We start from the raw sequence: 57,671 nt of genomic DNA, 5'->3' as shown, positions 1-57,671 counted from the left end.
GGTCAATCCGTCGCCCTGGTCATCGCTGTCGATGCATCCGGTGGAGCAATTGCTCTATTTTTCCTCCGCGCTGATCCACCTTATCATTCCGTCGAATCCTGTTCTTGCGATCTATCAGTTGCACTATTCCGGCTTCGGGGCGGTCGTCGGCCATCTTGGTTTCGACAAGATCGAACTGGGTGCGGAGGCAGCGATCGACAGCCATGCCTATACCCATTACCTGCATCACAAGTTTTTCGAAGTGAACTACGGCGACGGCCTTGTACCTTTCGACAAGTGGTTCGGTACCTGGCACGACGGGACCAACGAAAGCGATGCGCGGATGCAGGCACGATATAAAAAGCGTAAGGCCCGCGCCAATGCGGCAACCGCGACAAAGTAACGAGGACATCATGACCAACTGGATTTCCGCCTGCCGCCTCGACGATATCGAACAGGAAGGAGCGCGCCGCTTCGACCACTCCGGCCGAACCTATGCGCTCTATCGCTCCCCGGACGACGAGGTCTTCTGCACCGATGGGCTGTGCACTCATGAGGCTATTCACCTCGCCGATGGACTCGTCATGGACTACGAGATCGAATGCCCCAAGCATTCCGGCATTTTCGACTACCGCACAGGCGAGGCCAAGCGCCTGCCGGTATGCAAGAACCTCAACGTGTACGCGGCGCGCATCGAGGATGGAACGGTGCTGGTCGAACTGCCGGGCTGAGGCATCTGCTCGGAATACGTTTTACTTTCTCTCTCACGCGAGGCTTGGCCATGCCCTCTTTTGTCATCGTAGGCGCCGGAGAGTGCGGCGCGCGCGCAGCCTTTGCGCTGCGTGAACGGGGTTTCGACGGCGCTGTCACACTTGTCGGTACCGAACCGCTCTTGCCCTATGAGCGGCCACCACTCTCTAAAGATGCCATCGTCGCGGGTGCCCAGCCGACTTTCGTTGCCGATGCCGCTCGCTTCGAGGCGGAGCGCATCCGCATAGTCACCGGCGTATCGGTGACCGCAATCGACCGGAACGGAAGAAATGTAGCGCTTTCGAACGGCTCCCGACTTCCGTACGACAAGCTTCTTCTGGCAACTGGCGCCAGTGCGCGAGAACTTTCAGGGGTGCCGTGTTCGAACGGCCGCATCCGCGTCCTGCGCAGCTATGGCGATGCCTCCGCCATCCGCCCGCACATGGCCGAAGGCAACCATATCGCGATCATCGGCGGCGGTTTCATCGGCCTGGAGCTTGCCACTAGCGCCCGAAAACTGGGCGCAAGCGTCACGCTTCTCGAAAGCCTACCGCGCGTTCTTACCCGCGGCGTCCCAGCCGAAATCGCCGACGTGGTCTCCAACCGCCATCGCGACGCGGGCGTGGACCTTCTCTTGGGTATCAAAATAGCCGCGATCGATGAACGACCGAGTGACGTGCGCATCTCGTTGGAAGACGGCCGGGTGATTGTGGCGAACCTTTTGGTCCTCGGTATCGGCTCGATTCCGAATGTGGCGCTCGCCGATGCAGCCGGCCTTGTCATCGACAACGGTATCGCGGTCGATCAGCATCTGCAAACAAGCGATCCCGATATCTTCGCGGCCGGGGACTGTTGCTCCTTTCCGATCGGCCACTACGGTGGTCGGCGTATCCGGCTAGAGTCCTGGCGTAATGCGCATGAGCAGGGCGCGCTTGCCGCCGCCAACATGATGGGCGCACAAGAAATCAGCGTCGCTGTGCCGTGGTTCTGGTCGGACCAGTACGACCTGACGCTGCAGATCGCGGGGCTTGTCGAGGGGGCTGCAACGACGGTTCGACGTGATCTGTCGACCGAGGCATTCATCCTCTTCCATCTTGGCGCCGATGGCCGCTTGCTTGCCGCGAGCGGCATCGGACCAGGCAACGCGATCGCTCGCGATATCCGGCTCGCCGAGATGCTGATCGCCGCTGGACGCCATCCCGATCCGGCAGCGCTTGCCGCACCGGAGATCAAGCTGAAACAACTGCTCGCCGCCTGATCTCCCTCATCTTGTCAATATCAACTCGAATAGACCGCTCGATGGCGGTTCGACAGAGGATTGTCATGACCACCCATGTGCTCACAGTATCCTGCCAATCGACGCGTGGGATCGTTGCGGCGATCTCGAACTATCTGGCCGAGCAGGGCTGCAACATCGTCGATTCCAGCCAGTTCGACGATCTCGATACCGGCAAGTTCTTCATGCGCGTCTCCTTCATCTCGGAAGAAGGCGTGGGCCAGGCAGCGCTCGTCGAAGGCTTCAAGCCGATCGCCGAAAAGTTCGCCATGGATGCGGAGATCCATGACGAGAAGAAGCGCATGAAGGTGCTGTTGATGGTGTCGCGCTTCGGCCATTGCCTGAACGACCTGCTCTATCGCTGGAAGATCGGCGCATTGCCGATCGACATCGTCGGCGTCGTCTCCAACCATTTCGATTACCAGAAGGTGGTCGTCAATCACGACATCCCCTTCCACCACATCAAGGTGACGAAGGACAACAAGCCGCAGGCCGAAGCCCAGCTGATGGAGATCGTCGAGCAGACCGGCACCGAGCTCGTCGTGCTCGCCCGCTACATGCAGGTGCTGTCGGATGCGCTGTGCCGGAAGATGTCTGGCCGCATCATCAACATCCACCATTCCTTCCTGCCGTCCTTCAAGGGGGCCAACCCCTACAAGCAGGCCTATGAGCGCGGCGTGAAGCTGATCGGGGCGACGGCGCATTATGTGACGGCCGATCTCGACGAGGGTCCGATCATCGAGCAGGACACGGCGCGCATCACGCATGCGCAGTCGGCCGAGGATTATGTCTCGATCGGCCGCGATGTGGAGAGCCAGGTGCTGGCGCGCGCCATCCATGCCCATATCCACTATCGCACCTTCTTGAACGGCAACCGCACCGTCGTCTTCCCGGCAAGCCCGGGATCCTACGCCTCCGAGCGCATGGGGTAAGTGATGGCGCTCGCGACAGTGATCGACGGGAAACAAGCGGCAGCTTCGGTGATCGAGGCCGTGAAGGCGGCATCAGCGGGACTTGAGGCGGAGGCCGGCGTGAAGACCGGGCTTGCGGTCGTCATCGTCGGCGACGATCCGGCCAGCCACGCCTATGTGAACTCCAAGAGCAAGATGGCCAAGGAGTGCGGCTTCAAGTCCATCCAGCACACGCTGTCGGCAGAAACGACGCAGGAAGAGCTGGCTGTCCTGGTGGCCTCGCTGAACGACGATCCGTCCATCCACGGCATTCTCGTGCAGCTGCCGCTGCCGAAGCATCTGAATGCCGATGCGATCATTCAGTCGATCCGGCCGGAGAAGGATGTCGATGGGTTGCATGTCGTCAATGCCGGCAAGCTGGCCACCGGCGATCTCGAAACCGGGCTGATCTCGTGCACGCCGGCCGGCGCCATGCTTTTGGTGCGACAGGTGCATGGCGAGGACCTGTCGGGTCTGAATGCCGTCGTCATCGGCCGCTCCAACCTGTTCGGCAAGCCGATGGCGCAATTGCTGCTCAATGCCAATGCGACGGTCACGACGGCGCATTCGCGCACGAAGGATCTCGCCTCGGTCGCCAAAGGCGCCGATATTCTGGTGGCGGCCGTCGGCCGTCCCGAGATGGTCAAGGCCGACTGGATCAAGCCCGGCGCCACTGTCATCGATGTCGGCATCAACCGGGTCGCGGCACCGGAGCGTGGCGAAGGCAAGAGCCGGCTGGTGGGCGATGTCGCCTATGCGGAAGCCTCGAATGTTGCCGCCGCGATCACGCCGGTTCCCGGCGGTGTCGGACCGATGACCATCGCAATGCTGATGGCCAATACCGTCATTGCTGCTTATCGAAAGGCCGGTAAGACAGTGCCCAAGTTCTGAGATCGACTGGACTTTAAGCGCTTTATTGCGGTCGAATGGAATTGAACCACGACGCGTCAGAGCCTATTTGGCACGTCGGACGTTTTGACCGCGGATCCACGAATAACATAGCCCGGTTCGTCGCTTGATGAGAAAACCCTCGTAATGACGTGTGATTTGAGCGCCTCGGCACTCTTGACGTAGTAGATACCGTTCGGGGTCGCTAGTCCCATCATGGCGAAGACGTCATTACTGTTGACGCCCATTTCATCAAGGTAGATGGCAAGCTTTTTATTCAGCTTCGGATCGATTTTTGTCGATATAACGTCGAGCCTTCTTCTTCCCGTCGCTCGGTGACCTGGGCCGTTTGTAAGCTGATGAACGCCAACATACGCATTAGTAGCCGCAGCACGTGTCTGGCCTCCCGCCAAGGCGAACGGGCAAGCTGAAAAACAGTACGCCCCTCCGGCGTGAACTTCACCTTCAGACCATCCATCGCTGATGACCTTTTCCGTGCAGCGCGGGTCGAGCATCGGGCAGCCATTCAGCTGTGTTCTGCCCACCGCAGTATCTAGCCCGGCGGTCCGGATCATACGTCCAACTGAGAGCGCGGCGTCTACGTCTCCACCGCGAGACTGAAGCACTACGGGAAGTGTTTTGCCTCCGAGGATCTTGAGAAGTCTTTTGAATCGCGTCGGCGTGTCAGCTGTTACCTTGCCTTCACCAGATATCCATTGGACACAGCTTTCCTGGCAATTGCCGTTCTTGACCAACGCGAAGTTCATCGGTCGCTCTTCCGGCGTCTCTTTGCTTTCGGTCGCAGATGCGACGGAAATAACGGACAGAAAAAAGGTTGCAGTGATCAGCCGAAAGATTGCAGGAAAACTCAAGCGTGTCGCCATCAAAAGCTCCAGAAACAGCAGACAAACTGCTATCGCTTCATTCGCCTTCACACAACCTTTTGAGAAACACAGCAGCTGAAGATTGCTCACCTATTCCGCAGTTGATCGGTCGACTTCGCCTTCTTCGCCTGGCGCGATTGGCTGCGACGCCACTTTTAAAGACGACGACCCCACAATCAACAAATCGGATCCGTTGATGTGAGGGGAATCGAACCGCTCCTTTCGTGTCGCATCCCATATTATCAATGGCTTGAGCATCCAATCCGGCATAGTCTAATTTATGGAACTTTGGGCCGCCAACAAATCTCCAGAACCTTCCTTTTCCCGCCGTGGGACTTGAGACGAGCATCACATGCTTTCGCAAACCGGCCCCTCGCCGTCCGGCGGCGGAACCCAGCTGTTTGACGGGTTTGGATCGCGACAGTCACCTGTGTCTGACATTCTTCGTCGACTGGCTCGTCTATCTGCATCTCGCGAAGGCGATCTGGATGTCGAAGAATAAGACCAACGGGTCAGTATCCCATATGATACCCGATCGGGTAGAGCGGATTAAGGGTGTCGTGCGGCACATCCGATTTCTGCGCGCGCACCTCGTTCATCGATGACGGAAGCTCGAAGGGTAGGCTACCTTCTGCCTTCTGCTTGCCCTCAATTGCGTCGAACATGGCTGCGTCGCCTGCGCCGAAATTAGCAAGGATGGCAGCAGCGCGCTCGCGTATTCCTGTGAGGATCGCCGGACGCGCCAGATAAATGGAGACAATCGTCGGAACTTGCTTCGCTGTTTCCTTGAACGCCTCGAAGTCAGCATTGCCATCCTTGAAATCCAGATCGCCTTCCTGCTGGCGAGAGCCGAAGAAATAGTTCATATGCGGCTGCTGATAGGGTGCATTCAGCCGCACGAGCGCGAAATCGGCTTCACGGGCCGCAGCAACGACCGTAAAGCCCCGTGCAGCGGCTACTTTCGGATCGACGCCATAAAGGAATATTTTCTTGCCGCCCTGGACCGGCAACAGCCTGGCTTTATTGTCGAGCAGCACCATCGCTCTGGCCTGTGCGGCGTTCGCGTCTGCAGCAAATGCCGCGTTGCCAACGATTGCCTGCGCCTTTTGCGGGTCGACATAGGGATTTTCAAAGAGGCCCTGCTCGAATTTCTGGACAAGGATACGAGTTGCAGATTGATCGATGCGCTGTTCTTTGATCTTTCCTTCCTTTACAGCCTGAACCAGAAGATCGGAAGACGTGACACCGCCGAACTGATCGACGCCGGCATTGACGGCCTTGGCAAAGCGGTCGACACGGCTCAAATCCTCCACGCCCCAAGGCATGCCGAAGGTTTCCTCGTTCAAAGTCGGCTTTACGCCCGGCTTCTCGCCATCCAGGCAAGTTCCCTTGCAGTCGTTGGTGATCAGCCAATCGCTGAGAACGACACCCTGGAAGCCGTACTGGCCGCGCAGCAGATCGGTCAAAAGCTGCTTGCTGTATCCCGCGCCCACTGGCTCTAGTGACTTGCCGTCGACGGTCACGCCGTCAAGGATCGAATATGTCGGCATGACGCCGCCGACCTTCGCCTTGAAAGCTCCCTCAAACGGAATGAGATGTTCTGCGAAATTATTGCCTGGAAAGGTCGCGTGGCGTCCATAGGCGTTGTGGCTGTCATAACCGTCTTTTGCCGCACCGTAGCCGACCCAGTGTTTGGCCACGGCGACGACACTGTCCTTGTTGATGCCGTTCTCGCCGTTTTGAAACCCTGCCACATAGGCTTCCGCCATGGATTTGGAAAGTTGCGCATCCTCGCCGAACGTACCGTTGGTGCGTGCCCAGCGCGGCTCGCTGGCAAGATCCACTTGCGGAGACAATGCTTCCTGTATGCCGACGGCGCGGTATTCCTGGCGGACAATGTCGCCGAAACGGCGAACGAGCGATGGATCGCCTATGGCCGCCAGCCCGAGAGTCTCGGGCCATTTCGAGAATCCGCCGGCCGAAACACTCGCGCCGAGTACGAATTGGAAATGATTGCGCGGATCGGTGCTGATCGTCGCTGGAATCCCAAGCCGGCCAGCTTCCGCGATCTCCTGAAGCTTGTTGTTCTGCTCGGCCAATAGGGCGGCATCGCCCGCCAATCGTGTTATGAAGGTCACGACCTTGCGCCCGTCGACCATCTCCTTGGCGCGTGCAAGATCATATTCGGTCCCGACCCCCATCCCGGAACCGGGACCGACGGATGGAGCCGTACCATGCATCATGAGGCCGGCCTTCTCCTCTAGCGTCATCTGACTGATGAGATTGGCCGCCCGCTCGGCAGCCGGGAGGCGCCAGTCCTCATAAGGATCGAGTTTGCCATTGCGATTGAGATCCTTGAAGGAAAGCCCGTCAATGGTCAGCGTCTTGGCGACGCGGGCCGAAAGCGCCGGCTGCTCCTGCGACAAAGCTGTTGAAGCGAGCAACGACACGGCTGCACATAAGGCAATGAACTGTTTCACGGCATCCCTCCGAAAGAATTTCAATCGACCCCGGCAAATTAAGGGGCGCAAACCGCGCCGCCTCATGTACTTTGGCGGCACCTGTCGGCCCGTCGATGCCCATCAGTTCGCAACCGCGAACTGTAAGCATATACTAACCTAGTTCATCAACGATCGGGTTGCTCAGAATGCCCAGCCTGTCGATCTCCACCTCCACGATGTCCCCAGGCTTCATCCACAGCGGCGGCTGACGCTTGGCGCCAACCCCGCCCGGTGTGCCGCTGACGATGACGTCGCCCGGTTCCAGGCGTGTGAAGCTGGAGCAATATTCGATCTGCCGGGCGATATTGAAAATCATTTGGCCGAAGGTCGCATCCTGCACGACGGTCCCATTGAGGCGCGTCTGAATGCGAAGATCGGGCAGCGGACCAAGTTCGTCCGGCGTCATCATCCAAGGCCCGAAAGCGCCGGTGTCGGGAAAGTTCTTGCCCGGTGTGAACTGATGCGTATGACGCTGGAAATCACGCACGCTGCCGTCATTGTAGCAGGCATAGCCTGCAACGTATCCCATGGCCTCATCGCGGGTGATGTAACGGCCCGATTTGCCGATGATGACCGCCAGCTCGCCTTCGAAATCAAGTTCCGTCGAGACCCTCGGGCGCACGATCGGGGCGAGATGGCCCGTCTGGCTATTGGCATAGCGGGCAAAGATCGTCGGGTTTTCCACCTCCGCACGCCCCGTCTCCTTGCGATGCATTTCATAGTTCAGCCCAACGCAGAGGATCTTGTCGGGATTGGGGATGACCGGCAGCCATTCGACTTCACCTAGCGGCGTGGCGGCGGCGGAACCGGCGGCCTCGGCAACGCCGTCAAGGTCACCGGCCACAGCCGATTTGAGATCGGCATAACGTGACGCGAGAACCGCGCCGGCATCGAGGAAGCGATCGTCCTCGACGACGCCCCAGGTCGTGCGGCCGGCGATCTTGACGGTGGACAGTCTCATGGTTCTTGCTCCTTTAGGGGGTCGGACTGGGCGACGGGCGCTTTCACACCCGCTGCATTTGATCGGTGAAGCGCGTCAACTTGCCGAAGCGCTCGATGGTGCGATCCGGGAAGATCAGCGCGAAGGCGGAAATCGCGCCAATGATGAGGATCGCGGCCGTGAACAGCATGGCATTTGCATAGCCGGCCGCGACATGATCGGGTCCGGCTGCCTGCACGATCATGCCGGTGACGGCGTTGGATGCGAGTGCGGACACCGCATTCGCCGAATAGATCACGACGATCAGCCGGCCGCGCTGGACAGCCGGCGCGACGCTACCGAGCGTGATCGGGCCGTATATCGTGGTCAGACTTGGAGCAGCGAAAGCGATCGCGATCAGCGCCAGTTGTAATGGACCACTGACATGAACCGAGGCGATCAGTGCCAATCCACTGACGAGAAGCGCATAGCCCGAGGCGCTACCGAGGGTCGCGCGTTTGCTGGCGCCCTTCTGAAGCATGCGCTGCGCGATCCATGAACCAACCAGCAACAGCGGCGACTGGAAGATATAGACGGCCGAAATGATCGAGCCGGTTTCGGTCTGCGAATAGCCAAGGCCCTGCTGCAGGAAGGGCGGCAGCCACGTGGCCGACATGCCGACGATCCAGTAAGACATGGTCGACATGATGATGACACCGATCACGGTCGGGTCGAGCCAGAGCTTGCGGGCTGGGATCGGGGTCTCCCCCACTACGGCGCGCGCCTTTTCATTTTCCGCGACGGCATGCGGCCCTTCCCCGCCGATGAGCAGCCAGGCGATGATCCAGGCAACACCGATCAGCCCGCAGAACAGGAAGCCCGAACGCCAGCCGTAATTGACGATGACATAGGTCAGGATCGGCCCACCGGCGAGCAAGCCGACACTGATGCCCTGCAACACGACGGCGCTCGGGACGCTCCGCTTTTGCGGGCTGAACCAGTTATGGCAGGCATGCAATGCCGTGGGCAGCCCAGGTCCCTCACCGAGGCCGAGCAAAATTCGGCAGGCGACCAGAACCGTCACCGAGCTGGTAAAATAGATCGGGATCTGCGCGATCGACCAAATCGCAGCGAGGATGACAAGGATCCATTTGACGGGGACACGACCGATCACGAAGAGGCCGACAAGAACGCCCGAAATCGAGAACAGCAGAAAGAAGCTGCTGCCGATCAGGCCGAACTGCTGTGGCGAAATACCGAGGTCCTTCATGATCGACACGGCGGAAAGGCCGAAGACGAGCTTGTCGAAGAAGTTCAGCGTCTGAAACAGGAAAAGCAGGATAAGGACGGCAAAAGGTCGCCATTTGCTGACGGTATCGATGGTTGGTTCAGACATATGTTCCTCCCAGAACTTCAAAGAAAACTGCGATTGCCGATGCGGGACTCAGGCAAGGCGAGCGCGCAGATCCGCGATCTGCTGGCGAAGCGCCTCGACGTCGCCGGCGGCGCCAAAGACATAGTGGTCAGGACGTACGAGCGCAGCGATCGCTTCATGCCGTTCGAACCAGGCCGAAAGCACGCCATCCCTTTCTCGGAGCGAGGCCGGATCGGCTGCATTATCGCCTTGAGGCACAACAGCCTTCACCACGAGGCCGTCGATCGCGTCGGCGAGCACCTGTCCTTCCGGCATCCCGATCCGGCGGCCGTCGAGCACAAGCCGCCATTGCGCTCCGGTAAAGGCGTCCATCAAGCGCGGAGCGGGGCCTTCGACGATTGCCGGCTGCGGGAACAACAATCCTCGCGCCGGCGTGCCTTCTTCGGCGATCAGCCCATCCTCGATGGGCGGGACGATGTCCTGCCGGGTAATGGTAAGAGGCCGACCACCGCCCTCGGCAAGTATGCGGGCATCACGCGCCGCGGCGGCTTCCGGATCGCGTTCGCAGATCGTCTGGCCAATTGCCTTGATCTTGCCGGTCAGCGTCTGCACATGCCGCTTGCGTTCCACCGTGTAGGTATCCAGCAGCGCTTCGGAAGACTGCCCCTTCAGGATGCGGTCGAGCCGCCAGACGAGATTGGAAACGTCGCGCAGGCCCTGGCACATGCCCTGGCCGATAAAGGGCGGCTGCTGATGCGCGGCATCACCGGCGATCATGACTTTCCCCCGCCGCCATTCGTCGGCCACCAGCGCATGAAAGCGATAGGCGGCGGCCCGCCAAAGCTCGCCGTCTTCCGGCGCCAGCCAGGGCGACAGCAGCCGCCAGACATTGTCGGGCTTTTCCATCTCGCGTGGATCCTCGCCCGGCAGAAGCATGATTTCCCAGCGGCGGTGATTCTTGGGCCCCATGATGTAGCTGGTCGGACGCGCCGGATTGCAGAACTGGGCCGAAGTCTGTGGTAGCTTGCCCAGCGCGGTTTCATGTACCTGCACATCGACTACGAGCCACGGCTCGTCGAAGACGAGATCCTCGAGCTTCATTCCCGACAGTTCACGCACACGGCTCCACGCCCCGTCGCAGCCGATCACATATTTCGCTGCGATCCTCTGGCTCTCGCCGGACGAATTCCGAAGCGTCGCGACCACTTCAATCCCCTGAGGATCGAGATCGACCATTTCCGTGCCAAGTTCTATCGTCACGCAGTGGAAACTTTCGGCATGCCGTCTCAGCACGGCCTCGACCGGAGGCTGGGTAAACACCATGCTCGGGGTGTAGCCGAGCGGATATGGTTCCGGCACCATGTCGATACGACGGATGAGCTGGCCCTCTGCGCCGAAGTGCTGGGAGGCCGTGAACGGCGCGATATGGGGAAGCACCTCGTCGGCAATGCCCATATTGTCGAAATGGCGCAGGATTTCATGGTCGAGCGCGATAGCGCGCGGCTTGTCATAGATACCGGTCAACCGATCGACAACGAGCGTGGAATGGCCTCGCGCGCCGAGCATGCCGGCGGCCACGGCTCCAGCCGGGCCGAAGCCGACCACCAGCACGTCATAAGAGTTCGAGATATCGTTATCGTTCGTCACGGGCATGCCTCTGCAAATGTCTATTGGGCGCATCAGGCGCCGGAAAAGCCGATGGAAATCTGTGCCTTCTTGCAGGCGTCGCTTTTGGGAGGCGCAATGCCCCAGTGATCGGTTCGGCCGGGCGGCCAGACCCATTCCTCGGGTCCTCGGGCGCGATAGGAGTCGTCCACCCGCAGGACTTCGGCGGTGTACTCGATCACTACGCCTTGCGGGTCGACGAAATAGGCAAAGACGTTGTCGCCCGGTCCATGCCGGCCCACGCCCCAGCCGATCGGATAGCCGTGATCGACGACGCGACCAGAAGCTCGCATGACGGATTCGAGGTCGGGCATCAGGAAGGCGACATGGTTCAGCCCATTGACCGGTGCCTCGGCCAGCACGACCGCATGATGGTCGTCGTTGCAGCGCAGGAAAGCCATAAGTCTCGACCGGTCCGTCAGGCGGAAGCCGAGGACATTACGATAGAAGTCCGAAAGCGCCTCGATATCAGCGCTGTTAATGTTGACATGCGCCAGACGTTCCGGCCGGTTGGGAACCACGCGGCCATGCTTGCGGCGGTCGCCGTGCACGAATTCCAGAACGGCGCCTTGCGGCTCGCGGATGACGAAACGCTCGCCACCGGCGGGACCATCAGCGGGTCCGATGTCGCGCAGGACAGCACAGCCTGCGGTAACCGTCCTTGCGAACAGCGACGCCAGCGCTTCAGCCGAACCGACGCGAAAACTGATCTTGCGCAGTTCCGAACGATTGCTTTGCTTTAGCTCCAACACATGAAAATCAGCACCCGTTGCCGCCAGGAAAACCTTGCCCTCCACTTCGGCGACGACATCCAGGCCCCAGACGCGGGTATAAAAGTCGACAGACGACGCGAGATCGGGCGTACCCAGTTCCACGCTGCGCAAAGCGATGACAGGAAATTCAGTCATGGGATCAAACCTCATCCAAACCCAGGAAAGCGCGCGCATTCGCAAATGTCAGGCGCTCGCGCAAACTCGCATCCGCAAACGCCTCCTCGACGCCAGCGATGGGCTCTTTCTCGCGGAAATTGAAGGGATAGTCGGTGCCGATCATGATGCGATCCTCGCCGAAGACGGCGACAAGGCGGCGTAGCATGTCCGGATCGAAAACCAATGAATCCACATAGAGACGCCGCGCCTGCGCGGCAGGGCTCTCATGCATGATTTCGCTGAGCGCCGGAAAGGCCGAATAGCCCTGCTGCAGCCGCGGCAGCAGCGAGGCAAACGTGCCGCCGCCGTGGCTGAAGGCGATCCGCAGTTTCGGGAATTTCTGAAGCAACCCGCCGGTGATCACGGATGCTGCCGCCAATCCGACATCGGTCGGATAGGCGAGCACCTGCTGAAGCGGCGCTGGCCCAACGAGACGATCCATGCCAGTCGGCCGCACCGCATGCACGAAGACAGCTGCATTCAGCTTCTCCGCCTCCGCAAAAAAGGAATGGAAACGAGGATCACCGATAGGCACGCCATTGATATTGCTGCCGATCTCGACGCCACGAAAACCGAGTTCGCCGACGAGGCGATGCAACTCGGAAATCGCAAGATCAATATCCTGAAGAGGAAGGCCACCGAGCCCAACGAATCGATCCTGGCCCTGCCCGATCATGACGGCGATCGCATCGTTGACGTATCGGACAAGGTCGTGGGCCGCGGTCTTTTCGATCCAATAGCCGAAGAGCTCAGGCATGGGAGACAGAGCCTGGATGCGGATACCGGTCCTGTCCATCTCCTCCAGCCGCCGTTCGGCCACCCAGCAGGCATCGCTGACCGTGCGATAAGGCTTGTCATCGATAACGACCGTTGCGTGACAAGCATCCGCGGCAACCATCGAGGGCCAGCCACGGATGGGAGCATTCCCTGCCGCAAGCGGAAAGCGTGCGGGCACCACGTGACAGTGGATATCAATGCCGCAACAAGCGCAGCCGTTCGCAAAGGCGCCCGACGCTTGCTTTTTCGTTCCGCTCATTGAGCCCTCCCTCGTTAAGAGCTGTCATAATGTACAAACTTTGCCACGTAAAGATAAAATTTATAAATTTCGCGCCGCTGCTTCCTCGTGTATATAAAAAGTGATTTGCAAGCCAGAGAGCACCATGAACGTCAACCTGCTGAAGAAAGGGGCTGAAAGCCCCGCGACATTGGCAACCAGCATCTATGAGCGGCTAAAGGCCGACATTCTCTCGACGCGCCTGGAGCCTGGCAGAAAGCTTCAGCTGCGCTTCCTGATCGAGCACTATGATGCCGGCCAGACTCCGTTGCGTGAGGCTCTCAACCGATTGACGACAGAAGATCTTGTTATCGGAAAGGAACAGCGCGGCTTCTTCGTCAAACCGATTAGTTTGGACGAATTGCACGAGCTGACGAAAACGCGTTGCTGGGTGGAGACACTCGCGCTGCGGGAATCCATGGCGAACGCAACGCCCGACTGGGAAGAGGCGCTTTTAGTCGCCCATCACCGGTTGGAGCGCACGCCACGCTCACTCAATGCGGAGCAGTTCGAGGACAATCCGGAATGGGAAAGGCTTCATCGGGCTTTCCATGCCTTGCTGATTGGAGGCTGTGGATCAAAATCGTTGATAGGCTTTTGCGAGCAGCTTGCCGATCGGCTCTACCGCTATCGAGCGCTTTCGATCCGTAAAGCCTTTCGCGTGCGCAAGGTCAGTGACGAACATGCAGCCATCCTGAAAGCCGTGCTTGATCGAGATACCGTGGAAGCTGAACGCCTGCTGCAGCTTCATTATGAGAAAACAGCCGACATCATCCGAACTGATCTCGGCGCCACAAATAACGGCGCTACCGCCGGGCAACCAGATGCCTGATGCGGAACGGAAGTGTTGCATATTTTTGGCCTCGCCTTAGGAGCACCGCCGCTCACCAACAGCTCTTGAACGGATCAGAACCAACGACCCTGTATTACAAATTTCGACAGTGACAGACTCGCAGGTGAGCCAAGAACTTGGCCAACCTGGAATGCCTGATTTGGGCCGGGCGCAGACAGAGAACTTTCAGTTTGGATATGATGGAAGCGGAACATCCGCTACGCTGACTTCAGGCGTCTTGTAAATCTTTCCAGCGAGCTGAAGGTGAACTAGAGTCAGTTGTGCTTTGTCTCAAAATCCAGGCTGACACTCATGTATTTTCCCGCTCTCCTTAAGGCCATTCAAGCACTCGAAGAAAAAGCTTTCTACAATGTGGCGATCATGTGCCTCGAACAGCTTGGTTATCGAGATTTGAGCATTGTCGATGGCCCAGGCGATGGCGGTAAAGACGTGGTCTGCTCGCGGCCTGATGTCCGAATCCAGCTCAGCGTACGGAAGACGTGGGAACAAAAAATCAACGAAGAAGCCGCGAATACAGAAGCAGCGGGCCTGAGGCATTTTGTCTATGTAACAAATCGAGCGATTACCCCTGACGATCAGGACGAATTTTTAGACACTCAGTACCGATACAAAGGGATAGTAGATCTCACCATAATTGATTTGCGCAGAGTCGCCACTTCTCTCACGCGCCCAAGCGTAATTCGGGAAGCATACGAACTACTCGGACTACGCATCCCAGCTGAGTTAGTCGCCGATCCAAAGGATGTTACGATCAGCACGCTTCTCATGTTTTCGAAAGACGCGAAAGATTTGAAAGAAGAGTTCATTGAGGCAAGCATTCGAGCACGCTTGCTTCACGTAGAAGGCATCCCGGAAGAGCAGTTGATAGAAAATGTCGCTGCGGCTCTGCCGGGCATCAACATTGACCGCTCCGCTCGCGCGGCGCTCTCTCGCTTGCGAATCGCTGGGCGTGTTAAGGGCGCTGCGACCGCCGTTAAGCTTAGCGACAGTGAAGTAAAGAAAATGCAAGCTGCGGAGACTGAGTATCTGGCAGCTCGGGAGATCGATCTCGCAGCCGTAGCGAAGGTCACGCGATTAAATGTCGAGGACAGCGGAAAGCTTTTAGGCCTAGCTTTGGAACTTCTGGTCAGAGACGAAAATCTTGATGGGCTAGGGCCCATAGAGCAAGCCATCCGATCGTTTCTGGCAGAAAAGCGCCTGGAGCATAAGCGAGATGAAATATATGAGGTTCTTTCGAAGACGAACCTTTCGAAGCTGAAGCAGTATGGAAAAGCCGTAAGCCAGATTTTCGCTACGAATACATTCGATATTTATAGGGCGCTTGGCAGGCGGACTGACATCAAGGTCGTTCTTGATTCCAGCGTAGCAATGCCAGTTTTATTTGGCCTTTCATTCGGCGGCGCCCGCTCGCGATATGGAGTGGCGGCGCTCGCTTTGAAGACTGCCCTTGTACAACACAAGATCGCAGCAGTCGTGCCTAGGCCCTACCTTAATGAGATGGCCGCACATGGGCGAGCTGCAATCGCACTCGTGGATGCTTACGGCGCGCTACCACGTGACGCGAAGAGATCACTTCGTTCGTCTGAGAATGCCTACTTGAGCCATTTTGCTCACATCGAGGAAACGATGGAAGAGAAAGGCGAGAGCATCTCCCTTGGGGAGTTTCTCGCATACTTCGGCATTCAAGCCGGACGATCTCTGGACAAAGTAGAGAATAAAATCGAAAGCCTCCTTGATAGTCATGGCATAAAGGTCATTACATGCCCAAAAACTGACCAGACCGTCTTTAGAAGCATGTCTGCTGCAAAGAAATATCACGATAAATACATAATTGATCATGATGCTGCCGTTGCGACTCTTCTAAAAAACGACGATGAACACGGATACATACTTTCCACGTGGGATAAGACAATGATGGATTTCGTAGAAGATCTTATACGTGTTTATGCCGACACACCTGCCAGAGTCATTGACTTTCTCTCCATGGCTGGTCCTTCGAATTTTGCAAGCGAGCAAAATTACGAACTGATTTCCACGCTGCTTCATATTGACGAAAAACGTGCAGTTCCTCTTGCGGAAAAGATCGCTTCAATTCGCACCGCCGAGCAGGCTTTTAAACTCGACCAGATCATCCAAGGAGCTCGTAAACTGCATGGAGCAGCTTGGGAACTGAAGGCCGAGCACGTTGCGCCGTTATTGGACGAGGCCAATGATCAGGCGGTTAGGCCTGATAGGGCCGATCACCATTGATAGCGCAAGGAACGCTGCACCCTTGATTTCTCCGGCCAATGGCCGTACATATACCAGGAAACTGGAGGCCCAGAAATGGCTCAAACAGCAAAGAGACCGGCTACCGGTCGTATCCGCGGGGAGCGTCTCGAGACGCGCGTAACCGCCGACCAGAAGCGCTTGATTGAACATGCCGCTGCCCTGCAAGGGCGCACCGTGACGGATTTCGTTTTGACAAGCGTACAGGATGCGGCGCGCCGCGCCATCGAGGAATACCAACACCTGGAGCTTTCGGTACGGGACAGTCAGGCGTTTGTACAGGCGTTGGTCGAATCAAGGCCGGTCAATGAGCGGCTGCATGACACCGTTCGCCGCTATCGTGAGAGAACAGGCGTCTGACGGGTGGGGGCAGCGGACGACATCCTGCGGGTCGAGGTTCTCGGCCCGCAACATGGCCGATCGGGGTTCGAAAGCGGCGCAGAGCCGCTCGACCGATATTTCCAGACGCAGGCCGGACAAGACGCCAGAAAGAAGATGGCGGCGCCTTTTGTCCTCGTGCTGCAGGATGGCAGCATCGCCGGATATTACACACTCTCGTCGACGGCTGTGAGGCTTCCGGAATTGCCGGCGGCGACTGTCCGCAAGCTGCCGCGCTACCCGTTGATCCCAGCGACCTTGCTGGGCCGCCTCGCAGTCGATCAACGCTATCAGGGAAGAGGTTACGGTCGGTTTCTCCTCGCGGATGCGCTCTACCGAGCCGCCCGCAGCGAGATTGCATCCTTTGCAGTGATCGTGGACGCCAAGGACGAAAGCGCGAAGCACTTCTATGAACGTGAAAGTTTTCTGCCGTTTCCGGATCAACCGATGAAATTGTTTCGACCGATGGCAGACATCGTTAAGTTGTTCGAATAAGGTAGAGAAACAAAGAATAACTATCCGCATTGGGGGGCGAGGAAGAAATGACGGATAAGAAGTATTCGTCGCAGTTTCACGCCAGCGTAGTTGCTCATCAAGGCTGTTGAGGTTGCCATGGCGCTTGCACCTTCGGCTGCAACAATCACGATAAGTCAGACGCTGGCTTTGTTGGACGGGCCTTTCCGCTCATTCGCGGTAGGTGTGGCGGAGGACCGGTATGCATTCTGGCTGGGATCAGGTATCTCTTTCGGACGCGTCGATGGTCTGAAGCAGGTCATACCTCGCGTCATCGAATTCCTTCGCATGCGAATCGATCTCGGCAATCCGGCATGTCGATTTAATGCTGCGCTCGCCCAAGCGCTCGGACTCGCTCAACTCTCACCCGAGGAGCAAGCCCGTGTTGATCTGGCTCGTCCCTTCGCAGAATGGCCTGACGCGGACGCAATTACAGGACGATTGATTGGAAACTATGCGCGTCTACTGGAGACGACAGTCGAAGGCGAAGCAGACGATTTTGTTCTGTGGAATGCCGTCGATATTGCGTCAACCTTTGCAGATCCCGGCCTTGAGCCGGACGTCGAACATCTTTGTATTGCTATCTTGCTGCTGGAGGGTGTGTCATCCGATATCGCCTCGGCCAATTGGGATGGTCTCGTAGAAAAGGCTGTCGAGACATTGACCGGTGGCGCTCCCGCCTTAGTTGTCAATGTGCGGCCGGAAGATCTGCGGGAGCCGCAACAACGCGCGCGCCTGTTCAAGTTTCACGGATGTGCAGTGAAGGCGACAGCGGATGAGGCGACATACCGATCGTGTCTGGTGGGTCGTCAATCACAGATCCACGGATGGGTCGCCAGGCAGGACAACGCCCCAATCGTTCAACGACTGATCGATCTCATTACGACGAAGCCGACACTTATGATGGGTCTCTCCGCACAAGACGCGAACATCCAGGCGATCTTTGCGGCGGCCGAGGCCCGCATGGCTTGGCCGTGGCCAGGCGACCGTCCAAGCTATGTGTTTTCCGAGAATGCGATCGGTGTCGATCAGCAGGGCCTGCTTCGCAACGTTTATCGTGCGGCATATACTCCCGGCACACGCCAGCAGATTCTCGATGGTGCGCTCATCCGAGCGTATGCGAAGTCGTTGCTTGTGTCGCTGGTTCTGCACGTGCTTTGCGCGAAGCTCAGACGGCTTATCGAACTTGCGCCTGGGCTATTGGGGCCAGCTGATCGCGAGCGCCTACAGGCAGGCGTCTTCGCGGTTCGCGACCGGCTCGCCGCCTCGGCTGAGCCCGACCGGATGGCTTTCATCCGTTCGTTGATTGACCAAAGCAGCCGCGCGATCATGATGTTTCGTGATGGCCATGCACCAACCGCGGCGCGTCCATACAACCCCATTTCGCCTGTTCCAATACAGCAGTTCCCTGGAGACATGACCCTACCCGCTTCCGGACTGCGCGAAGCGGCCGTAGCAGCCGGGATTCTTGGATTAGGTATCGACGAGGGGGCCTGGGCACTCGATGGCGTGGATGCCGCCGATGAAACGAGCGGAATTGTCCGCGTCACGTCGGCCGCCGGTTCAGCAAAAGTTTTCCTCGTCGCAAACAGTTACGCAGCCCTACGTCTCCAGCACCACGGACATCTGGTCGACGATGAGGATGCCATCGTGATTTACAGCCTCGAGACTACGCCAGCCTTACCAAGATCACCGCGCGGCGCGCCAGGCCGAACGGGGAGGCTCGGTCTGAGAGAAGTTAGCATTGCTAACCTCGTGAGCACAACCGCTTCCAGCGCCGAATTGGTGCAGCGCTTTCGAGAGGAGGTGGCTCTATGACCGCTCCAACACCTGTCGATCGGGTTGGCGAGGTTCTTACTGGGGCTGGATACCGCAGCATTTCGACGCCGCTCGAGATCGCAGGATTGCGATTTGACCTCCCCGCGGCATTCGTTGGCTCGAGCCCGTCACCTGATCTCATTGTCGTTGCCGACACGGCATTCGATCCGGAGCAGCGTATACTAAAGAAGATCGAAGGCATCGCGCGCGCCATGGACGTGGTGCGGTCGAAGCGTCCGCTAACTGCAGTGCTCACCGGTCCCAGGCCGAGTTCGGCCGTACTGGATTCAATGTCCAGGGTGTGTCGCGTGCTGCCGATCGGCACAATCCTAGACGCGGACGCGGACACCGCCTTGCGAAACTGGCTTGCTGTTCTGATGCCGCTAAGCCTGCCAGAGCCCACTGCGAGCATTGCCGACCCATTGACAGAGATCGCTGGTCAGCTAGGCGGGCTCGATCCCGAGATTGCGTCTCTCGTGAGTTTGGCCCCGGAGGGCGCCGACGTCGTTCAATCGCACCTGCACACCCTCATTTCCGATTCGCTGAATCAAGAAGATGGCGGGGGAGAGCCATGACCCCATTACTGAAATCGATAACGGTCACGAATTTTCGTAGCATTAAAGGATCTATAACTGTGCCGCTCGACGCGCCTGTGGTCCTCATCCACGGGCAGAACGGCGCCGGAAAAACCAGCATCCTCTCAGCGATCGAGCTGGGGTTGACGAGCCAAGTCCCGTCGCTTGCTCGCCTCGACGGGGAGTACGCCTCCCATCTGGTCCACAAGGAAGCTACGGAGGGTCGGATCGTCGCCGCAGTGGACAATCTCGATGGTGATACTAAGTCGGCGGAAATCCTGGTAACGCGTACGGGCGTTTCAGGATCGCCACTGCTTTCTCGCGACCGAGCGCACTTTTACAGCGAGCGCTGCTATCTTGCCCAAGCAACACTTGGCCGGCTCTTGGAGATTTATGAGGACAAGGACACTCGTCGGAGCGACTCCCCTTTGACGAAGTTCGTCAAAGATCTGCTCGGTCTCGATCATCTCGATGCGCTGATCGAGGGACTGCATGATGCCGGTGATGTTCGCCGCCTGCGCGGAACGCTGCCGGAATATTGGGAGGTACGAGAGACGATACCCACACTGGAGAAGGAAATTGTTGCAGAGAAGGCCGAAGGCAAGCGCCTTAACCAGGATCTTCAGGCGACAAATAATCGGCTTTTTGCCAAGCTGGCGGAACTCAGGGTCCAAGCGACTCCGATGACGTCCGACAGCGAACTCCGCCTCGCTATTGAGAACCGACAGGAAGAGCCCGAACTTCAGAACCTGGCGCGCACAAGGCGAGACATTGTGGCGACGCTTGATCAATGGCGGACGGTGCAGTCGCCGGTGAGCGCTGGTGAAATGGCCGATGCCGAACGAGCTGTGGCCACGGCCAACGATGCCCTCGAAGGTTGGCGATCGACAACCGGTGCGGCGCTCGAAGATCAGTTTGCACGCCTAAGGGAGTTCTTCGCGGATTTGCCCTCACCTCAGTCGATTGGCCCCGAACGTGCCCGTACGGAGGCTTTGCAGACACTGAGTGCAGAGCTTGATCGTTGTGAGGCTCTTCTCGCCCGAGATGGCGAGGACAGTACGGCTCTGGAAACATTGGATCAGGATTTTGCCAGGGCACGCTCAAGGGCCGCCGTGCTGGACGAACAGATTGCGGGACAAGCCACGCACGCAGGTACGCTTGCACAGGCTCTCGCGGAGGTTCTGCCGCATATCCATTCTGACGATTGTCCGGTCTGTGGACGCGACTATAGCGAAACCTCAACCGAGCCGTTGCATGCGCATGTTTCGAACCGCATCGCCGCTCTCACGGAAAGCGCAGGGCGTTTGGAAGCTTTGTCTCGCGAGCGGACGGACGCTTCCCGCATCATGGCGGATGCAGAACGTCGGCGATCGGCAATTGCGGCGCGCCTCCTGACCCCAGAGGCACGTGACAAGTTGAAGAGTCGACATGCGCGGCTGGAGGAACTCCAACGGTCGTTGACCGACATCGAACAGGCTGCCAAACGCGGGGAGCAACTTATTGCGGTGGCAACCGCGGCGTCACAGGTTCTCACCCAGCGTCGCTCCCGTGACCAGCGAGCCGTTTCAATTCGAGACTCCGTCGCCCGGCTCGCCGAGGACCTCGGCCTTGATGCTGTGGGCGAGACCGAAGGCGTTGAGACTGCATTAACGCGCTTCGTCACATATGCGGCTGAGCGTGAGGCAACCTTGACCGCACTACTTTCTGCGCGCCGCGACGCCCTCTCGGATCTACGAGAACGCCAAAATCTGACGACAAAGCTTGCAGCGATCACTGAAGCGGTTGCCGAAAAGGAGAGAATAGCCAGGCGGTTGCAAACTGCAAAGGACAAGGCCGACGCACGGATCACTCAGGCGCGTGAGCTAGGGCGGCGCGCCCGTGAGGCTCGTACGAACATAGTTCGGCGGGTCTTTAACGACTCGCTCAATGCCGTGTGGCGCGATCTGTTCGTGCGGCTCGCTCCAGACGAACCTTTCGTCCCGGCCTTTGCTCTCCCTGAAAACCAAGGAGGGCCGGTCGAGGCTGTCCTCGAAACGCTCTACCGGTCTGGGGGGAAAGGCGGCAACCCACGCGCGATGCTGAGCGCGGGCAATCTTAACACGGCAGCGCTGACCCTCTTCTTAGCTCTGCATCTTTCCGTCGGTCCGACGCTGCCATGGCTAGTTATTGATGATCCTGTGCAGAGTATGGACGAGGTTCATATAGCGCAGTTCGCTGCTCTGCTCCGAACCTTGTCGAAGCAGCAGGGTCGACAGGTAATCATCGCCGTACACGAGAAGCCTCTCTTCGATTATCTCTCTCTCGAGCTAAGTCCGGCTTTCCCAGACGACCGTCTGATTACCATTGAGATGGGCCGGACTGCGAACGGCGGAACTATAGTGAACTACGAACCTATGATATGGAAGCCGGACACGGCGATTGCAGCGTAGAAACCTAAGGTATAGTCGAGTGGTGGTGCGAGAAAGCACATCGGGGGGACCTTGGCCACAATCAGCCGCGACTAATGGGAGCATTTCGCCCCGATACCGATGCATCGTCGATTGCGCGAGATTGAAGCGTCAGGAGCACGGAGTCATTCAGGTCAAGCCGGGTCAAGTTTATGGTAGGCTGCCAGTCCGCCGCGTTCCTTCTACCGGGCGCAGCAACATTCTATTGGCGCTTTATCTCGCGCAGGAACGAAGCCCATTGGCGGAGCTTCGTGCGACTTCGCTTAAGAAAAGTATCCCCCCGGTGAGGGCCGCCTTGCTGAGGTAGGCTGAATGTGATTAGGCATGGAATAAGGACCCCGCATTTGGGGTGATCGGCGTCCAAACGGGACCCCCATCTGCGATGGGGTTACAACAGCCTCCGGTTTCATCGGAGGCTTTTTATTTGGATGCTTGTTGTGGAGACAATTCTAAAGATACGTCGACTTTCCCGTGTGCAGGGCAAGTCGATCAAGGCGATCTGCCGGGAGCTTGGCATATCGCGGAAAGTGGTGCGGAAGGTTCTGCGCAGCGATGAGACGGAGTTCAAATATGAGCGGACCCGTCAACCTCAGCCGAAGCTCGGGCCCTGGCGCGATCAGCTCGATGGAATGCTGCTCGCCAATGAGGCCAAATCCTCTCGCGAACGGCTGACACTGATCCGGATATTCGAGGACTTGCGCGACCTCGGCTACGAGGGCGGTTACGACACAGTCCGGCGCTACGCCCGAACCTGGGCGAAGGAACGCGGCTCCGTAACGGCGGAAGCCTACGTGCCGCTCTATTATGCGCCGGGCGAGGCTTACCAGTTTGACTGGAGCCACGAGATCGTCGTGCTGAACGGCGTGACGACGACGGTGAAGGTGGCGCATGTCCGGCTCTGCCACAGCCGGATGATGTATGTGAGAGCCTATCCGCGCGAGACGCAGGAGATGGTCTTCGATGCCCATGACCGGGCGTTCGCGTTCTTCGGCGGGGCCTGCACGCGCGGCATCTACGATAACATGAAGACCGCGGTGGAGACGGTCTTCGTCGGCAAGGAACGGCAGTACAATCGCCGCTTCCTGCAGATGTGCAGCCATTACCTGATCGAGCCGGTGGCCTGCACGCCTGCGTCGGGGTGGGAGAAGGGCCAGGTCGAGAACCAGGTCAATCTGGTGCGGGAACGCTTCTTCACGCCGCGGCTACGCTTCAAATCCTACGATGAGCTGAATGGCTGGTTACTGGACAAGTGCATCAGCTATGCCCGCGCCCACAAGCATGTCGATCAAACGGAGCGCACGATCTGGGAGGTGTTCGATGGGGAACGGCCGCACCTGGTCGGCTATCCCGGCAAGTTCGACGGCTTCCACGCAGTGCAGGCCTCGATCGGCAAGACCTGCCTCGTGCGTTTCGACAACAACAAATACTCGGTGCTGTCCACGGCAGTCGGCCGCCCGGCCGAGATACATGCCTATGCCGATCGCATCGTCATCCGGCAGGATGGCGTGGAGATCGGCCAACACGATCGCTGCTTCGGCCGTGGCGAGACGATCTATAATCCGTGGCATTACGTGCCGGTCCTGACCCGCAAACCGGGAGCGCTGCGCAACGGTGCGCCATTCCACGACTGGGTTTTGCCCGCCGCCATGGAGAAGGTGCGCCGCCGGCTGAAGGCCATGCATGACGGCGACCGGCAGATGGTGTCGATCCTCGAATGTGTGGGCCTGGACGGACTCCCCGCCGTCGAAGCGGCCTGCCAGGAGGCGCTCGATCAGGGCGTATTCTCGGCTGCCGTCATCATCAACATCCTGGCCCGCAAGCGTGATCCGCAGCCGGCCGCCATCCTTTCCATTCCCGACGTGCTTCGCCTGACCCACGAGCCTCTGGCCGATTGCGCCCGTTACGACAGCCTTAGGAGGGCAAGCTGATATGGAACGATCCCAAATCCTTGACATGATGGGCACGCTGAAGCTGTTCGGCATGCGCAGCGCCTATGACGAGATCATGGCCTCCGGCATCAAGCGGCAGCACGAACCGCCACGCATCGTCGGCGACCTACTTCAGTCGGAGATCGCCGAGAAGCAGGCGCGCTCCATCAAATACCAGATCACCGTCGCCAAGCTGCCGCTGGCCAAGGACATCGACGACTTCGACTTCACCGACACGCCGGTCAACGAAGGGCTCGTGCGCCAGCTTGCGACAGGAGCCTTCCTCGCCGAGCAGCACAATATCGTTCTGGTCGGCGGAACCGGCACGGGGAAGTCCCATTTGTCCATCGCGCTCGCACGCGCCCTAATCCGCAACGGCGCACGCGGCCGCTTCTTCAACGTCGTCGACCTCGTCAATCGGCTCGAGACGGAGGCACGTAGCGGAAAGCAGGGGCGGCTGGCCGACTTCATCACCAGGCTCGACTTCGTCATCATGGACGAACTCGGCTACCTCCCATTCGCTCAGGCCGGCGGCCAGCTCCTCTTCCATCTGATCAGCAGGCTCTACGAGCGGACCTCGATCATCGTCACGACGAACCTGGCGTTCGGCGAGTGGCCGGCCGTCTTCGGCGACGCCAAGATGACCGCCGCCCTCCTCGACAGGCTAACCCACCATTGCGAAATCGTTGAGACCGGGAATGAATCCTGGCGCTTCAAAAACCGCTCTCAAAGCTAAAGCCGAAAAGACAAACAACCCGCGCCCGCAGGCCCCTGCGCTAAATGGAGAGCTCCGGGCCTACGCGCGCTGACCCGATGCAACCAGAGGCAGGGGTCCCTTTTGGGAGCCGATAAGGGGTCCCGTTACGATGCCGATTGACACTATGGCATTGCTAATGGCGACCTTGCTGGCCGTCCCGTTCCCATCCGTCCCATCCGCAATCGCGCCGGTGGAGCCGGTCTCATAGGTAAAAACGCCGTAGCCCTTGAAATCGATAAAAGCCCCGCCCTGGGCCACCGCGCCGGCGCTGGCCGCTCCATAGGTGGTTACGCTGCCACCCTGGTCAATCGTGATCTGGCTGCCGGTCCCGTGGGCGAGGAGAGCCACGGAATTGCTGATGAGCGTTCCATGATAATTGCCGGTCACAACCGCGCCGCCGTGGATGGTGGCCGCTCCCCCGTCGGCAACCGACATCCCGGCACTGTTATTGCCATAGGTGTTGATGTAGCTGGCGTTGGTGACGATCGTGCTGCCGGCAGCCGAAACGAAGGCACCTGCCGTATCCTCGCCGAAAACGAAACTGCTCACACCGGTGAGGGTGATCTGGCCGCCTGACTCAGCGACGAAGGCAGAGCTGCCCACGCCATAAGTCAAGATGCCGGACTGCTGGGCATTGATGCCGGTAATTTCAACCGTGCCGCCATTGGCTGCATAGGCGGCATATGCATTGTTGCCGGTTGTGACCGCGATCTGTTGCCCGGTATTCGGCGGCAGCGTCACTCCGTTAGAGTCAACATTCACATCGCTGCCAGTTCCGGTTGCGAAGATGCCGTAGCTGCCGTCGGCCCCTGTGGTGACGAGCACACCATGTCCGTTAATCTTGCCGCCGCCATCGGCATAGAGCCCGTGACTGCCCGCGCCAGTCGTATTGACATTTGCGGTGTTGTACCCTCCGCTGCCATCCGGCGCGCCGTTCAAATTGATCGTTCCGCCGCCGCTCGCGTGAGCGCCGGAGCCAGTACCGCTCGCGTCCAATTCAACGACGTTTCCCGTGTAGACCCCGGTGCCGGAGGCGCCGACCACATCCGTGGCATCATTGCTCGATCGAGTTGGAGTGCCTGGCGTGCCTGAATCCATGCAACTACCCGAGGCGATGCTCACAGGCGCATCCGGTGCCGGTGCGCACTGCGCGAATGCCTGCGTGGAGGGCAGTAACATGGTCACAGCAGCCGCCAGAATGTAGCGATGGTTGTAGACCGAGCTTAGCAGCGCCTTTTGGAGGGAGTTAACGGCGGAGGTGTCAAGGCTGCGAATACAACTTGGCTTTTCCGTATGGTCAGATTTCATTTGCCCCCCATAAGCGCTTGATAACGGTTTCCGCGAATCAATAATCGTCATCCGACAACTAATTGGATGCTACAAACGTTATAGTTGAACGTCCAGCTACAACTTGAAATTACTCTGACCCCAAGCGACGATAGTGCTGGAGCACGGTAGAAAAGCTAGAATACGTCGCAATCCTCGGGCGGCGCGGAGAATTTGCCCTGGAAGCCGCAAGGGCCAGAATCCTCCCGGCATCTGCTGCTCGGCGCCCCAGGAATAGATGCCGGTGAGATTGATATGCTCCCAACTGAGCGGCGAGACATGCATGAGCAGTTCGTCTGGAATACAGGATTCTACCCACGGCATGCCTGATGACGTCGAAATGGGATTGCGCGCCAAGGGTCTGCTGCGCGCCGATGGTCCGCATGCGCCGGACACGGTGCGCCGGCGGCTGACCTCCTGGTCGATCCTGACGCGCTGGCGCGGGCTGACGGGATCATTTGCCGCGCCTTCCCTGAAAACCGCATTGCGCCTGGCCGTGCGTGCCACGCCGCGACAACGCCGCCGCAAGAGCAGACGAGCGATCACCGACGATGTGTTGGCAAAGCTGCTGGCCGCCTGTGCTGGCGACCGCCGCATCGATCTTCGCGATCGCGCCCTGCTGCTGGCCGCCTTTGCCTCCGGCGGCCGCCGGCGCTCCGAGGTCGCGGACCTGCGGGTAGAGGATCTGGTCGACGAGGAGCCGGTGCATGCCGATCCGAGGAATGCCGCCTCCCCTCTCCTGCCGTGTCTCACCATCACTCTCGGCCGCACCAAGACGACAGCTGCCGACGACCGCACGCACGTCGTTTTGATTGGTCGGCCGGTCGAAGCGCTCAAGCAATGGCTGATGGAGGCCAGGATCGACGCGGGACCGGTGTTCCGCCGCATCGACCAATGGGGCAATATCGATCGGCGGGCGCTGACGCCACAGTCGGTCAATCTGATCCTGAAGACACGATGCAGCCAGGCCGGTTTGGATCCGGAGCTGTTTTCGGCGCATGGACTGCGATCCGGATATCTGACGGAAGCCGCCAATCGCGGCGTTCCTTTTGCAGGAAGCCAGGTCATACCGGCTGATGCCAGTGCTGAATCAGAGTTTGGCAGCTGCCGGTCACATCACATCGGGTGGGAGCGCGCGACGAACGGCCAGGCCGTTCGTCGCGACGGTGATTTAAGCGGCCGACGTGTCGAAGCGGAAATTCTCCGCCGCCCATGCGGCAAACGTCGTCGGTGTCTTGCCCGCCACGCGATTTGCGAGCGCGATTTCATCCTCAAACGAGCGCGGGCCGAGGTAGGTATAGTTCTCGTAAAAGGTCAGATTCTCCGCAACCGCAGCAGCTCCCGGGAAGAAGCCCGCAAATACTTCTGTCGGTACCTGCGTGAACGAAAACTGATAACCCTGCTGGTTCAGGGTGTTCACGATGTCGCCAAAGCTCAGAAAATCACCGACGAGCGGGAGATACACGCCTTTGCCGGTTTCCTCGGGGTGAGCGAACGCACCGGCAACAATGCGGCCGAGTTCGCCAATGTCACCCATGTGGAAGCAGCGTACGCTCGGGTCGATTGGCAAAACCCAGCCGTATCGGCCGTCCTGCTGCTTTTGGGGGCCAACTGGTCCCGAAAAGTTCTGATAATAGGCGGGGGGCACGACAAAGGTGTGGTGCGCAAATCCGGCCGCTTCCACGATCGGATCGATTTTCGCCTTTCCCGTGAATTGTGGAAGGCTGATCTTACCTCCGCTGATCGCCTCAACATTCGGGAGGGTGGACCAAATCATGTGGTCGACACCCGCCGTCTTGGCGGCATCGATTGCAGCTTTTGCCTGCTTCATCTCGTCGGAGCCATCCTGCCAGTAATTTGTCACCAGGAAAACACCGTGCGCGCCTGCCAGCGCCGCCGCCAAGGTTTCTGGCCTGTCCAAATCTGCGGCGATCACTTCGTCAGCAGGGCCTTGGTACGTGTCGGGCTGACGGGTAAGGGCCCGCACCTTGAACTGGTCATTTGCCATGAGGGCTCGTACCACGCCGGCACCTTGATGGCCGGTTGCACCAAACACGGCGATCGTCTTCTTGTCGCTGGAATTCATCTTACTCTCTTTCAGGTTTTGCCGGGCCACGCACGCGTGAACCCAGTCATTCTCAAGCGCATCTTGCGCTTGAACGAAATCCGGTACAATTCATCAGATTGTGGCATCATCTGCTAGGATTTGATCCAAATGTCCGAACCCGTAGAAACATCCGAAATGGTGGCGTTCACCAAGACCGTCGAGGCGAAATCCCTGTCACGCGCCGCTGCCGAACTGCGCGTTCCCAGGGCAACGGTGAGCCGTCGCCTTGCCCGCCTCGAGGAACGGCTGGGAATGCGTCTGCTTCGTCGCACAACGCGCAGCCTGGCGCTGACCGATGCGGGTGAGTTGTTTTACCGCCATGCATGCATTGCGCTGGAGGCGGTTCGGCAGGCGGAGCAAAGTGTGCGAATGACGAACAACGTGGTGCGCGGCGATCTGCGTGTGTCCGTACCGCCGATGATGAGCGCCAGTTTTAACGCTGCCATGTGTGATTTTGCTGCCTGCTATCCAGAGCTGCGCGTCCACATCCACACATCCAACGAGAGGGCAGATCTTCTCAACGGCAACTACGACGTCGCACTACGTGCCAGTAGCCAAATCGAGCCGGGCCTTGTTGCGCGCACTCTCTTGCGCGATCCGATGATTTCTGTTGCCTCACCGGACTATCTCAGAGCCCGTGGGACTCCCCAATCACATCTCGATCTGAAAAACCATCGATGTCTTCTTGGATTTGCTAGAGGAGAATTGGCAGAAACGTACTGGCCTCTCACGTCTGGAGGCAAGTTTAAGGTCGAGGGCGCATTCTACGCGAATGACATCGAACTTTTGTGTGACGCAGCCCTGCGCGGCCTCGGTATCGCGCTCCTGCCGCACGGGTTGGTCTCAGGGCACCTTAAGAGCAGCGCGTTGGTGCAGGTGCTCGACGGCGCAATCGGTTCAGAGATGCAGATCGCGCTCGTTTATCCCGAGCGTACGTACATGAAGCCGCAAGTGAGAGCCTTCATCGATGCGATCGCCGCTTGGGTCAGGGGCGAAGTCGATGGAGATGCGGAGTGACAGGGAATGGGTGTCGCCACCCTTAGCTGATGCAATCCATTGGAAGTCGGCTCCATGTTTGCGGTTTGCCAAATGCTGCCTGTCCGGAAACCACACCATGCCGATCATTCCCCTTTATGGGTTCACGACCTAGATGCTTTGCGACAAAAGCTGAGCAATCCAAGGGTGCTCGGCACAATCGGCGACATCTTGATACAGGACCCGCTCCCAGCCGAACGCATTGGCGGCTTCTACGACTGCTTCAGAGTCGTCGAAGAACAGTGGCGGCTCAGACTGGGCGCCAAGAAGGTCAGAAGCGCGCTCGAAAAATCCGCGAGCCGGCTTAAGTTCGCCGAACCTTGCGGCATGCAGCATATCGTCGAACAGGTTTTCAAAGCCGTGGCGATTCCAAAGATGGAAGGCGCGCATGTGTTCCTGATTGGTGGCGACGTATAGGCGAACCATCCCGGTCCGCCGAATTTGGCGGACAAGCTCCAACAATTGCATGTTGATGTGGCTATCTCGATTAAGCCAGTAGCTGGCAACGATAAAGGGGGAGCCTTGAAAGCCCAATTGCGGAAGGGTCTCCTCTAGTGCGCAAATCAGGGCTTTCCGGCCCGTTAGAACTTCTTTTTCAAATACGCGCCTAATGAAGAGTTCGATGAATGCGGATGGATCAATCCCGAGGTCCGCCAACAAATGCTCGTCCCAGCGCCTACGGCGCTGCAATTGGCCAGTATAGCCATGGACCAAGACACCATCGACGTCAAAAAGAACTGATCTCAATCCCATTACCTTTCAGTTTCTATCCACTCAGATCGAACCGCAACGGCCTGACGTTCATCGCCGAATCGCAAAAAAACCTCAGCCAGTCGGCGCTGGTACAAGGCTTAGAGGCAGCTAGCCCTGAGACTTGAAATTCACGAGCAGGGATTTCAGCTCGACCTCGCGCACGCGCCGTGCTGCCTCGTCAGTGCTCACCCAATCGAGAACACGCTGTCCCCGTTCCTTGAACTGGTTCCCGAGCTCCTTAACCTCGATCTGAAACATCGATCCATCGCCCGGAGTCGCGCGAAGTGATCACCAGGATTTCGATCTCGCGGTCACCTTCCTTACGGCGAAAGCAAATGGCGCCGTACTGGCTGCGGAACGGTTTTGCGAACAGCTCCTCGGGCGTCCGAGCGAGCTGTCGGAGCAAAGGCTTCGACGACGTCGTTGCGAGCTTGCGGCCTTCCTTCTTTGGCTTCATGAGACGTAGATTGTCAGATTTCCGTCGCCGTCTCAATTATCGGCCGTGGATGGGCGCTATTTTCAAAGACTTATTCTCGCCGCACCCCATCGGCCTCAGATGATGATGGTTGCCGATCCTTCCCTGTCTGTTGGCTTCAAATTCCTGACATTGTCTTGATTTCCCGAATTTTTGATCGATAGTCGCTTACAACCTCTTGGCGATCTTTTCGGCACAAGATGCTATTTTCATGACGGACAGCAAGGGCCGCCTAATGTCAAAATACAAGAGGTTGTCGGATGACGATCTATCGCTGGCGATCGATCGGACTCAAGTCGAGATCGAGGGACAGAAGCAGGTTGTCGCCAGGCTCGTGGCAGCCGCTGTTGAGTTCCCGGATGAGACCAGCCATCGGAAGCTTGTCGATACTCACGTCGTCATGCGCGCCATGTTGGAATCGGAGCTCGAAGAAATGGAAGCCGAACGTCAGCGCCGGAGATGAAACGCTTCGCTTGACATGGTGGGATTGCGCAGCAACGGAACAGAAAATCTACATAATCGATAGGGACGAGAGGTGATCCGTGACCCGCGCCATTGAGTCGCAAACGTACGCAGCGCCCGCCTCCGTGAGACGAGACGCGCCCTTGGAACCCGCTCCTTCGGAACGGCAGGGATCATTCACCAAAGCATCGCCCTTGGCGATTGTAGGATTCACAGTAGTGCCTTCGCTACTCGAGTTCCGGAAACTGGCCTTGAAAGACACGCTTTCTCAGCCAGGAGACGATCGCAAATGAAGAGACCTTCCTCGAAAATCCGCGACGAAATCGCCAGACTCCAGGAACAGCTCAAGGCCGCGGAAACCCGGGAAGCCGAGCGGATCGGCCGAATTGCCCTCAAGGCTGGTCTTGGAGAAACCGAGATCGATGAAGCCGAGCTACAGGCGGCCTTCGAGAATATCGCGCAACGTTTTCGCGCAGGCCAAGATGGCGGGAATGGGGCCACGACCGGCGGCGAAAAAGGCGATGGAAAAGGCACCACGGGTACGCCGACCGCGATGGTCCCGCCTGGCGCGGCTCAGGGCGGCGGTCGCGAGGCTTGATCGGATGGCGAGAACGACGACATCCGATGCCCGCAAGAAGGACACACGCGAGAAAATCGAACTCGGCGGCCTGATCGTCAAGGCTGGCTTGCGATATGAGAAACGCGCGCTTCTGCTTGGAGCGTTGCTCGAACTGAACGCCCGGCTGAGGTCGGACGAAGGCGAGCGGGCGCGGCTGATCGCGATCGGTGTGAAAGCGTTCAGCGATGACGGCGAATAAGCTTGCTCTCCTCGCCGCGCCAATCGTGCTGATGATGCTTGCCGTCCTCGGCACGGCCGGTATCGAGGATTGGCTATCGGCCTTTGGAAGGACGGAGGCCGCGAGGTTGGCATTGGGTCGCGTGGGCATCGCGACGCCCTACGTCACCGCTTCGGCCATCGGCCTGACCTTCCTGTTCGCGAGCACGGGCGCGACCGGCATCAAGTTCGCGGGTTGGGGCGTCGCCGCCGGGAGCATGGTGACGATCCTGATCGCGGCGATACGCGAGACGACACGCCTCATGTCATTCGTCGGTCAGGTTCCGGCGGGTGGGTCCATCGCCGCTTATCTCGACCCCGCAACGATGATCGGCGCGGTGGCCGCATTGATGGTGGGAAGTTTCGCGCTGCGAGTGATGCTCATCGGCAACGCCGCCTTCGCCCGCGCCGAGCCGAGGCGTATCCGAGGGCGCAGGGCGCTGCATGGCGAGGCCGACTGGATGAACATGCGGGACGCGGCGAGGCTTTTTCCCGACACCGGCGGCATCGTCATCGGCGAACGCTACCGCGTCGACAAGGATAGCACCGCGGCGCGTCCCTTCCGCGCGGGCGACGCCGAGAGCTGGGGCGGTGGCGGCAAGGCATCGCTGTTGTGTTTCGACGGTTCTTTCGGATCGTCGCACGGTATCGTTTTCGCCGGTTCGGGCGGTTTCAAGCAACGTCCGTGACAATCCCGACGGCCCTTAAATGGGCCGGCGGCCTTGTCGTGCTGGACCCCTCGAACGAGGTCGCGCCAATGGTGCGCGGGCATCGCGAAGCCGCCGCGCGCTTCATCCGCCTTCTCGATCCAAAGGAACCCGAAACCGGGTTCAACGCGCTCGATTGGATCGGTCGGCATGGCGGAACCAAGGAAGAGGATATCGCCTCGGTCGCATCGTGGATCATGAGCGACAGCGGCGGCCCGCGCGGCGTCCGCGACGACTTCTTCCGCGCATCGGCGCTTCAGCTGTTGACCGCGCTGATCGCGGACGTCTGCCTATCCGGGCATACCGACACGGCGAACCAGACCTTGCGCCAGGTTCGTTCGAATCTGGCGGAACCGGAGCCGAAACTGCGCGAGCGACTGCAATCCATTTACGAGAATTCCAACTCGGATTTCGTCAGGGAGAATGTCGCCGCCTTCGTCAACATGACCGCGGAAACCTTTTCTGGCGTCTATGCCAACGCGGTCAAGGAAACGCACTGGCTGTCCTACGCCAACTATGCCGCGCTCGTGTCGGGTTCGACTTTCTCGACCGACGCGCTCGCGGATGGCAAGACCGATGTGTTCATCAACATTGATCTGAAGACGCTCGAGACGCATGCCGGCCTTGCGAGGGTGATCATCGGATCGTTCCTCAACGCGATCTACAATCGCGACGGCGCGCTGGAGGGCAGGGCGCTCTTTCTCCTCGATGAGGTTGCCCGCCTCGGCTACATGCGAATCCTGGAGACCGCTCGCGATGCCGGCCGCAAGTATGGCATCACGCTGACGATGATCTACCAGTCGATCGGGCAGATGCGCGAAACCTATGGCGGCCGCGACGCCGCGAGCAAGTGGTTCGAAAGCGCGAGCTGGATCTCCTTCGCGGCGATCAATGATCCCGAGACCGCCGACTATATCTCGAAACGCTGCGGCATGACCACGGTCGAGATCGATCAGGTCAGCCGCGGTTCCCAAGCGAAGGGTTCATCGCGAACGCGTTCGAAGCAGCTGGCCGCCCGGCCGCTGATCCAGGTGCATGAGGTTCTTCGCATGCGAGCGGATGAGCAGATTGTGTTCACGGCCGGGAACGCGCCACTTCGGTGTGGCCGTGCGATTTGGTTCCGGCGGGATGACATGAAGGCCCGCGTCGGCGCGAACAGGTTTCATCGCGACGTGAAGACGTCCGAAAGACCTGACTGATCGAACCGACGCGCGGTCCAAGAAGCAAGGCCGATCCCCAAAAAAATGAAGAGCATCGGAGAAATCAGCAGGGCGCCGGCCGCCGGCCGGGATTTCGGGAATTCTCGACGCGCGAGGAGCGGACAAAGGGCAGCCGTGGGAGCTTCAACATCGTGGCCCGAAGGGAAAGCGGGACCGACTGCCCCGCTCCTCGCGCTCCGCTTTTTCAGGGGCGGGCGGGGAGCATCGAGGGGTGGGGCGCGAGGGGCACCCCTCGACCTGTCCCGCGCGGCTTGGAGAGCGGCGCGGGACAGGCAAGCCGACGACAAACCAATCTAGCCTCATCAATGTCGCCAAGGGCGTTGGCGCGATCTTCGCCGCTGCTCGCCTTCGATACTAATCGGCGGAAAGTGGCGATTTAGCCCTGGTCGATTTCCTTCGATGTCGCGACCGCCAGGGCCTCGTCTGCCTCCTTGGAGAGTGTAACGAGCTCGAGGATCGGGCGAGGGGCCGAACAAAACGCGAGGCGATCGCGCACGATGCAGGAAAAGCCGCTATCGGTCGAAACGCGAAACCCTTCCGGGATCTCCTCCTCAAACCATCGGTCACCCGCTTCGATGCAGTCGCGAATATCGTTCAAGGTGACGAAGGACGCGCCACCCCACGACGAGGGAACGCGCCCGTGAATTGCGTTGGCAAATGCCATGGGACGAACATGCCCGTTGATCTCCCGCGAATTGGAGATGGGATGAACAGTGTTCATTGGTATTTTCTCCGATAGAATGGACATGAATGTGAAGCGCCGCCAGGGCGGCGGCTCTCCCGCGATCACCGCGCGCTTTTCAAGGCCGCCATCCTTTCCCCGAGCAGCCAAAGCGCCTTGTTGAGCTTGATGTCCTGATCGATACCGTTCACGGCGCGGGATTTCACGCGACGGCGCCCGCCAAGATCGTCGCGGACAACACCACGCAATCCGACCTTGATGGCGTTTTCCTGCACGACGTTCCAGACTGTCCAAAGATCGTCGGCGCGGTCGTCATGACGGCGGGGGATCAGCAACTGTTCGGCCTTGATCGGCGTCGTGGTCTCGCCATCCTTGTCTCCAAAGCGCAGGACATGGGCGGCGTCCGCGAGAATATCCCTCTCATCACGGTTCAATCGCAGGGTTGACCAATCCTGTGGGGCGACAAGCGTGCGTTCGGCCTCGCCAAGCACGCGATAGGTCCCCTCGATAACCTTGTGCTGGACATCGCCGGAATGGCGAACCTTGATGGCATCGATGGTGCCGGTCCGCGTCACCAGGGAATTGAGGCAACGAACCCGAAACAGTCCCGCCATCAATTCATAGGCGCTGGTGCCGTCATTGGCATTCTTGAGGAGGATTTCGCAAACGGTATCGCCGACATTGTAAACCTTGCCGTCGTCGATGCGGCGCAAGCGGATCAGATGCTTGGTGAAGTCGGCTTTTCCCTCAATGCGACTGTGCGACTGCTTCGCCCCGACCGGCATGAAGCCTTCCCGGACGAGACCCCGCAGAATCTCGATGGTGGGAATAGGCCGGAAGCGTTCCGACCGGCTTTCATGGGCGGTCACCGCGAAAATGGAAGGGGCAATGCGCCGCATTTCGGCTTCAGTCAGCGCGCGGCCAGTGTCGAAACGCGCGGTCTCGGTATAGATGCTCATTGTCAGTCTCCATTGGTTACGGTTGCCATCCGAAGGGCAAGCCCCTCGGGCGAAGCCTCCCCGGTCTTGCCTGGGGAATGGCCTCTGACATTCCCCGGGACAGAGAGGGGAGGGCGAAAGCCCGCCCCACGGCGGCGAACGGGACTGTCAAGCGGCGTGGCGCGGAAGCCGGGGTATCTTCACGGGTCCGCTTGCGGACTGGCGCGGAAGATGAACCGGCTTCACGGGCCGCTTGACCGGCCTGGGCGGCGATGTCAGGGGCGAGCAAATTGAAGCGGCCCGGCACGGGCCTCATGAACGGATGCGTCAGCGCTGCGTTCGATAAACGACCGTTATCGGCGGAAGAACCGTAAGCGCTAATTTCGGGGGTTATTAAGAGGCGATTTTGCGGTCTTCGGCCTGGGGATTGCCGATTACTTTATGATTTGAGGTTGGATCGTCGCGAATCAGACGGCGGCTTCAACACTCGAGCGCTTGGGGAAGTTGAAGGGGAGCAGGTCGTCAATATTGTCGTCGGGACGCCGCTGGGGCAGTTCCGCGAGGACGTGTCGCAGCCACGCAAGGGGTTCGATGCGGCATGCGCGGCAGGTCAACATCAGACTATAGATGACGGCACTGGCCTTTGCTCCGTCTACGGTATCGCTAAAGAGCCAGGATTTTCTTCCCGTTGCAAAGATTCTGATGTCTCGTTCCAAAAGGTTGTTGTCGATCGGCATGTTGCCATCTTGGGTGTAGCGGATCAGGTATTCCCACTGGTTCCGCGTATACGAGACCGCATCCTCAAGCTTGCTTTCCGGCAAAACCTTCGGGGCAATCTTGTCGAGCCATTCCTTGAGGGCATTCAGGACGGGAATGCTGTGCTGTTGACGAAAGCGACGAATACAGTCAGCCTGCGTTTCACCATCATTTGGCTTTTCCTCGCGAGCCTGTTTTTCAATCCGGTAAAGTTGCTCGAAGAATTTCAGCGCCTGTTCCGGTGGTCCCCCGCCTTTCTTTCTGGCTCGCAGCGCCTCGACAAAGCGCCGCCGTGAATGAGCCATGCACCCGATATGGGTGGCACCTTTCAAGGTGCGCCAGGCCGCATAACCGTCGCTCACCAATATACCGCGATAATCTCCAAGGAAGGCTTGCGGATATTGCTGCCCTCGACCGGGCTGATAATCGAGCAGCACGATCGGTTCGTCACTATCCTGGCTGCTGCGATACGCCCACATGTAGGATATGCTGGTGGGAGTCTTGTCCTTTTCCTTCAGCACCTGAACCGTGGTCTCGTCGCCGTGGATGAGGGAATGGGATCTGAGCCGCAGTTTTAGCGCGTCATAGATCCGATGCAGATGCTTCTCGCTGGAACCGATCACCCAATGTCCGAGAGCCCCACGACTAACGGGAACGCCAGCCCGTTCGAAGGCCTTGCTCAACCGATAGAGCGGTGTGCCGTCAACAAACTTGTGAACGAGCGCGAAGGCCAGCGTCGAAGCCGTGGCGATGCTGCCCGGCAAAGGTTGCGCAGGCATCGGGGCAATAACGATCGGTGTTTTGATGCCGGTACGGTCGCAGTTTCGGCACGCATATTTGGCACGCGCATTCTGCAAGACCTTGGCCTTCACCTCGATGTGAAGCTGCTCGGTGACCAGTTCACCCATGCGATGCAGCCGGCGACTGCAACATGGACAAATCTTCTGATCGTCGGGGAGGTCGTATTCGACACGTTCGCGTGGCAGGTTTGAAGGAAGCGGTTTACGTCCGCGCTTTTTGCCTTGCCCCGCCTCGGTGTCCGGCAATCCCGTCTCTGGCAATTCAGCGGTGTCCACATCATCGGTATCGGCGAGGTCTTCGTCCGCATCTGCCTCAAGGGCAGCCTGTTCGGCTTCGTTGAAGACGCGATCAACACCCTTCTCACTACGCGGAGCAAAACGGTGCAGTCGCGCCAGGGCCAATTCTTCCTCAAGTTTGAAGACACGTTCGGAGAGCTTCTGGTTCTCCGCTTGCAGCGCAGCTATCTGCGCCATCAGTTCTTCAACAGTGGGGTTGTCGGTTCGATTCATCCCAATGCTTGAATCGAACGCGACCAACGGCGTCAATAAATGAATTCAGATTTTGTTACGATATTCGCATCAACCAGCAATTCTATATTGCCGTACCGGATGGCGAACCATCGCATCGATATCGATACCGTCAAGTAACCAGTGTAATTGTTCCGTCGTAAGCTGCACTATTGTTTCCTGACGCTGTGGCCAGCGGAATTTGTCGTCGGTCAATCGCTTCAATATGAGCACAAAGCCGGATCGATCGAAGAACAAAATCTTCATTCGGTCCCGACGCCGGTTGCAAAATGCAAAGATCGCTGGCGTGAACGGGTCGAGTTCCATCTCCTCCTGGACAAGGACTGCAAGGCTGTTGATCCCGCCCCGGAAGTCGATGGGATCACGGTGCAGATAGACCTGAACGTCAGAGGCAAACTTAAACATCCCTAACCGCTCCGATGACGGCTGTTAATGTCCGTACATCATCGCATTCCAGCGATAACGTCACACCGTTGGGCAAAGTCACATTCAGCTTGGTGACAGAAGAGAGTGACGCCACCTTCGCAGATGCCAGCTGCATCGCGCCAGGATTGCTCGCAGCCAAATCCAGCGCGTGAGCACTATTATGTCCAGGTATGACGCCACTTGTAGCAGGCTCGATGCGAACCGGAATAAAAGCCGACGCCAAAGGTGGCGATGGTGACAAGGCTTCCATTTCCGCTGCCTTGTGCTTACGCACCCATTTGCGCACAAGGTTCGTATTTATCCCGTGATCAATGGCAACGCGCGACAGCGATGCGCCGGGCTCAAGGGCGCAAGCAACAACCTGCTTCTTCCATGCACGATCGTAGTGATGGTTGCCTTGCCGGTCGACAAACAGCACGTGCGGTTTGTCTCCATTCGCTCCCATAGTTCCCATCGGTGTCCACCCTTTCAGTCGGTGGACACCCTTTGCACCACTCCATTCAACCAATGAAGGTGCTTAGAAATGAGCGTTTACGAAGAACCGGGTGGTGCCATCAACATCAAACGCGCTCCTTCGCGGAATGCGCCTCGGCAAGCAAATTGAGAAAAGGCCCCGCCTGATTGGCGGGGCCCCGGATCTCAATCGCGGCTCGGGCGGGACCAGATGAGCTGGTAGCCATCCTCGCCTTCGACCTCCGTGAGCATCGCGTAGATCGGGGAGGGGAAGCTCGGATCGTCCAGCTTGACCGAGAGATAGTCACGGTCGCTCTCGCTGGAGCGCTTCTGCCAGGCGGCGCCGAGCTCAACCGGACCGGCGTAGACGCGGAAGTGCGGACCCTTGTCGGAGGGGCTTTCCACGCGGGTAATGCGTGCCTTTACGTTGAGGGCGAGGGTGCGGATTGAGCCGACGAAGCCGCTTTCAGTCGAAGTGAAGGTGCCGATGGTAGCCATTTTCCTATTCCTTTTGCTGTTTCGAGCCGCTCCATTGCGGCTCGATGGCAGTCACAAAGGCCGGGGACGATCAGACCGCACCCCGTGGGGCCGGAACACGGTGGAGGGCGGCGCGGAGAGACTTTCTTGTCTCGCGAGGAATGACGGCGAAGCCGGAAGGGGATGAAAGTCTCGTGGCACCGTTGCGGGAAGATGAGCGAGGCGCAGCCGTTCTCCGGTCAGACCTGCCCCATCGAGCCCGCATGTGGAGCGGCGGCGAATTGGCAAGGGAATATGACATTGGCAATCAGCACGGGGAAATTTCGGACAGATGGCCATGTCCGGCTCAACTGGACCGCCAGACTGACATGAAGGCATGCGCATTCCCTCGCGTGACGTCCGACGAGGGTCGCGCTCGCGGGCCAAACTCGCAGTCATGGAGTTGCCGCGCGATTGGTCGCTTGGAGGAAAACCGCTTTAGCGCACAAGACCGTTTGTCACCGAGTCCAAGCACTCCCGGAAGCGGAGACCCAACACTCCGAATCGATCGATCTCGGGGGAAATTGGATCTCAGCACCACGGAAAGGCCACGTGACCCCGCGAGCCGGCGAGGAAACCGGCACCACCAAGAGCGGCGGCCGGCATTGACGCCCCATCCGGCATGAAGAGCATCAAGCCGCCTTCCAAGCGTCCGCCATGGGCCGCGGTCCGTGGAGGCACCCCCGCTGTCGAGCGCGCGGCCAGCCCATCGACATGTCGTCGCGCTATCGCGAGCGCTTGCGGGAGCGGCTTGGACAGCACCGGAGACGCTTCGGCCGGCACGCTCGGACCTGACTGACGCTCACCGGCGGGCTCCGTTTCGCTGGGAGCTGCCTTGACGCCGCTGTCGCGCCCTGCTCACCCGCGCGGCGGGGCCCCGCGAGGAACGATTTACAGGCAGCGCCGGAATATCTAGGCCTGTTGCCGCGATCTCGCGAAGGCCATGACCGTCAAACGCCGCTGTAGCCGCAGCCGCGTAGGAAAAAAGTGGCCGCCTCGCGTGCATGATCTTCCATTTGCGACTTCACAGGCGTCAGATCGGCATGAAATAGCGAAGAGATCATCATCGGCAGCAACACCAGATCGATGAAGTATCGGGTCGTGGCTTCAAGGCTGGCCGGCGCGAAGGCGGGCAATGGCTTGAGTTCCTCGGCCTCCGCTAACTCCGCCACGAGTTTCATCGCGGTAGCCGTTCCGTGTGCTCGCATGGCGTAGTGGATCGTCGTCGCCAGATCCGGATGGCGGGTCGCTTCACCGATCACGCTGCGTATGAGCCCGATGGTCTCCGACCTTATGGCCCGCTGGAGGATCAGGACCCCCGCGGATTGGAAGCGTTCAAGAATGCTGCCCGATGTGGCGGAGGCGACCATCTCGCCGGATTTTTGCGCCCAACGGATGACGACTTCCCTGAACAAGGTCTCCTTGTTGATGAAGCGCGCATAGATGCTCGGCTTGCCGGCCCTCGCCACCTCGGCGATCTCGTCGATGCTGGCGCCCTCATAACCTCGGGCGATGAAGACCTGGAGCGCGGCCTGCAAAATTCTGTCCTCGACTTCCCCCGCCCTCTCCCTCGGGGGGCGCCCACGTCGCGTCGAATTTGTCTTCCCCGGTATAATCTGGGGTTTTGCCATCTCTCGCGGCATGACGGACCTCACTGTTTTTTGATTGGCTCGGACGCGGTTTAGCACCCTCCGCAGCTCTTGACTAACACTCCGATCAGTTCTACGTCAATATTTAAATTGAACGTTTCGTTTCAATTTAAGCCTAGTGACGGAAGAGGTAGAAGATGAGCACGCCTCAGGATGAGACCCTCGGAAAATTAATCGTACTGGAGCCGAAGAGCGCCGGTACCAAGGTAAATCATGAGCAAGGCGGCCTGCCGGCCGAACAGGAAAGAGCGGAAGCACCACGACCCGCCGATAAACCCCTATCCCTCGACGAAAACGAGACGCCGGAGCCGGATGATCCCGGTCATGAGGATGCGACTGGCAGCCCCTCCCGGCGCCGGTGGGTGCTCCTGATCGGCGGAAGCGCACTTGCCGCGTCGGCGGTGGCGGCCTTTCTCTACTGGGACGACGCCTCTCATTATGAGAGCACCGACGATGCCTTCATCGCCGCGCGTCAATATGCCATCACCTCTCGGGTAGCCGGCTATATTTCTTCCGTCCCGGTCACCGACAACCAGCACGTAGCGAGCGGCGAGGTAATCGCCCGCATCGATGATCGCGACTACCAGACGGCTCTTGAGCAGGCCCAGGCGCAGGTCGCAGCGGCGAACGCCAATATCAAGAATACAGAGGCGCAGAAGCGGGTTCAGCAAGCGAATGTGGAAGAAGCCGAGGCGCAGGTCGCACAGGCCGAGGCCAATCTCGTCTTCGCCCAGCAGCAGAACGACCGTTATCAGGGACTGGTGAAGAGCGGCTCCGGCACTCTTCAGGAAGCGCAGCAATATACCTCGCAACTGCACCAGCAGCAGGCCGCGCTCAACAGCGATCAGGCTTCGCTGACCGCCGCGCGGCGTCAGCTGGATGCCTATGACTTCCAGATCGCCAACGTTGAGGCCACTCTCAAGCAGGATCAAGCCCAGCTCGACCAGGCCAAGCTCAATTTATCCTACACGACGATGGCGGCGGCTCAGCCTGGTCGAGTGGTGCAGTTGTCGGCCGGCGACGGCGAATATGTGCAAGCGGGCACGAATCTGGCGATGTTCGTGCCGGACAAGCTCTGGGTCACGGCCAACTTCAAGGAGACCCAGCTCGATCATATGCGTCCAGGCCAGCCGGTAACGCTGACGATCGACGCCTATGGGGGACGTACGATCCATGGCCATGTCGCGAGCGTGCAGCCGGGATCGGGAACGGCATTCTCATTGCTTCCCGCGGAAAACGCCACTGGCAACTATGTGAAGATCGTCCAGCGCGTTCCCGTGAAGATCGAGCTTGATGACGTGCCGAGCGATCTCGCGTTGGGCCCCGGCATGTCCGTCGTCCCGACGGTGCGCACCAATGCCAGCCCCTCTTTGTGGGAAAGCCTGAGGAATGTGTTGTGAGCACGAACGCTGCCGCCGGATCGGCGCCGAACCCTTGGATCATCGCGATCGTCGTCGCGCTTGCCAGCTTCATGGAAGTGCTTGACACAACCATCGCCAACGTCGCCCTGAACTATATTTCCGGCGGCCTTGGTGTCAGCCAGGACGAAGCGTCCTGGGTCGTCACAACCTACCTCGTTTCCAACGCCGTGATCGTGACGGCCACGAGTTATCTCGTGCGAATTCTCGGCCGCCGGACTTTCTTTCTCGGCTGCCTCGCACTCTTCACCATCAGCTCCGTTATGTGCGGCTTCGCGCCCAATCTGCAATTCCTGCTGCTTGCCCGCATCCTGCAGGGTATCGGTGGCGGCGGCATGGTGCCGGTCGCGCAATCCATTCTGGCCGACAGCTTTCCACCTGAAAAGCGGGGGCAGGGCTTCGCCCTGTTCGGCGTAGCCGTCGTCGTCGCCCCCGTGGTCGGGCCGACATTGGGCGGGTGGCTTTCGGATAACTTCTCATGGCACTGGTGCTTCCTGATCAACGGCCCCGTCGGCGTCTTGACGCTCGCCGCCGTTGCCATGCTGATCAAGGAGCCGGCGGGCGCCAAGCAAGAACGTGCCCAGAAACGCGGACGGGAGCCTGGCTTCGATTGGATCGGCTTCGGGCTAGTCGCCACCTTCCTTGGAATGCTGGAGCTGATGCTCGACAGAGGACTGGAGGACGATTGGTTCGGCTCCAGCTTCATCGTCGTGGCGGCTGTGATCTGCGCGCTTGCCTTCCTGCTGATGATCCCCTGGGAACTGCGGCACCGAAATCCGGCCGTCGACATCAGGATGCTGGTCGGTCGTCAGTTCGGCACCTGCTTTCTGGTGATGATGGCAACCGGCGCGCTGCTGCTCGCCACGACGCAATATCTGCCACAGCTGGTTCAGCAGAATCTCGGCTACACGGCCACATGGGCGGGGCTGATGCTGTCGCCCGGCGGCGTAGTCACCATGGTCATGATGTTCGTGGTCGGTTTCCTCTCATCGAAAATACAGCCGAAATATCTGATCGCGATCGGCGCCGGCTTCGTCGCCCTGTCGATGTATCAGGTAACCAGCGTCTATGGCGCCGTGGGATTCTGGTATCTCGCCGCGGCCCGCATGCTGCAGGGGATCGGCCTGCCATTCATCTTCCTGCCGATCACCTCGGCTTCCTATGACGGAATTCCCGCCAGCAAGACCGACCAGGCCTCCGCGCTGCTGAACGCCGCCCGCAATACCGGCGGATCGATTGGCGTGTCGTTGATATCCAACATCATCACCCATCGCGAACAGTTCCACCAAAGCCGCCTGGTGGAACACATCATCCCGTCGAACGGCGCCTACCAGGATACCTACGGTCAGTTGAGCAGCTATTTCATGGCGCAAGGAAGCTCACTTTCCACCTCCCATCAACAGGCACTCGCCTGGATCAATCAGCAAATTCAGAGCCAGGCTTCGTTTCTTTCCTATGTCGATGCTTTCTGGGTCCTGACGCTGATCTCGCTCGCGGCCATCCCTCTTGCCTTGACGCTGCGCAACGTGACGCTCGGCAAGAAGGCATCCATGGGACATTGATGCGCCGTCACTCCCGGCCGGAGCTTTCGAGGCGACGGAAGTTCCGACCGGGACGAGCCGGCCGCGCATACTGTGAGCGCAACCGTTCATCCGTCCATTGCGATGCATCGACGGTCTTCCTGAACAAAAACCTGACAGCTGTCAGGGTTTTGGCCCAAGCTCGCCAGAGGGGTGACGCGAAGTATATCGCCTCCGTGTCGGTCGCCGGGCGACGCGCACCTACCAAGACAGCCCTTCTAGTAGCCGCCGTTTGCAAAACCCTGACAGCTGTCAGGGTTTTCGCGCGACCACCAAAGCCAGACCAGACTCGCTCCAGCGAGAACGAACTCCCAACTCCAAAGTTGAAGGTCGCCTCCCACCGGCCGCGATCATTACCCGCGAATATCGCCATTACCGCTACTCGCGCTCAGCGAACTTCCAACACGTTCATCGATCATACGCGGCTTTCCTCGTGGCGATCCTGGCGCATCCTGCCGCCAGGTCGCAATGCCGTGTTGATTACCGCGAATTCCATCACCCGTGGCCGCGAGCTCGGACACCCTGGAACAGCCGCGGCAATGTTCGCAAGCCGCGCCGACCGACGTGCTCGGGATGAACGGCGCGCCTGCTCTAGCAGCCGAGTTCCTCGCATGGATACGATGGGCGGCAGCCCCATCTGGTCCATTCTGGTCCATCGAGGCCTGTTCGCCTCGCGTTCATTCGCTCGCGATCCGACTTTCCGCGCGACTTTTTCATTCGCCCGTCCAATCCGGGAATCTTGCTGTTCCATGGAGCTTTCTTCCGGCAGCTCGTTTACGGCGGAAAGCAGTATCATTGCGCGCCCGGTGGTGCTTCCAACGACCTTTCCGGCCGTCGCCGCCGTGCTCGGCCGCCGCAGGATGCTGCTTGCAGACAGGGATGGACATCTATTGGGGCGCACGGGAGAATCCGCGATCGTCTTGCCGGAGCGGTCTCTTTCACCTCGACCGCCGGCCCGGCAGCAGCTACGCAACCTTCGCAATCAATGGGCAGCCAATATATTCGCCAATCAGCTTCGGCCATCGAAAAGCCAGGAAAACTTCAGCTTGCCGGTTCTGGCCAATGTTATTCACGCCTGGCCAGAAGCATAAATAGCTGACGAATAACAGCTGACACGAAGGAGAAGACATGACGACTGCTTCACGATTTGTGATCGGCGAGAGCGACGGATGGCTTGTGAGCCACCGCGCGAATTCGGCGCTCCCCGGCTATCTCATCGTCGCGTCCAAAGGATTGGCCAATGACCTCTTCGATTTACCCGATAGCGCGCTACGCGAGATCGGCCCGCTGCTGGCGCTGTCTCAAGCGACCCTGAAACGAGAACTAGGCGCTCCACGCGTCTATATCGGCCGATATGGCCATATTCCCGGGCTTGCCTTTCATTTCCATGTCATCCCCATCTACGATTGGGTGGAGAAACTGTTCTGGCAAGATGGCCGATATCGTATCCTCGAACAATTGGCGGAGGGGGAGGGGGAGACCGGAACGGACGGGGCGGAACTAACCCTATTCGTCTGGCGGGAGTTCTGCGAACGCCGGCGGGCGCCTCCGATCGAGGGACCGAGCGTTTCTAAGACCATCGCTCTCCTGCGCGAGACGATGGGGTATCCCCTGCGGGCCATCGAGTCTGGCTAACCGACAATTTCCTTGACTAATGGGCCTGGTTAGCGTGCTATATCGCACGAGACGGACGAAATGCTTCGCTTCTCCTGCCCAAATTTGGCGCCGTCTAAATATCGGATTTTCAAAGAGAATTTTTCCATCGAGAAGCTATAGCAGGGTTAGCTTCCATGAGCCATACAGTATAGATGGAAGCTTACGAGGCATGGAAACGCGTTGCTCCGCGAGCGGCGATTTCGCTCCCGGGTTGGGGTAAAATAGCTTGCGGACGGGCATTTTTTGTCAGCTTTTGGATAAATTTCCGCCCAGATTCGCCAATCACCAAATAGCTCGGACCGATAAAACTCCTGGGAGTTCGTGCTTGCTCGCTACCATGCCTCCAGTTGCGGCCGGCGAGTGGTAGGCCAACGGCGAGAGATCGGACGATGAATGCGATCGGCCGGGACCGAGTTTGGCCAATGTACCTCAAACCAAGCTCCTTTCGCGTCCACCGCGGACGGGCTCCTCGATCGGCGCCGATCCCCAGATCGCATTACAAAATTGTAAGGGTGCTATTCATTTTCGGTTAAGTCTGGATCGGTCATCAAGGTCATGCGTGAACACGCAGCATCAACCCCCAATGCTTACGAGGTTTAACATGAAAAGCCTGCTTCTCTCTTCCGTGATCGCCCTGGCATCCGTTGTCGCCGTCAGCGCTCCCTCTCAGGCAGCTCCATTCCATCGTCATCACCACGATTGCTTCGTGAAAACCGTGAAGCATAAGGTTCATGGCCACTGGGTCATTCGCAAGGAACGCGTCTGCCGGTAATCCACGGCCCGGATCCGAGGCGCCGGCAATCACCGACGGTCAATGGAACGGCCATGGCTGAAAGATTGGCTCTGGCCGTCCCATTTGCTGAAAATGACATATCATGCCGCCCACTCGGTAACGCTCGAGCCCTGGTTCAAGGGCATATTACAATCGTGGATATGCTGGAAGCCGAGCAACCATCCGTCATGAAACCCTCGATATGGTAGCGCCGTCGCCGATATTTGCTCGAAGCAATGCCATGAGCGCGGGACCAAGTGAAAATTCACCCCGCGTCGCCTTGGAAGTAAGATCTCGCAGATACGCGCCAGCCGAATTGATATGCCCAGATCGCTCGAGGATGCACGCCATCGTCGCGGCGGCGTTTTCCGGCCCCATTATCTCGCAAGCATCCTGATAGGCCGAAGCACCGACGCCCAGCATCGATCGCACGACGACAGCCGCGGACATCAGGTCCCGCCAGTTGTTGATACCGCCCGTCGGTCCATAAGAGCTTATTTCTGGGCATGCCTTCAGCACGAGGCTTAACGGAAAGATCCGCATCGGTTCTTTCCGCGACCTGTCTCTTTCGATGGACCTCGTTTCCAGCTTTGCTCGAAAGCTTGGTTCAAGTTCATTAAGGGATTCGGGATTTGAACACTGTATGTGCTGCTCATACTGGGCATCATTGGTGCTATAATTTTCAATTTTTTGCTGCGTTTCCAAAAGGTTGATGATCTCGCGGCGAAGAAGCTCCATGTCTTCGAGGATGCAGACGATCTCGCGGATCGTCGGTGAACGAGGAATGCGGGCGACAATGGCGTTGTAGCTGTCCTCGATCAGCGACCAGTCGCCACCGATGCCTTCCCCGCAGGCCGCCGCGATCAATTTGCGGACGTCGCGCCGGCAGATCGTCAGGCTTTCCTTGGCGCGGCGTAGCGCCATCCGTTCCGCCACGACCTGCTGGGCCATGATTGCGAGTTCCTCCGCGCGCGCCAGCAGCGGTGAGACATCGAAGCCGAATGCGTTTTCGATCTCGCCCGTCCTGCCTTTTCTCGCATAGCGCTTACCGTTGGCGCTATCCTTTCTGACGATCAAGCCAGCCTCGACGAGAAGCGCGAGGTGCCGGCGAAGCGTGGCGCCCGCGATGCCGTGAGCGCGCAAGGTCAGCTGCGCGTTGGATGGAAAGACAACAAGCTGGGCGTCCTGGCGGAGCTCGTTTTCGGGATGGAAGCTCAACAGGGCGTCAAGCACGGCAAGGCTGCGATCCTGCAATCCGAGTTTTTGCCGCGCTTCGGATACGTCTCGAAAGACTTTCCATTTATCGACCGACTTGCCGGGTTCGATCCTGTTCACGGCGATCTGTCGCCGAAGCAGGGCAAGCGTCATTGGCCGCCGCCCAAAAGGCGTCGTTACACTTCCATTCTGCATTTTCCTCACCTTCAAGAGGCAAAAGAAATACGATCACCAAAAACGGTGCCAAAGACTCTTGACTGGGATTCGAGGAAATGCGATTCTTCAGTTGCTACATTGAAGAGAAGGCTTCCACGACGGCAACGTTTGGGGGCCTTTTTTCTTTTGCTAGGTTTCCTTTCCAATCAGAAAACCCTGACAGCTGTCAGGGTTTGCGTTTGTCTCTCGAACGAGTGAAACGCTCGACAAGGTCGGGCAGCTCCTCCTCGACAAATCTTACGAATTCCGTACCCAATTTGCCCTCGGCGGAGATTCGAACCTCCCGGGGCGAGGTCATGAACACACCAAGCCTGGCTCCCGATCCATCGGAAATCGCGATCTGGGTGTTGCGCCCTTCGGGCGAAGGCTTGATCGCCTTCAATGCCACCTGAAATCGCTGGTCCGAGGTTTCATCGGCGTCATTGACGTCGGAGAGAGCGGCGCGCACGACTTCAAGGGCATTGGGGGCCGCGGATATTGTCTTGGCCAACTCCAGCCAACGCGGTCGACCAACCTTCGGAGCCCTGCCAATCGCTTCGATGATATCCGCCGGGATCGTGCGATAGACGCTCCGCATTCGCGCGAGCTCCGCGTCCTCGATGGAAAGAGCCGCGTAGATATGGCGTGCCTTGATGCCAGCATCGTCCATGCGCGAGGCGAACAAGGCGCGTTCAATCCATGTCAGATCTTGACGACTCGCGTTTTCAATACCCTGGGCCAGCACCAGGTCGAGATCGGATATCTCGACCTCTATGGCACGCACGGCGCGGCCGAGCTCGAGGGCGGCCCGCCATCTGCGATGGCCATAGACAACCTGATACCGATCGCTCGAGGTGGGGTGCCGTCGAACCTGGATCGGAACCTTCTGGCCTTCCTCCTCGATGGAGCGCTTGAATCTCTCGAAATCACCCGGATCGTCGTCGGGCAGGCGATCCGGATAGGGCGAGGCATCGATCACATGTGGATCGAGATCCTGGATCCAGCCTTCGCCGGATTCGACAATGGCACGCAGTCGATCGCGCTCCGCGCGAATATCGCCGATCGCGCGATGCGCCGCGCCGATCACTCCGGCACCGACGCGTCCAGGCTGCGCGGGGACAGGGCTAGAAGGCGACGGTTCTGGCGTGCTCTCGCCGCTTTCCAATTCGGCCGAAAGCAGGCCGAAACTGGCGACGATGGATCGTCTCGGGCTCTTGCTCATTCACGCCCCCAACTTGCATTGATGAGATGAACGATGGCTTCGTTGACGGCGTCGACGGCCTCGCGGGCGCGCTTGTGCGTGTCTCGGCCGATCTGCCCCATCTCGAGTTCGTAGAGGGAACGCTTGGCGAGCCCCGCGGCCTCGACCGCGGTGCTCTCGATCGCCGTCGGCAAGAGAACATCGGTACCGAAGAGATGACGCAGCATCGCGACAACTTGCGATTGCGGCGCATCATTCGGGTCGTGGCGCGTGATCAGATAGCGGATGAAATCCTGGTCGAGCTGCGCGCCGCTTTCGTCGAGCACGCTGATCAGGTCGCCCATCATGAGCAGGAACTGGCTCATCGATGCCACGTCCAGCATGGCCGGATGCACCGTGATGATCATGCTCGTGGCGGCGTAGATGGCGCTAAGGGTCAGAAATCCGAGCGACGGTGGCGTGTCGAGGATGACGATGTCGTAATCCTCCTCGACCTCGGCAAGCGCGAGCTTCAGGCGCTCGAAGAAGATAGCGCCGGAGCCGGACCTTTGGGCGAGAACCCGCGGCGTCTCGTGCTCGTACTCCATGACTTCCAGGTTGCCCGGAATGAGATCGATGCCGTCAAAATAGGTTTTGCGGATGATTTCGCGGATCGAGCGCCTCTCGGTCGCCTCGTATCTGAGCGCCGCATAGATGGTTTCATTGGCGCCGACATCGATTTCCGGCTGGGCGCCGAACATGGCCGAAAGCGAGGCCTGCGGATCAAGGTCGAGCGCCAGCACGCGATAGCCATGCAGCGCGAGATAATGCGCGAGGTGAACGCAAGTGGTCGTCTTGGCGCTGCCACCCTTGAAGTTGGCGATCGCCATCACCTGCAGATGTTCGCCTGGCCGGCGCCGAGGCAGGAAGCGAAGGGCTTCCGCCGGCTTCTGCTTGGCGAACAGCTCCCGCAATTCGTTGATCTGGGCAAGCGTGTAGACGCGGTGATTGTTCTCCAACCTGCTCGGGGTGGGGCCTCGGCCCTCGCTCGACATCAGCTTCAGGGTCGAATCCGGGATCGAGGTCAGCTTGGATACTTCATTGGTCAGGAACTGGCGCAGCATCTTCTCGGATTTCGGCGGATACATCCGCGTTCTGAGCTGCTGGAGCTGACCAGACAGCACAGTCGCATGGCGCGCGATCTTGCTGCCTGCGTTTTCCTTTGAAGGAGCTATAGTCTCCGTGCGGTTCGCTATCGCCATTTGTCCCTCTTGGCGGCCTGTCGCCGGTTTGCCGACCTTTGCCCGCCAGAAGGTAGAACACGATTCTGTCAGGCCGTCCAGAGATTAACGGTTAATGACCGGTTAACGTGTGACAGCCAGGACCTCGGTCTTTGCTATTTAATGCACTGCTTTTCTTCGATTTTCCGCGGTAAGTCGCCGAAGACGATCGCAGCGATGACTCACACCTTTTGATGGCAAGGTGCGGCCACCGTCGATCGTCCGACGCATATCCGGCTAAGATTAGCGACGAGAATCACTCTACCGGCGTGGGTGAGTCGCCCTCGTTGGCGCCGGCTTGACGACTTTGTTGTGAAGGAGCCGGTATTTGCTGCCCATGGCCGAAGCCCAGCCTGCTCACTTCGGACGCCACCCTTTTCCCGCCGAGATCATCGCCCATGCAGGGTGGCTTGGTTACCGTTTTCTGTTTAGCTTTTCGCGATGTTGAAGACCTGCCGGCCGAGCGCGGCATCGACGTTTCATTCCAGACCGTCACAGAATGGCGGCGAAGCTCGGTCTAGAATTCGCTCAGCAGCTGCCAGAGCAAGACCGTAACGATCAAGCTTCCGTCGAGCCGCTAGCTCTTGGAACCGATAGATGCTTTCGCGCCGGAAGCATTAAACGCCATAAATCGCCCGAACGATATCTCGTGGAAAGGCTCCCATGCAGCCTTCAACCGCCGTGTTGGACATGATCGCCGCCGAAATGCCTTCCAAGGGATCGATGAACCAACTGTGTCCATAAACGCCGCCCCAGCTTACCGATCCCTTCGCCATTGGAACCTCCGCCAAGACGGGATCCCGGATCACCGCACCCAAAAAAGAGAATCCTTCTCCTGGTTTGCCCGGGCGCGGGATGTCGCCAATCTGGTTGAGAAGCGCCGCCCTTGCGGTCTCCGCCTTCAAGATGGGCGCGCCGCCGCCGCGAATGGCTTCGAGGAAGGTGATTAGATCCGGCGCCGTGCCCACCATGCCCGCTCCGCCGGATTGGAAAGCCTTCGGATTGAATAGCCTCGTCGGCGCAAAGGTAAGCAGGTTGCCGCTATCATCCGGAACCAAATGGCGATCGCTCATTCTGACGGCCGTCGGAGTGGCATCGGCGTAGGGCGTGGCAAGTCGCTCCGGATCGCTCACCGAAAAACCGGTGTCGCTCATGCCCAGCGGTCCCGTTACATGACGACGCACCGCCTCTTCCAGGCTGCAAGCCTCGATCCGTGCTATGACCGCTCCAAGAACGTCAATGGCGATCGAGTAAGACCAAAGTTTGCCCGGTGCGGCCAGCAGCGGAAAGGTCGACAGTCGAGTGAAGTTCTCCTCGAAGTCGAGATCCGTATCGGCGAGGCCAGCGTTGAACATTCGTTCGGGCGGTGTTGTCTTGGGATCCGCTCCATAACCGAGACCCGCCGTGTGAGTAAGCAGGTGCTGGATGGTTATATCGGCGATCTCTCCATCTGGCTGCCGGGGTCGGAAATAGGGGAGATAATCTCGGGCGAGGTCGCTAAGCGCCAGCCTGCCCTTGTCGACAAGAGCCAGGGCCGTCGCCGCCACGAGCGGCTTGGTCACGGAAGCGAGACGGAATATCGTCCGCGTATCCGTGGCTTTTTGGGTTTCTCGATCGGCATAACCAGCAGCGCGGCTATAGACGGTCTCTCCGCTTTTGACGACGATCACGACAGTGCCGACGATCTTGCCGGACGTGATCGCCTTTTCGATAACCGCGTCGATCCCTGTCTTCATCGCAACCATCCTCCCCGTGCTCCCGAATAAGCGGTCGTAGAACCGCATATTCCAGCTTGGTTCGCAAGGCGGCGCGGCGCCGATTGCGTCGTGTCGAGCTACAAGCGAAGCCGGATACCGGGACCTAGACGATCAATCGAGCCGCCGGGCCGTTCTTCCGCACGGCATTGTTGTAATAGCTGGCGGCCTGCGCGACTGACTGACTTATGCAGGGACCGCTGCATCGCCTCCCGTTGGGGTATGCCTCTTCGGCCGCCTCGGTCGGATAAGCCGAGCGCGGGCCGTGTGCCGGGAGCGCCTCTGGATCGAGGCCCGCTTGGCTGTGACGCGTTCTTCACAAAAGCACATGTGATCCGCGGATCATCGCCAGTTTCGCTCCAAGGCCATCAATACCTGGCGGTAATCGCTTCGCCGATCAAGGCGTGAAATTCAGGGCGAACTACTATCGCGTCTCAAGCACGGTTAAGACGGCGCCACCTTTCGACACCGCCTCCGTCGAAACATCGCGCGAATATCCGTTGTGGACGAATCATCGCCATCCCTTGTCGAAGGCCGAGTCGGCTCTACTTTGCGAATCATCAATGATTTGTGGGGGTTAGTGATTTTGAGTTATGATTGGAGCGGCGTCAGGACCCGGCGCATCAAGGCGATCAAGATGGCGGTTTCCGTGGGGATCGCCTTGGCGATTCTCGGCACTCCGACGATGCTTTGGCTGCATGGTTCGTTTTGACCACCAAGGCGCTTGAACCGTCCGCGGACGACGCCGAGCAGGTTCATGTCTAGCGCCTTTCGGACAATGGGGTTGGAATGCATAATCCCATTCTTGGCGATGAGAGCGGTCGCTTTCATCGCGGAATGCCGATGCGTTAGGCCTTTAACTCGATTACCAGTCGGCCTGCGAGCCGTGGAATTCCAGATTCTTCGATACATGATCGATGAAACGGGCCAACAGCGGGCTCGCATGTTCGCGATGCCAGCAGATCCCAACCGGCCATCTTGATTCCGGTCCGGAGAGAGACTGTTTGTGGCTGGACCCCGCCAATGCTTGCACGCCACGCCAAGGCAGGAATGCTGCGCCCAGGCCGGCGGAAACGATGGCATGCACGGTCAGTATGTCGTCGGCATATTGGGCGATGCGAGGTTCGAAACCGGCAAGCGAACACCAGCGCCTGATCTGATCATCCAGTCCCGGTCCGCGCGATGGCGAAAGCGCCACGAAGCCAAGCTCGTTCAACTCCGCCAGCCGATCCTGGGCCGGTATTGTCACCCCGCTTGGAAGCACCAGGGCCAAGTGCTCTTCGATAATGGGCATGAAGGCCAGGCCGCTATCCTCCTCCGGCGCCCGGCAGAAGCCGATATCAAGCCTGCCGTCGAGCAGGCGCTGATGCTGTTCCCGCGATGGCAGATCGTTGAGCGTGATGCTGCAATCGGGCGTCGTCGCACGAAAGCCGGCGATCAGCCGCGGCGCCACGACGAGAGTCGATATTCCAAATCCGATATCGAGGTATCCGGTAAGGCCGGCCATGGCGCGATGCATCTTCCGGTCGACATCGTCGTTCAATTGAAGAAGCGGGCGTGCTTCGCGCCGCAGAAGTTCTCCGAGAGGCGTCAGTTTGGCGCCATGGCGGCCACGCTCGAACAATGCTCCGCCGATCGCGGCTTCCATGGCTTGAATCTGCTTGGTCAAGGTCGATTGGGTGACGAACAGTTTCGCCGAAGCCTTGCCGTAGTGGCCGGTGTCGATCAATTGAACGAAGGATCGGAGGAGCTTTATTTCCATTCTGTCCAGGAATAATTTTAATCGATAAAGTCATTTTACGAAAGAGAAGCCGCATGGTCAAATTGCTTCATAGCGAAAGGAGCAATCGACATGGCGTTCAAGATTTCATCCGTGCAGTTTCAGCATCGGGCCAATGACAAGGCCTTTAATCTCTCGCGCGTGGAGCATTTCACGGAAGAAGCCGTGCAGGCCGGCAACCAGTTCGTCGTCTTTCCCGAGATGTGCATCTGCGGATATTGGCACGTTCCCAAGCTCGACGGTCCAGCGCTGCATGCGCTGGCGGAGCCGCTCTCCGGTCCTTCGATCAGCCGGGTAGCCGCGCTCGCGCGTAAGAAGGGCATCGCGATCGGCGCGGGCTTCCTGGAGTTGGGAGAAGACAGAAAGCTCTATAACAGTTACGCGGTCTGCATGCCGGATGGCGACGTCCATTGCCATCGCAAGCTGCATGCCTGGGAGCATCGCCTCATTTCCAGCGGCGATGCCTTCACGGTCTTCGATACACCTTGGGGAATTCGCGCCGGCATCCTGATCTGCTGGGACAATAATCTGATCGAGAACGCGCGGGCGACCGCGCTGCTCGGCGCCGAACTCTTGATCGCGCCGCATCAGGCTGGCGGCGGGCATTCGGTTAGTCCGCACGGGCTGAAGCGGATACCGGTCGAAAAATGGATCAATCGCCACGAAGATCCGGAGGCGATCGAGGCCGAATTTCGAGGACCAAACGGTCGGGAATGGTTCATGCGCTGGCTGCCGTCGCGCGCCCACGACAATGGAATGTTCCTCGTCTTCAGCAATGGCGTCGGACAGGATGAAGACGAAGTGCGCACCGGCAACGCCATGATCCTCGATCCCTATGGTCGGATCCTGGCCGAAACCTGGGCGGCCGCCGATGCGAGGGTGAGCGCTGAAATCGATCCGGCCCTGCTCGACAAGTGCACGGGCCAGCGCTGGATAAGAGGCCGCCGCCCGGAACTCTATGGTATCCTGACGCAACCCAACGCCAGCGGTCTCGCCCCAATGGACGCGCGTTACTCGGAAGCGTCTACCCGCACCAGCGGGCAGGGTTGATTTCCAAATCCTGGCCGTTGTTTATTTACCCGTCGTTCCTTCGAGATCGGCATAGACGAGATAGCGAAGCGGTCCCGAGGCCACGGCGTCGAACGGAAAGCAGGTCGCCAGCACGAGATGGGCGCCGCGCGCGTCGGGGTCGATCTCTGCTTCATCCCAGCGAGCAACGGCCATGCGGGTCACGCGGAAAGTGAAGGTCCGACCATCACCGCGTGAGATGCGGATACGGTCGTTCTCCCTGATCTGTCTCAGGAAGCTAAAGTGGGTATCGCGGTGCGCCGCATAAACCGCCGTACCCTCTTCGCCCGCCCGCGGGGTATTGTCGAGATGGCCGGGGCCGAAGGCAAGCGCCAGGCCGCTTGCGCCCTTCAGCGCGATGGCGGAAGCGCCAAGGCGTGGAACTTCAATACGCGCCACCGGCCAGGTGTCAGCCCAGCTCCACGGCTTGACCGGTGCGCCTGATACCACGCTCTCGGTGAATGCGCGCTCCAAGAGAAGCTGCGCCAGGGCCGCCTTGGCGTAGATCCATCCTCCCTGTGCGGCGAGGAAGAGACCGGCGGCGATGAGAATGCCGGCCGCGAAAGTCAGGAGGGAGCGCGCTGGCGCGCTCCCGATGGTCTGGAGGCGAGTGGCGGCGATCATGCCCGGCTCCTTCGTGACGCCAGGATCAGCAACGAAGCTCCACAAAGAAGGGCAAGCAATCCCTGGAGAATGAGAAGCATTCCGGGCGTTGCGGTCTGCGGCAGCGGAACGCTGGCCTGAGCCGGCGTGGAGATGGGTTCAAGCTCCGCATCGGCACCCCGCGACTTGTCGGCTGTCTGCCGATGCCTGCTGTCAGCCTTCGCATCCCGCGCCGCACCGATGCCGAGGAGCTTGTCGTAATCCCAGCCCGCGGGAAGCTGCAATGGAATGTCGGCCTGTGTCAGCGGCGCGTTTGCCGGGCGCAGACGCTTCGTATCGACAGCGACGAGACTTGTGAGGCGCGTGACCAGATGATGGTCGAGTGCCAATTGCAGGATACGCTTGTCGGCATCGGCCTGCGTGATCTTGCCGAGCGTGAGATTGACCTCGGCGTCATCGATCTGGCGGCGAGCCCAGATCTTCGAGATGCCCTTGGCATTGCTTGCCTGGTCGAGCGGCAGGGAGATCGTCCACGCACGGTCACCGATCTCGCCGCTGACGGTCAGGGTTCCGGCTGCCTTTCCCATGCGGGCCGCCAGAACCAGCGGTTCGCCATGGTAGATGTCGGGCAGGAGGTTGGGTGACAGGTTGACATCCTTTTGCGAAAAGGCAGCCGCGACGTCGGTGACAGCCGGGTTCTCCAGCTTGTCGAAGAGGGCACGCATGCGTTCGTTCACTTCGGCGACCGAGCCGATGTGGGTGAAGCTGCCGCGACCGAGTTCGGCGGCGCGGCTCATCAGGTACGTGTTCGGCGCCGAGCCGATGCCGACCATGAAGATGCGAGAGCGTCCACGCGATTTCGCGATCGCATCGAGAAGCTGCTGCTCGTTGTTGACCTCGCCGTCCGTCAGGAACACGACCTGGCGCAATCCGCTAGCCTGGTGGCTGTCGTCGAGCGCTGCTTGAAGCGGTGGCAGCATTTCCGTTCCGCCGGCGGCTTCCAGGCCGGTGACGAAGCGGCGGGCCGAGGCAATATTCTCAGCCGTCGCCATGACCGAATCGGAGAAGAATTTGGTTATCGTGTTGTCGAAGCGAATGACGTTGAAGCGATCGCTCGGCTCGAGCCGAGACAGGGCATAATCGAGGCTCGCCCTTGCCTGTTCGATCGAGGTGCCGCCCATCGAGCCGGAATTGTCGATGACGAAGACCACTTCGCGGCCGGCCTTTCGCGGCGTCGCCACCGCCGGCGGCATCACATAGGCAAGCACATAATCATCCTGGCCGACATGTTCGCGGAAGAGGCCGACGCTCGGCATATTGCTCGCGACCGCGCTCCATTCGAGCACGAAGTCGCGATCGGCGGTCGCGTCGCCATCTAGGACGATCCGGCGCTCGGCGTCGGTGACTTTGTCGATCTTGACCGCGTGATAGAGGCTTTTGACGTCGTCGAGTGGGAAGCCGGCGTTGAGATTGACCTTGAGGGTGACAGGGTTGGCGCGATCGCTGCCAGGAGCCATCAAGGGTGCCGAGATGGATTTGTCGCTGACCTCACGCGATGAGCGCTGTTTGGACTGACCCCAGCCGGCCTTCAGATCCGCCTGCTGCGTGATGGGCGATGCGTCTTGCGGGCTGTAGCGCGGTGCGACGACGAGCGGCACTCGCAGGGAGAAGCGACCGTCCGCCAGGCGGACCGACTGCTGATATTCGATCTGCACGACGATTTTTTCATGCGGGCCGATATTTGCGACCGCATTGGTGAAGACATTCGGGCGCTGCTGTTCGACCAGGGACGCCTTCTTTCCTTCTTTGCGCGCTTTCTCGTATATGGCACGCGCAGCCTGCTTCTCCTTGATATCGGCGACAACGACCCGGTTGCCGACGATCATCTTCAGGGAATAGACGGCGCTGTCTTCCGGAAGTGGAAATACGTAGAGGGCTTCGACCCATTTGTCGGTCGTGTTCTCGAAGGCTTGCGTGAGCACCGCGCGTGCCGTCGGTCCGTTGACGTCGAGATCGACATCGGTCGCAAGGCGGGGTGCCTCGATATATTTTCCCTCTTCCTTGGTCTGAAGAAGAAGGCTGCCCGTGCCCATTTCGTTCGGCGTGACGAAGGCTGCGGGTTGCGCGTGCGATTCCAGGGGATGCAGCAGCGCGAAAACGACGGCGAGCACCGGCAGCAGGATGGCATTGCTGAACCAGAGCAGCAGGCCGAATCTGATGAGGAAATTTTGTCGCTTCTGGTAGCGCGAGATGTTTGGCGAGGCTGACATGACAGGCTCCTTAATCGCTGGTGGAATGACTGAAGCCATTGTGAACAAAGGCTATTTTCTCGCCAGCGTAAGCTTTGCCCTGTTTCGTCCGCATCTTGCCGCAGACGGTCTTGCCGGTTACGGCCATGTGTGGAATTGTGAAGAAATTACGCAATCAGGAAACGAGTGAATGGTCCAGGGCGACCCCTATTTGTCCGACAGCCAGAACAGCGCCGTGGCGGCGCGGGTTCGCGAGGAGATCGCCCGACGGCGCATTTCCAGGCAGCGTCTCGCCGATGATGCCCGCATCAGTCTTTCGACCTTGGAGAAGGCTCTTTCGGGCCACCGTCCTTTCACGCTGGCGACCCTCATTCGTCTGGAGCAGGCGATGGGCGTCGTGCTGCGGGAACCGGCAGGAACACAAGCACCTCTCGTCAACGACAGGCCCGGCCATGCCCCCGAGGAGCTTGGGGCCTATTCCCGCGCCTCGGTGTCATGGCTGGAAGGCACCTACCTGACGCTTCGTCCGTCCTTCGGCGATGCGAA

At 59.3% G+C, this 57,671-nt stretch carries 50 protein-coding genes and 6 pseudogenes (2 of these 56 running past the window's edge); 29 read left to right on the top strand and 27 right to left on the bottom strand.

Translation table 11 applies throughout. The annotated features are described in order from the left end of the window. The 5 genes from I8E17_RS29990 to folD form a co-directional block, all read left to right on the top strand. On the top strand, nt 1–382 hold the final stretch of the coding sequence (locus I8E17_RS29990; RefSeq protein WP_113367510.1) for a sterol desaturase family protein. The gene continues 632 nt to the left of window position 1, outside the view; only the last 382 of its 1,014 coding nucleotides appear in the window; its start codon lies beyond the left edge, outside the window; the stop codon is at nt 380–382. 10 nt (nt 383–392) lie between these two features. Then, nucleotides 393–710, top strand: a complete 318-nt coding sequence (locus I8E17_RS29985; RefSeq protein WP_069615333.1) for a MocE family 2Fe-2S type ferredoxin — start codon at nt 393–395, stop codon at nt 708–710. A 50-nt stretch (nt 711–760) separates the two neighbouring features. Next, nucleotides 761–1,987, top strand: a complete 1,227-nt coding sequence (locus tag I8E17_RS29980) for an FAD-dependent oxidoreductase (protein ID WP_069615334.1) — start codon at nt 761–763, stop codon at nt 1,985–1,987. Between the two features lie 65 nt (nt 1,988–2,052). Continuing rightward, nucleotides 2,053–2,937 carry a formyltetrahydrofolate deformylase gene (gene purU / locus I8E17_RS29975; RefSeq protein ID WP_219511703.1) on the top strand — a complete coding sequence of 295 codons (885 nt, stop codon included), beginning with the start codon at nt 2,053–2,055 and terminating at the stop codon, nt 2,935–2,937. 3 nt (nt 2,938–2,940) lie between these two features. Continuing rightward, nucleotides 2,941–3,846, top strand: coding sequence for a bifunctional methylenetetrahydrofolate dehydrogenase/methenyltetrahydrofolate cyclohydrolase FolD (gene folD / locus I8E17_RS29970; protein ID WP_229002230.1), 906 nt, complete (start codon nt 2,941–2,943; stop codon nt 3,844–3,846). Between the two features lie 56 nt (nt 3,847–3,902). On the opposite strand, the gene I8E17_RS29965 is transcribed toward folD, so the two are convergent. The 7 genes from I8E17_RS29965 to I8E17_RS29935 form a co-directional block, all read right to left on the bottom strand. After that, the gene (locus I8E17_RS29965; RefSeq protein WP_162750992.1) at nt 3,903–4,817 is read right to left on the bottom strand and encodes a hypothetical protein; all 915 of its coding nucleotides are present in this window, start codon (nt 4,815–4,817) and stop codon (nt 3,903–3,905) included. Nucleotides 4,818–5,239: 422 nt separating this feature from the next. Then, nucleotides 5,240–7,207 (bottom strand): glycoside hydrolase family 3 N-terminal domain-containing protein, encoded by a 1,968-nt coding sequence (locus I8E17_RS29960; RefSeq protein WP_069615400.1) that lies wholly within the window; start codon nt 7,205–7,207, stop codon nt 5,240–5,242. Nucleotides 7,208–7,340: 133 nt separating this feature from the next. Further along, nucleotides 7,341–8,189 (bottom strand): fumarylacetoacetate hydrolase family protein, encoded by an 849-nt coding sequence (locus I8E17_RS29955; protein WP_069615401.1) that lies wholly within the window; start codon nt 8,187–8,189, stop codon nt 7,341–7,343. Nucleotides 8,190–8,232: 43 nt separating this feature from the next. After that, nucleotides 8,233–9,543, bottom strand: coding sequence for an MFS transporter (locus I8E17_RS29950; RefSeq protein WP_069615402.1), 1,311 nt, complete (start codon nt 9,541–9,543; stop codon nt 8,233–8,235). Nucleotides 9,544–9,591: 48 nt separating this feature from the next. Continuing rightward, entirely contained in the window at nt 9,592–11,175 is a 1,584-nt protein-coding gene (locus tag I8E17_RS29945) for a bifunctional 3-(3-hydroxy-phenyl)propionate/3-hydroxycinnamic acid hydroxylase (protein WP_113367551.1), read from the bottom strand. A gap of 26 nt (nt 11,176–11,201) precedes the next feature. Next, a complete protein-coding gene (locus I8E17_RS29940) occupies nt 11,202–12,095 on the bottom strand; it encodes a VOC family protein (RefSeq protein WP_113367552.1) in 894 nt (297 codons plus the stop codon). 4 nt (nt 12,096–12,099) lie between these two features. Beyond that, the gene (locus tag I8E17_RS29935) at nt 12,100–13,152 is read right to left on the bottom strand and encodes an amidohydrolase family protein (protein ID WP_113367553.1); all 1,053 of its coding nucleotides are present in this window, start codon (nt 13,150–13,152) and stop codon (nt 12,100–12,102) included. Between the two features lie 124 nt (nt 13,153–13,276). Between I8E17_RS29935 and I8E17_RS29930 the strand changes: the two genes are divergently transcribed. From I8E17_RS29930 to istB, 9 genes and pseudogenes are all read left to right on the top strand, one after another. Next, nucleotides 13,277–14,002, top strand: coding sequence for a GntR family transcriptional regulator (locus tag I8E17_RS29930; protein WP_069615406.1), 726 nt, complete (start codon nt 13,277–13,279; stop codon nt 14,000–14,002). 312 nt (nt 14,003–14,314) lie between these two features. Next, nucleotides 14,315–16,273, top strand: coding sequence for a hypothetical protein (locus I8E17_RS29925; RefSeq protein ID WP_113367298.1), 1,959 nt, complete (start codon nt 14,315–14,317; stop codon nt 16,271–16,273). A 75-nt stretch (nt 16,274–16,348) separates the two neighbouring features. Then, the gene (locus tag I8E17_RS29920) at nt 16,349–16,651 is read left to right on the top strand and encodes a DUF1778 domain-containing protein (protein WP_113367297.1); all 303 of its coding nucleotides are present in this window, start codon (nt 16,349–16,351) and stop codon (nt 16,649–16,651) included. 3 nt (nt 16,652–16,654) lie between these two features. After that, nucleotides 16,655–17,164 (top strand): GNAT family N-acetyltransferase, encoded by a 510-nt coding sequence (locus I8E17_RS29915; RefSeq protein WP_113367296.1) that lies wholly within the window; start codon nt 16,655–16,657, stop codon nt 17,162–17,164. Nucleotides 17,165–17,254: 90 nt separating this feature from the next. Then, the gene (locus I8E17_RS29910; protein ID WP_113367295.1) at nt 17,255–19,000 is read left to right on the top strand and encodes an SIR2 family protein; all 1,746 of its coding nucleotides are present in this window, start codon (nt 17,255–17,257) and stop codon (nt 18,998–19,000) included. Next, a complete protein-coding gene (locus tag I8E17_RS29905) occupies nt 18,997–19,575 on the top strand; it encodes a hypothetical protein (protein ID WP_113367294.1) in 579 nt (192 codons plus the stop codon). Before I8E17_RS29910 ends, I8E17_RS29905 begins: the two co-directional genes overlap by 4 nt. Continuing rightward, complete coding sequence (locus I8E17_RS29900; protein WP_113367293.1) at nt 19,572–22,004, top strand: AAA family ATPase; 2,433 nt, start codon at nt 19,572–19,574, stop codon at nt 22,002–22,004. The genes I8E17_RS29905 and I8E17_RS29900 overlap by 4 nt, the downstream gene beginning before the upstream one ends. Before the next feature lie 446 nt (nt 22,005–22,450). Then, nucleotides 22,451–23,974, top strand: a pseudogene (gene istA, locus I8E17_RS29895) (IS21 family transposase). Then, on the top strand, nt 23,952–24,686 hold the full coding sequence (gene istB, locus I8E17_RS29890) for an IS21-like element helper ATPase IstB (RefSeq protein ID WP_003501246.1): 735 nt from the start codon (nt 23,952–23,954) through the stop codon (nt 24,684–24,686). The pseudogene istA and the gene istB overlap by 23 nt, the downstream one beginning before the upstream one ends. Before the next feature lie 60 nt (nt 24,687–24,746). Here istB and I8E17_RS29885 read toward each other — a convergent pair whose 3' ends face one another. Further along, the gene (locus I8E17_RS29885; protein ID WP_219511699.1) at nt 24,747–26,015 is read right to left on the bottom strand and encodes a hypothetical protein; all 1,269 of its coding nucleotides are present in this window, start codon (nt 26,013–26,015) and stop codon (nt 24,747–24,749) included. 322 nt (nt 26,016–26,337) lie between these two features. Between I8E17_RS29885 and I8E17_RS29880 the strand changes: the two are divergent. Continuing rightward, nucleotides 26,338–27,192 (top strand): annotated as a pseudogene (locus I8E17_RS29880) (tyrosine-type recombinase/integrase); the annotation flags it as partial. Nucleotides 27,193–27,204: 12 nt separating this feature from the next. Here I8E17_RS29880 and I8E17_RS29875 read toward each other — a convergent pair. Then, nucleotides 27,205–28,119, bottom strand: coding sequence for an NmrA/HSCARG family protein (locus tag I8E17_RS29875; RefSeq protein ID WP_113367611.1), 915 nt, complete (start codon nt 28,117–28,119; stop codon nt 27,205–27,207). A gap of 129 nt (nt 28,120–28,248) precedes the next feature. On the opposite strand from I8E17_RS29875, the gene I8E17_RS29870 reads away from it, so the two are divergent. Continuing rightward, complete coding sequence (locus tag I8E17_RS29870; protein WP_113367610.1) at nt 28,249–29,157, top strand: LysR family transcriptional regulator; 909 nt, start codon at nt 28,249–28,251, stop codon at nt 29,155–29,157. A 129-nt stretch (nt 29,158–29,286) separates the two neighbouring features. Here the strand turns inward: I8E17_RS29870 and I8E17_RS29865 are convergent, their stop codons facing one another. Next, nucleotides 29,287–29,922 (bottom strand): HAD-IA family hydrolase, encoded by a 636-nt coding sequence (locus I8E17_RS29865; RefSeq protein ID WP_162750998.1) that lies wholly within the window; start codon nt 29,920–29,922, stop codon nt 29,287–29,289. A gap of 114 nt (nt 29,923–30,036) precedes the next feature. Continuing rightward, nucleotides 30,037–30,385 (bottom strand): annotated as a pseudogene (locus I8E17_RS29860) (hypothetical protein). 229 nt (nt 30,386–30,614) lie between these two features. Between I8E17_RS29860 and I8E17_RS29855 the strand changes: the two are divergent. The 4 genes and pseudogenes from I8E17_RS29855 (at nt 30,615) to traG (ending at nt 33,606) form a co-directional block, all read left to right on the top strand. Then, the gene (locus I8E17_RS29855) at nt 30,615–30,866 is read left to right on the top strand and encodes a hypothetical protein (RefSeq protein ID WP_162750997.1); all 252 of its coding nucleotides are present in this window, start codon (nt 30,615–30,617) and stop codon (nt 30,864–30,866) included. Nucleotides 30,867–31,154: 288 nt separating this feature from the next. Beyond that, entirely contained in the window at nt 31,155–31,463 is a 309-nt protein-coding gene (gene traC / locus I8E17_RS29850; RefSeq protein ID WP_113354738.1) for a conjugal transfer protein TraC, read from the top strand. 4 nt (nt 31,464–31,467) lie between these two features. After that, nucleotides 31,468–31,683 carry a type IV conjugative transfer system coupling protein TraD gene (gene traD / locus I8E17_RS29845; RefSeq protein WP_069610808.1) on the top strand — a complete coding sequence of 72 codons (216 nt, stop codon included), beginning with the start codon at nt 31,468–31,470 and terminating at the stop codon, nt 31,681–31,683. Next, a pseudogene (gene traG / locus I8E17_RS29840) lies at nt 31,670–33,606 on the top strand (Ti-type conjugative transfer system protein TraG). Before traD ends, traG begins: the two are co-directional and overlap by 14 nt. 397 nt (nt 33,607–34,003) lie before the next feature. Here the strand turns inward: traG and I8E17_RS29835 are convergent. From I8E17_RS29835 to I8E17_RS29805, 7 genes are all read right to left on the bottom strand, one after another. After that, nucleotides 34,004–34,348, bottom strand: coding sequence for a hypothetical protein (locus tag I8E17_RS29835; protein WP_113366227.1), 345 nt, complete (start codon nt 34,346–34,348; stop codon nt 34,004–34,006). A 65-nt stretch (nt 34,349–34,413) separates the two neighbouring features. Next, nucleotides 34,414–35,268 (bottom strand): DUF932 domain-containing protein, encoded by an 855-nt coding sequence (locus tag I8E17_RS29830; RefSeq protein ID WP_219511697.1) that lies wholly within the window; start codon nt 35,266–35,268, stop codon nt 34,414–34,416. Nucleotides 35,269–35,714: 446 nt separating this feature from the next. Beyond that, nucleotides 35,715–37,313: an IS66 family transposase gene (locus tag I8E17_RS29825; RefSeq protein WP_113367574.1), complete on the bottom strand. Its 1,599-nt coding sequence runs from the start codon at nt 37,311–37,313 to the stop codon at nt 35,715–35,717. A gap of 69 nt (nt 37,314–37,382) precedes the next feature. Further along, nucleotides 37,383–37,736 (bottom strand): IS66 family insertion sequence element accessory protein TnpB, encoded by a 354-nt coding sequence (tnpB, locus tag I8E17_RS29820; protein ID WP_113367575.1) that lies wholly within the window; start codon nt 37,734–37,736, stop codon nt 37,383–37,385. Then, the gene (locus I8E17_RS29815) at nt 37,729–38,175 is read right to left on the bottom strand and encodes a transposase (protein ID WP_162750996.1); all 447 of its coding nucleotides are present in this window, start codon (nt 38,173–38,175) and stop codon (nt 37,729–37,731) included. The genes tnpB and I8E17_RS29815 overlap by 8 nt, the downstream gene beginning before the upstream one ends. A 221-nt stretch (nt 38,176–38,396) precedes the next feature. Further along, nucleotides 38,397–38,708 carry a DUF736 domain-containing protein gene (locus tag I8E17_RS29810; RefSeq protein WP_069614993.1) on the bottom strand — a complete coding sequence of 104 codons (312 nt, stop codon included), beginning with the start codon at nt 38,706–38,708 and terminating at the stop codon, nt 38,397–38,399. A 968-nt stretch (nt 38,709–39,676) separates the two neighbouring features. Beyond that, nucleotides 39,677–40,264, bottom strand: coding sequence for a TetR/AcrR family transcriptional regulator (locus I8E17_RS29805; RefSeq protein ID WP_162750880.1), 588 nt, complete (start codon nt 40,262–40,264; stop codon nt 39,677–39,679). Between the two features lie 248 nt (nt 40,265–40,512). Here I8E17_RS29805 and I8E17_RS29800 point away from each other — a divergent pair, with 248 nt between their 5' ends. The 5 genes from I8E17_RS29800 (at nt 40,513) to I8E17_RS29780 (ending at nt 45,801) form a co-directional block, all read left to right on the top strand. Continuing rightward, on the top strand, nt 40,513–41,775 hold the full coding sequence (locus I8E17_RS29800) for an HlyD family secretion protein (RefSeq protein WP_113366230.1): 1,263 nt from the start codon (nt 40,513–40,515) through the stop codon (nt 41,773–41,775). After that, complete coding sequence (locus tag I8E17_RS29795; protein ID WP_229002229.1) at nt 41,772–43,355, top strand: DHA2 family efflux MFS transporter permease subunit; 1,584 nt, start codon at nt 41,772–41,774, stop codon at nt 43,353–43,355. The genes I8E17_RS29800 and I8E17_RS29795 overlap by 4 nt, the downstream gene beginning before the upstream one ends. 767 nt (nt 43,356–44,122) lie before the next feature. After that, nucleotides 44,123–44,464, top strand: a complete 342-nt coding sequence (locus I8E17_RS29790; RefSeq protein WP_162750881.1) for a hypothetical protein — start codon at nt 44,123–44,125, stop codon at nt 44,462–44,464. A 37-nt stretch (nt 44,465–44,501) separates the two neighbouring features. After that, nucleotides 44,502–45,008, top strand: coding sequence for an HIT family protein (locus I8E17_RS29785; RefSeq protein WP_113366233.1), 507 nt, complete (start codon nt 44,502–44,504; stop codon nt 45,006–45,008). A 622-nt stretch (nt 45,009–45,630) separates the two neighbouring features. Continuing rightward, a complete protein-coding gene (locus tag I8E17_RS29780; RefSeq protein WP_173004651.1) occupies nt 45,631–45,801 on the top strand; it encodes a hypothetical protein in 171 nt (56 codons plus the stop codon). A 186-nt stretch (nt 45,802–45,987) separates the two neighbouring features. On the opposite strand, the gene repC is transcribed toward I8E17_RS29780, so the two are convergent. The 3 genes from repC to repA all read right to left on the bottom strand — a co-directional run bounded on the left by repC (nt 45,988) and on the right by repA (nt 49,653). After that, nucleotides 45,988–47,211: a plasmid replication protein RepC gene (gene repC / locus I8E17_RS29775; RefSeq protein WP_113366234.1), complete on the bottom strand. Its 1,224-nt coding sequence runs from the start codon at nt 47,209–47,211 to the stop codon at nt 45,988–45,990. Nucleotides 47,212–47,398: 187 nt separating this feature from the next. Continuing rightward, nucleotides 47,399–48,433 (bottom strand): plasmid partitioning protein RepB, encoded by a 1,035-nt coding sequence (gene repB / locus I8E17_RS29770; protein ID WP_113366235.1) that lies wholly within the window; start codon nt 48,431–48,433, stop codon nt 47,399–47,401. Beyond that, on the bottom strand, nt 48,430–49,653 hold the full coding sequence (gene repA, locus I8E17_RS29765; protein WP_069614999.1) for a plasmid partitioning protein RepA: 1,224 nt from the start codon (nt 49,651–49,653) through the stop codon (nt 48,430–48,432). Before repA ends, repB begins: the two co-directional genes overlap by 4 nt. 355 nt (nt 49,654–50,008) lie before the next feature. Between repA and I8E17_RS29760 the strand changes: the two are divergent. After that, nucleotides 50,009–50,209 (top strand): annotated as a pseudogene (locus I8E17_RS29760) (IS6 family transposase); the annotation flags it as partial. A 79-nt stretch (nt 50,210–50,288) separates the two neighbouring features. On the opposite strand, the gene I8E17_RS29755 reads toward I8E17_RS29760, so the two are convergent. The 4 genes and pseudogenes from I8E17_RS29755 to I8E17_RS29740 form a co-directional block, all read right to left on the bottom strand. Next, the gene (locus tag I8E17_RS29755) at nt 50,289–51,407 is read right to left on the bottom strand and encodes a serine hydrolase domain-containing protein (RefSeq protein WP_113366302.1); all 1,119 of its coding nucleotides are present in this window, start codon (nt 51,405–51,407) and stop codon (nt 50,289–50,291) included. 124 nt (nt 51,408–51,531) lie between these two features. Further along, nucleotides 51,532–51,750 (bottom strand): annotated as a pseudogene (locus I8E17_RS29750) (integrase); the annotation flags it as partial. A 266-nt stretch (nt 51,751–52,016) separates the two neighbouring features. Next, nucleotides 52,017–52,184, bottom strand: coding sequence for a hypothetical protein (locus I8E17_RS29745; RefSeq protein ID WP_156090777.1), 168 nt, complete (start codon nt 52,182–52,184; stop codon nt 52,017–52,019). A 106-nt stretch (nt 52,185–52,290) separates the two neighbouring features. Beyond that, nucleotides 52,291–53,187 carry a LysR family transcriptional regulator gene (locus I8E17_RS29740; RefSeq protein ID WP_113366236.1) on the bottom strand — a complete coding sequence of 299 codons (897 nt, stop codon included), beginning with the start codon at nt 53,185–53,187 and terminating at the stop codon, nt 52,291–52,293. A gap of 90 nt (nt 53,188–53,277) precedes the next feature. On the opposite strand from I8E17_RS29740, the gene I8E17_RS29735 reads away from it, so the two are divergent. Continuing rightward, nucleotides 53,278–54,255, top strand: a complete 978-nt coding sequence (locus I8E17_RS29735; RefSeq protein ID WP_113366237.1) for a nitrilase family protein — start codon at nt 53,278–53,280, stop codon at nt 54,253–54,255. A 21-nt stretch (nt 54,256–54,276) separates the two neighbouring features. On the opposite strand, the gene I8E17_RS29730 is transcribed toward I8E17_RS29735, so the two are convergent. Both I8E17_RS29730 and I8E17_RS29725 read right to left on the bottom strand, forming a co-directional pair. Continuing rightward, nucleotides 54,277–54,897, bottom strand: coding sequence for a class GN sortase (locus I8E17_RS29730; RefSeq protein WP_219511758.1), 621 nt, complete (start codon nt 54,895–54,897; stop codon nt 54,277–54,279). Continuing rightward, complete coding sequence (locus I8E17_RS29725) at nt 54,894–57,146, bottom strand: marine proteobacterial sortase target protein (protein WP_113366239.1); 2,253 nt, start codon at nt 57,144–57,146, stop codon at nt 54,894–54,896. Before I8E17_RS29725 ends, I8E17_RS29730 begins: the two co-directional genes overlap by 4 nt. On the opposite strand from I8E17_RS29725, the gene I8E17_RS29720 reads away from it, so the two are divergent. Together I8E17_RS29720 and I8E17_RS29715 are read left to right on the top strand one after the other, a co-directional pair. After that, entirely contained in the window at nt 57,145–57,315 is a 171-nt protein-coding gene (locus tag I8E17_RS29720) for a hypothetical protein (RefSeq protein ID WP_162750882.1), read from the top strand. The genes I8E17_RS29725 and I8E17_RS29720 overlap by 2 nt on opposite strands. Then, on the top strand, nt 57,316–57,671 hold the beginning of the coding sequence (locus I8E17_RS29715) for a helix-turn-helix transcriptional regulator (protein WP_113366240.1). The gene runs 406 nt beyond the window's last position; only the first 356 of its 762 coding nucleotides appear in the window; it begins with the start codon at nt 57,316–57,318; its stop codon lies off the right edge, out of view.

The sequence above is a fragment of the Rhizobium sp. AB2/73 genome, from assembly GCF_020871915.1.
Classification (GTDB): domain Bacteria; phylum Pseudomonadota; class Alphaproteobacteria; order Rhizobiales; family Rhizobiaceae; genus Rhizobium; species Rhizobium dioscoreae.
Note: the sequence above shows the minus strand (reverse complement) of the source record. Positions and strands in the feature narration are given on the sequence as shown.

Bases quoted from the DNA above. Each gene is read 5' to 3' on its own strand.
- I8E17_RS29945 (WP_113367551.1), bottom strand. From the start codon at position 11,175: ATGCCCGTGACGAACGATAACGATATCTCGAACTCTTATGACGTGCTG.
- I8E17_RS29735 (WP_113366237.1), top strand. From the start codon at position 53,278: ATGGCGTTCAAGATTTCATCCGTGCAGTTTCAGCATCGGGCCAATGAC.
- I8E17_RS29800 (WP_113366230.1), top strand. From the start codon at position 40,513: ATGAGCACGCCTCAGGATGAGACCCTCGGAAAATTAATCGTACTGGAG.
- folD (WP_229002230.1), top strand. From the start codon at position 2,941: ATGGCGCTCGCGACAGTGATCGACGGGAAACAAGCGGCAGCTTCGGTG.
- traD (WP_069610808.1), top strand. From the start codon at position 31,468: ATGGCGAGAACGACGACATCCGATGCCCGCAAGAAGGACACACGCGAG.
- I8E17_RS29785 (WP_113366233.1), top strand. From the start codon at position 44,502: ATGACGACTGCTTCACGATTTGTGATCGGCGAGAGCGACGGATGGCTT.
- I8E17_RS29955 (WP_069615401.1), bottom strand. From the start codon at position 8,189: ATGAGACTGTCCACCGTCAAGATCGCCGGCCGCACGACCTGGGGCGTC.
- I8E17_RS29825 (WP_113367574.1), bottom strand. From the start codon at position 37,313: ATGAATCGAACCGACAACCCCACTGTTGAAGAACTGATGGCGCAGATA.
- I8E17_RS29900 (WP_113367293.1), top strand. From the start codon at position 19,572: ATGACCCCATTACTGAAATCGATAACGGTCACGAATTTTCGTAGCATT.
- I8E17_RS29950 (WP_069615402.1), bottom strand. From the start codon at position 9,543: ATGTCTGAACCAACCATCGATACCGTCAGCAAATGGCGACCTTTTGCC.
- I8E17_RS29755 (WP_113366302.1), bottom strand. From the start codon at position 51,407: ATGAAGACAGGGATCGACGCGGTTATCGAAAAGGCGATCACGTCCGGC.
- I8E17_RS29935 (WP_113367553.1), bottom strand. From the start codon at position 13,152: ATGAGCGGAACGAAAAAGCAAGCGTCGGGCGCCTTTGCGAACGGCTGC.
- tnpB (WP_113367575.1), bottom strand. From the start codon at position 37,736: ATGTTTAAGTTTGCCTCTGACGTTCAGGTCTATCTGCACCGTGATCCC.
- I8E17_RS29740 (WP_113366236.1), bottom strand. From the start codon at position 53,187: ATGGAAATAAAGCTCCTCCGATCCTTCGTTCAATTGATCGACACCGGC.
- repC (WP_113366234.1), bottom strand. From the start codon at position 47,211: ATGCAGAATGGAAGTGTAACGACGCCTTTTGGGCGGCGGCCAATGACG.
- I8E17_RS29925 (WP_113367298.1), top strand. From the start codon at position 14,315: ATGTATTTTCCCGCTCTCCTTAAGGCCATTCAAGCACTCGAAGAAAAA.
- I8E17_RS29725 (WP_113366239.1), bottom strand. From the start codon at position 57,146: ATGTCAGCCTCGCCAAACATCTCGCGCTACCAGAAGCGACAAAATTTC.
- I8E17_RS29875 (WP_113367611.1), bottom strand. From the start codon at position 28,119: ATGAATTCCAGCGACAAGAAGACGATCGCCGTGTTTGGTGCAACCGGC.
- I8E17_RS29985 (WP_069615333.1), top strand. From the start codon at position 393: ATGACCAACTGGATTTCCGCCTGCCGCCTCGACGATATCGAACAGGAA.
- I8E17_RS29745 (WP_156090777.1), bottom strand. From the start codon at position 52,184: ATGAACCTGCTCGGCGTCGTCCGCGGACGGTTCAAGCGCCTTGGTGGT.
- I8E17_RS29940 (WP_113367552.1), bottom strand. From the start codon at position 12,095: ATGACTGAATTTCCTGTCATCGCTTTGCGCAGCGTGGAACTGGGTACG.
- I8E17_RS29720 (WP_162750882.1), top strand. From the start codon at position 57,145: ATGACAGGCTCCTTAATCGCTGGTGGAATGACTGAAGCCATTGTGAAC.
- I8E17_RS29730 (WP_219511758.1), bottom strand. From the start codon at position 54,897: ATGATCGCCGCCACTCGCCTCCAGACCATCGGGAGCGCGCCAGCGCGC.
- repA (WP_069614999.1), bottom strand. From the start codon at position 49,653: ATGGCGATAGCGAACCGCACGGAGACTATAGCTCCTTCAAAGGAAAAC.
- purU (WP_219511703.1), top strand. From the start codon at position 2,053: ATGACCACCCATGTGCTCACAGTATCCTGCCAATCGACGCGTGGGATC.
- I8E17_RS29870 (WP_113367610.1), top strand. From the start codon at position 28,249: ATGTCCGAACCCGTAGAAACATCCGAAATGGTGGCGTTCACCAAGACC.
- I8E17_RS29855 (WP_162750997.1), top strand. From the start codon at position 30,615: ATGACGGACAGCAAGGGCCGCCTAATGTCAAAATACAAGAGGTTGTCG.
- I8E17_RS29780 (WP_173004651.1), top strand. From the start codon at position 45,631: ATGAAAAGCCTGCTTCTCTCTTCCGTGATCGCCCTGGCATCCGTTGTC.
- I8E17_RS29930 (WP_069615406.1), top strand. From the start codon at position 13,277: ATGAACGTCAACCTGCTGAAGAAAGGGGCTGAAAGCCCCGCGACATTG.
- I8E17_RS29980 (WP_069615334.1), top strand. From the start codon at position 761: ATGCCCTCTTTTGTCATCGTAGGCGCCGGAGAGTGCGGCGCGCGCGCA.
- I8E17_RS29905 (WP_113367294.1), top strand. From the start codon at position 18,997: ATGACCGCTCCAACACCTGTCGATCGGGTTGGCGAGGTTCTTACTGGG.
- I8E17_RS29810 (WP_069614993.1), bottom strand. From the start codon at position 38,708: ATGGCTACCATCGGCACCTTCACTTCGACTGAAAGCGGCTTCGTCGGC.
- I8E17_RS29920 (WP_113367297.1), top strand. From the start codon at position 16,349: ATGGCTCAAACAGCAAAGAGACCGGCTACCGGTCGTATCCGCGGGGAG.
- istB (WP_003501246.1), top strand. From the start codon at position 23,952: ATGGAACGATCCCAAATCCTTGACATGATGGGCACGCTGAAGCTGTTC.
- I8E17_RS29830 (WP_219511697.1), bottom strand. From the start codon at position 35,268: ATGAGCATCTATACCGAGACCGCGCGTTTCGACACTGGCCGCGCGCTG.
- I8E17_RS29835 (WP_113366227.1), bottom strand. From the start codon at position 34,348: ATGAACACTGTTCATCCCATCTCCAATTCGCGGGAGATCAACGGGCAT.
- I8E17_RS29790 (WP_162750881.1), top strand. From the start codon at position 44,123: ATGGAGCTTTCTTCCGGCAGCTCGTTTACGGCGGAAAGCAGTATCATT.
- I8E17_RS29885 (WP_219511699.1), bottom strand. From the start codon at position 26,015: ATGAAATCTGACCATACGGAAAAGCCAAGTTGTATTCGCAGCCTTGAC.
- traC (WP_113354738.1), top strand. From the start codon at position 31,155: ATGAAGAGACCTTCCTCGAAAATCCGCGACGAAATCGCCAGACTCCAG.
- repB (WP_113366235.1), bottom strand. From the start codon at position 48,433: ATGAGCAAGAGCCCGAGACGATCCATCGTCGCCAGTTTCGGCCTGCTT.